Here is a 57,671-nt window from a genome sequence, read left to right on the forward strand (position 1 = left end):
GCTCCTGTGCCCAGTAGAGAGCCAGGTAGAAGTGGGAGCCGCGGTTGTCGATCTCGCCAGCCTTGCGGGAGGGCGACTTGCCCTCGTCGAGCAGAGTAGCGGTTGCCTTGTCCAGGGCCTCAGCCAGGACGCGCGGACGTGGATCGTCGTCTTCCTCAGCGGCGTAGCGCAGGGACTCGGCCAGTGCCAGGAACTCACCCAGGGAATCCCAGCGCAGGTGGTTTTCTTCCTGAACCTGCTGGACGTGCTTCGGTGCGGAACCGCCTGCACCGGTCTCGAACAGGCCGCCGCCCGCCATCAGCGGCACGACCGACAGCATCTTGGCGGAGGTACCCAGCTCCATAATCGGGAACAGGTCGGTGAGGTAGTCACGCAGAACGTTACCGGTTACAGAAATGGTGTTCTCGCCGCGGCGGATGCGCTCGAGGGAGAACTTGGTAGCGGACACCGGATCCATGATGCGGATATCCAGACCCTCGGTGTCGTGATCTGCAAGGTACTCGTTGACCTTGCTGATCAGGTTGTTGTCGTGTGCGCGTTGCGGGTCCAGCCAGAACACTGCAGGGTCGCCGGTGATACGAGCGCGGTTAACGGCCAGCTTCACCCAGTCGCGGATTGGGGCGTCCTTGGTCTGGCAGGAGCGCCAGATGTCACCCTCGGCGACGTGGTGCTCAATCAGAACCTCGCCAGCGGAGTTGATGACCTGCAGGACACCGTCAACCGGAACCTGGAAAGTCTTGTCGTGGGAGCCGTACTCCTCAGCCTTCTGAGCCATCAGGCCGACGTTCGGGACAGAGCCCATGGTTGCTGGGTCGAAAGCGCCATTGGCGCGGCAGTCCTCGATAACAGCCTGGTAGACGCCGGCGTAGGAGGAGTCCGGGATAACAGCGAGAGTGTCGCTCTCTTCACCGCTCGGGCCCCAGCCCTTGCCGCCGTTGCGGATTAGTGCAGGCATGGAGGCGTCAACAATGACGTCGGACGGAACGTGGAGGTTGGTGATGCCCTTGTCGGAGTTCACCATGTAGAGGGCCGGGCCCTCCTTCAGATCCTTTTCAATCGCGGACTTGACGGCTGCAGCGGTTGCGTCGTCAAGCTTGTGCAGGCCGTCGAGGATGGCGGCGAGGCCGTAGTCCGGAGTCAGGTTGGCGGCAGCCAGCTTGGACTCGAACTTCGGGAAAACAGATGGAAGGAAGGCCTTGACAACCTCGCCGAAAATCAGCGGGTCGGAGACCTTCATCATGGTGGCCTTCAGGTGGACGGAGAACAGGATGTTCTCGCGCTTTGCGCGACGGATCTGAGCGCGGAGGAAGTTGTCCAGGATGTGGACGTTCATGCCCGTGCCGTCAATAATCTCGCCCTTAAGGACCGGCATGTCCTTCTTCAGGGTGATGATCTGGCCGTCGTTAGCCTCGAGCTGGTAGGTCAGCTTGTCATCTTCCGGCATGACAACGGACTTCTCGTTGTGGCGGAAGTCGTTGGAGGCCATGGTGGCGACGTTGGTCTTGGAATCCGCGGACCAAGCGCCCATGCGGTGCGGGTGCTTGCGGGCGTAGTTCTTCACCGGCTCCGGAGCGCGGCGGTCGGAGTTGCCCTCACGCAGTACCGGGTTAACGGCAGAGCCCTTGACCTTGTCGAACTTGGCGCGGTCGGCGGTCTCTTCCTCGCCTTCCGGCTGCGACTTGTACTTCGGAATGTCATAGCCCTTTTCCTGCAGCTCTGCGACAGCGCGCTTAATCTGCGGGACGGATGCAGAGATATTCGGCAGCTTGATGATGTTGGCGTCCGGCTCCTTGACCAGCTTGCCCAGGGCTGCCAGCGCATCCTCTACCTTCTGCTCGTCCGAAAGACGCTCCGGGAACTGAGCCAGAATGCGGCCTGCGAGGGAGATGTCGCGGGTTTCAACATTGACACCAGCCTGGCTTGCAAATGCCTCCACGATTGGCTTCAGCGAGTAGCTCGCCAGCAGAGGGGCTTCGTCAGTACGGGTCCAAATAATTGTCGCCATAATTCATGTCTCCTATCTGTTTTGTTCCACGATAACCCAGTTTTGAATCTTGGGTTGTGTCGGGGCATAGCGCAAAAACAGTGATAGTGATATGAATAACGCAATTATGTGAGGTAAGTCACGAAATGCGCAATTATTTGTCGCTTATTCGCCGCTTTTCATTCCATTTTTCGCTTTACGACGGCCCCCGCGCTCAAACCCTTCAAATACGAAAAACCGCGCTGGGGTGTCGTGCACGCCGGCGCGGTTGTTCAGGGCAGCCTAGTTAGTTCTGTGTATTGTTCGGAGGATTGTTCTGGCCGAACTGGTAGCCCTGAGTGTTCTGAGACTGGGGGTACTGCGGAGCATAGCCCTGCCCCGGCGCCGACTGAGTAGTCCTGACCAGTTTCTGGCCGCGGAACCATGCGCGCATGTCCTTGAGGAACATAAGAACGCAAGCCGCGATCAGCATGCCACCTGCGAGGAAGAGGACTACATCCACCCAGGAGCTCAAGAACAGGAGGGGGATGATGGTCATAGCCAACGCCAGCGGTGCCACGGTGACGCAGAAAAAGATTGGTGCCGTTGAGTCTTCACCGCGGAGGATGGAGTGAATCCAGTATGCGGTCAAGGTGACAAGCATCATTCCCATCAGTAAGAGGACTGGAACAAGAACGAGGGCGGCTGCAGCGCCCATAATGTAGCCGATGTCATCCCAAGAATTCCCCAACGATGACTCTAGGCTGCCGAGATCGTTGGCACCTTGGATGCCGAGCGCGATTGCGTACAGAACTGCGATGATGCCAATCAGAGTTGAAAAACCGACCAAGCCGGTAGTGATTCGGGGGATGAGTGGCATGCGCTGCCACATGTTCTGCAGTGTGGCGTTTGCAGGTAGCGGTGGTACATCCGTGGTCGCCGTGGTGGTTACTGTCGCAGGACTGGTTTGAGTCGGGGCGGACCACTGTGCTTGTTGGGTTTGGGTCTGGAACGAGGACTCCTGCGCAGTGGGTACCGGGCGATTTGCCAGCTCGCGCAGCGTCGCAATGGTGATGGTGGCGTTCTCATCGGCCAGTAGAGCGTCGTATTCGCGGCGACGTCCCTCATCGCCAAGCACTTGCAGCGCAGTGAGCTTCTCCTGGAACTCGCCGGAGTACTCCGAGACACCAGCATCCCGCAGTTCAGAGAGCTGACTAGAAAGGTTTGCATGGAGTTCTTCGGTGCTGGCTGCGCTATCCAGCTTCAGAGACTCATAGAGGTTATAGCGGTCGCCCATAGTGGATCAAGATCCTATCGGTATTGCAGTTCGAAATATCTTTTAAAACAATTTACCCGGTAGCTAGTACGGCAGCATCGAAGACCCGAATCGCTCGATGGTAGGAAGTCCGTGGTGGCCGGAGGGAATTGGTAGTCCTCGGCAAACAATGCCGATTGCAAAATGTATTAGAAGAACTTGAGTGAGCGACTACCGCTAATGGCTGTAGATGTTATTCCGCGCACAAATACCCGGGGAACAGGCGGATGAAATAGCGAACTTTTTGTGTTGCGGAGTAGAGTCTCATTTTTCCCTTTCGGCTCCCCTCGTGGTTTTGCGAGCCCGGCTTGGGGCGAAAATCTAGGGGAGCTGAGAGTCCACCAACTGGCGTGAGAAGAGAAAAGGAGACGGTCGCAATGACGTCGTCAAGCGAAGTAACAACCCACAACGACGACCACAAAGCGCGTGCGCGTCGTGCGGGAGCGTTTAGCTCGCATCGCCGTCCTGTTCCGGTGCAGGACGACATCTCTGATTTACGCCGAATCTTGGTGATTGTGGCGCTGTCGGTTGGTGCATTCGGCATCGGCGTTACTGAGTTTGTGGCCATGGGCCTGTTGCCTTACATCGCTGACGCCTTCGGGCGCGATGAGGATGCCGCAGGGCGCATGATTTCGATGTACGCCCTCGGTGTTGTCGTGGGCGCACCGCTAATTACCGTGCTGACCGGCTCGATTCCGCGCAGGCGCATGCTCCTGCTGCTGATGGCGGCATTTACCATCGGCAACGGTGCGACGGTATGGGCGGGCACACTGGGCTCCTTCGAAGCTGTGATGGTCTCGCGCTTCATTGCCGGTCTGCCGCACGGCGCGTATTTCTCGGTGGCAGCTCTGGTGGCGGCCTCCCTGGCTAAGCCGGGGCAGCGCGGCAAGATGGTGGCCCTGTCGGGCGTGGGGCTGTCGGTGGCGACTGTGATTGGTGTGCCGGCCGCGCAGGTGCTGGGGCAGATCTACGGTTGGCGCAGCGCCTTCGGGTTTGTCGCGGTCATCGGCCTGATTGCACTTGTTTCGCTGTGGTTCGCCGTGCCGCATATGAACCGCATGCCGAAGACACGTCCGATGGATGAGCTCTCGGCTCTGGTGACACCGCAGGTGCTGCTGACCGTCGCTATCGGCACCGTTGGGTTCGGCGGCATGTTCGCGGTTTACACCTACATCACCTGGACTATGACTCGCGAAGCGGGCATGAGCGAAAACCACATCTGGATTGTGCTGATGGCCTACGGCATCGGCATGGTTGTCGGTACTTACATCGGTGGCTGGCTCTCCGACCGCATCGGGGAGTGGGGCATCATGGTTGCACTGGTGCTGATGGTAATCATGCTCAGTGCCTTCTACTTCACCTCGCAGAATGCGGTGCTGGGCACGATCAACTTCCTCCTTATCGGTCTGCTGGGATCGGTATTGGTGCCGAATCTGCAGACCCGTCTGATGGATGTCGCCGGTCGTGCACAGACGCTGGCGGCAGCTCTCAACCAGGCTGCATTGAACATGGCCAACGCGTTCGGAGCCGCGCTCGGTGGTTGGGTCATTGCCTCCGGTTATGGCTACCGCGCACCGGCCTTGGGTGGCGCGACGTTGGCGATGTTGGCTATCTTCATCGCCCTGCCGACCATTGTTCTTTACCGCCGCTCACAGGCGAAGAAGGCCGGACGCGTCGAACTGCGCTAGGGGTCTACTAGGCGTAGTGCACGCATAGGTAACGTATGAGGGCATGAGCCTTACAATCGCGACAATCAATGTCAACGGCATCCGCGCCGCCGTCAAGGAGCGCAGCGAAACCAATCTGGGATTGCTGGAGTGGTTGAAGCACACCAGTTCCGATGTCGTTTTGCTGCAGGAAGTCCGCGCCACCGACGACCAGGCACGCAAGGCCCTCGCGCCCGCTTTTGATGCCGGATGGCATTGGGTCGGCGCTGAAAACCTGGGCGCCAAGGGGCGCGCCGGCGTGGGCATTCTCTCGCGCTTTCCGCTTAACGACGTCCAGGTGGGCATCGGCTCCGAGGAGTTCGAAGGATCCGGTCGGTTTATCAGTGGTGTTGCCCCGGCAGCGGACACCGGCCTGGATGCGGATGTCCAGATTGCCAGCCTCTACCTGCCGTCCGGTGCCGCGCTCAGTGAGAAGCAGGATGAGAAGTACCGCTTCCTCGATGCCTTCTCCGACTACCTGGCGGAACTGGGGGCCAAGGGAAGCGACGGTCACCACGCAGTCATCGGCGGCGACTGGAACATCTGCCACCGCGAACAAGATTTGAAGAACTGGAAGACCAACCGCCGCAAGAGCGGTTTCCTACCACAGGAGCGTGCCTGGATGGACTCGGTCTTCGGCTGCTGGCCCGATGAGGTTCCCCAGGATTCGCAGGTACAGGCCAGCGAAAAGGAGCTGGAATCCGGTGCCTTCTCCGATGGTTCTGTGTGGGAGGCCCCGGCTCTCAATGCAGATCCGGTGTGGTTTGATGTCACTCGCCGTCTGCACCCAGAGGCCGACGGCCCCTGGTCCTGGTGGACCTACCGCGGTAAGGCGTTCGATACCGATGCCGGCTGGCGCATCGACTACCAGGCGGTAACCGAACCAATGCTCAAGCGTGCCGTCAGCTCGGTAGTGGATAAGCCTGCCGCCTACGACCTTCGCTGGACGGACCACGCGCCGGTGATCGTGGAGTACGCCTAAACCCGGCATACGCCTAAACCCGAGCGGACTAGTGTGCTCCGAGGTCAGCGAACTCTGGGATCAACTCCGGCTCGGGAGCGGTTACGAGATGCCGGTTCTGCCGCAACATGGAGGCGATGCCGTCAACGATGGCGTCGGCCCATTTGTCCTGCATAGCGGGGTCGGCCAAATCGCGGGTGAGCTTTTCAGCGCCCACCGCTCCCAGCGATAGCGCAATTGTCGGCGCATGCGGCCGCGAACTCTGGTTCACCGCCACTGCCGGCGCCAGGCCGGTGCGAAACTCGGTTGGCACCCCGTTTGTGCTGTAACTGCTGTGCGGATTGAAACCTCGGTACACCATTCCGTCGCGCACACCCGCCGCCAACTGCCAATCGGCAGGAGCATCGTCCTCAGGTTCGAGAGACTTCACCACAGCGGATACCGAAAAGCCACGATCGCCGATGTTATCCCCAGAAAGAGTCTGGCCCTCTGATGAGCGACCGACGATTAAGGTGGCTGCGCTCGCCGTGTCGTCGGCAAGCGAATGCGCGCCAACGATTGCGCCGCGCTGACGGAGCTTGTCGCTGGCGCGTTGCACGATGCTGTCGATGTGAGCGGAAGTATCCCCACTCAAACGCAGCGCGCGAGGCAGGTCGGCGTTGATAGCCTCGATGGCCTCGCGGCGAGAGTCGACGGTGATGCGCGCGCCGGCGAGCGGATCGACAGCCTCGTCGGGGGAGGGGACGATTGGCTGGCGCGGAGGCATCCACAGCGGATTGGGGCGCGCCGGGCGGTGTGGGGAACTGTTGACAACAGCGTGCAACTCTTCCGGTGAAAACATCTTGTTGACCGCGAAAATCATCACCGAGCTGTTGTGATACACAGGCGTGAGCCCCGGCGCGTGCCATGCCCAGGAACGCATCGACAGCGCCTCCGTGCCATCCGTGTTCACACCCGGCGGGGAACTAATGATGTAGTGCACTCCCAATTTCTTCGCCATGGCATCGAACTCTGGATGTGAGCCCAGCAGGTCAACGTTTATCGGCAGCTTGTTGCTCGCCTCGGCAGTTTTGTCAGAGAAGGAGAAATGGCGGAACAGGGTCGGCAGTCCGGCGATGGCATACATCCACGCAGAACCGTCACGACGGTCATTGAGAATATGCCCCTCAAACGCATGCGGCTGTGCGGACAGCCAATCAATAGCTTCCATGTCCGCAGCGGTCACAAACGTGCTTCCGAAACTCTGGCGAATTGCCTCGCGCTGAGCAGGCCCACTCGCCCAGGTCGCAGGCACAATCGCCAGTGCCGCTACGAGCCCCATCGCCAGCGCAGGATTCCACGACTTGGTCGGCTGATCTCGCTTTGCGACGATCCACTGCGCCACAGCCACAATCGCGACAACGGCAGCCGCGACTGCGTAGCCGACCAGCACTGCGCGCAGAATTCCCATAACCGCCTGCATGCGGTACGGCATGTCGTAGAAGAAAGTGCCAATAAACTTCAGATAGGTGCCGAACGGCTCAGACCAACGGGACTGCGCACTGTCGGACACCACAAAGAGCAGCCCGAAAACCAGCGCCGGCCACGGCGCCCATGGGCTGTCTGGCAGGCGAGAGACCAGCGCCACCACCAGGCCGATGAGCACAAGAACCAGAACAGTCCGGGAAAAGATGGGCTCGTCAGCATAGCGGGAAAAACCGATCAGAGTTCGCCACAGCGATTCGGAGCGGGAAATCTCAATTTGGCCGGTAAAGCCCGCAACGGATTCGCCTTGCCCACTCGCGGACAAAGCCGCCGGGAGAGTCATCACCAGGGCGAGCGCGCCGATAATTAGCGTGCGAACTAGGCCACTGACGCTCGGTTGGGTAATCAACCACAAGCTAACAAAGAGCACGGCAGCAATTGCGCCGGCCGGGTGGGTGATAAACGTGCCAACCAGGGCAAGCGTAGCGGGGACAATATAGCCCCGCATGGTCAAAGCCGCAGCAATCGGCAAAGCGGCCACCGCGAGCAAATACGGCATGGAGGATGTGCGCCAAAGAGCCACCCAAATCTCCGGAAGCATCAGCGTCGCGACGGCAGCTGCGGGACCGGCGTAGGCCGCCCACTTAGAGCCAACTGCGGTGCGGGCTAGCACCGCAGTTGCTGCGGGAACAAGCAGCGCCGGGGCCAAGAACGCAAACACGTTGGAATCGAGGAAAACCGAGCCGGGCAGTAGCCCCGCCACGGCATGCCAGCCGGTGGGGTAGAACATTTCGGCCCCGGTCTCCTGATTCATCAGGTCACCGGCCGCGGTGGGCGAGGCTATTGCATGCTCGTCAATGAACCGGAGGAAGTTGGTATGCCAGAGCATGTCCCAGGCTTCGCGGATAGCGCCGGGGCCGCCGGGGACGTCGTTAAGCACGAGCATGGCGCGCATCGAGCCGACTACCGTGACCCCGGCGACAATCATCGCGGTGACAACGCCGGAATCAAAGCCGTCTTCGGGCGTTGCTCGGGGGACGAATCTGCGTACCAGATAGCCAATAGCACAGAACCATGCCCACATGCCGGCCACGAAGAGCCACGTGTAATCCAGCCCGAGCGCGTGGGACGACCATGCGGAAAAACCAGTCACGCCCAGCATTAATGGTCCTGCCGATGCCAACGCGAGCGTGGGACGTAGCCCACTGACCCAACCGAGAACTGCGCCCGGGACCAGCAGGATGAAGACGGCAACCGCAATGGCAGCGAGCATGGGACTCCTGACGGATAAGAGAATTGAATTAGTCCAATAATACCTGTGGGTTAGTTCGGCACTTGGGACGCGAGCGCCTAAGATTTGAAGAAGGACTGATGGGACTTCAGCCGCTGTAAAGCCCAAGCGCGAATCTGTGCGGGACTTGAAGCGAGCTCGGTGCGGACCCGGAAAGGAGAGGACATCCCCAGTGAAAAACGGCGAGAGCGATAACAAACGGCACCAGATGGCCGATTTGGAAGCCATCGCACGGAGTCTGCAGAACGATCCTGGCACTGCTGTCAATGTCCCAGTGGTCGTGACTTCCGGTGTCATTGTTGCGTTTATCGTGCTGTCTTTTGCCTACGCGTGGCCACTGTGGATTTCCCTCGGACTCATTGTTCTGCTGGGAGCCGTGATGGTCGTGTCCTACACCCGCAGGCCACCCGTAGCTCCGCTCGAGTTGACCCAGGGGGAGCGTGAGCGTGTTCGCCGTGTTCTCTCTGAGCACGGCATCCGCCCAGCAATCACGTTGGTGCGCGCACTGTACCCCGAGGAATCGCCAGCCGCTGCGGCGCGCACCGTCAAATTGCTATCCGATCGAATGCTTGTGGAGCAGCGGGACGAGGGCCGTCGGGGCTAGCTTCTGGCAGCCGGTTTCCTGCAAAAGCCCGCGGTGTGGTCGAAACGGGTACGTCGTCGACTCTCCACTGCGGACCTCGCGCTAGACTTATTGGCTATGAGTGAAAGCAAGGGTCCTGAAGCAACTAATCCTGCACCGAGTGCTCGTAAGCAGCGCGTTCTGTCCGGCATTCAGCCGACCGCAGATTCCTACCACCTGGGCAACTACCTGGGCGCATTGAAGAACTGGATTAATTTGCAGGATGACTTCGACGCTTACTACTTCATTCCAGACCTGCACGCCATCACCGTCGAGCAGAATCCGAAGGAGCTGCGTCAGCGCACTATCGCAGGTGCCGCACAGCTAATTGCACTCGGTATTAATCCGGAGAAGTCGGTGCTCTTCGTGCAGTCGCATGTGCCTGAGCACGCAGAGCTCGGATGGGTGTTGACTTGCTTGACTGGCTTTGGCGAAGCCAGCCGTATGACGCAGTTCAAGGACAAGTCCTCTCGTCAGGGCGCGGAACACACCTCCGCTGGTTTGTTCGCGTACCCCATGCTGATGGCTGCCGACATCTTGCTCTACCGACCACAGCTGGTGCCGGTGGGGGAGGATCAGCGCCAGCACCTCGAACTGACGCGTAACCTGGCGCAGCGTTTCAACTCCCGCTACAAGAAGACCTTCGTGGTGCCGGATCCACACATCATGGAAGGATCCGCGAAGATTTACGACTTGCAGGATCCGACCTCGAAGATGAGCAAATCGGGCGCAAATCCCAAGGGCATTATTAACCTCTTGGACGACCCAAAGGTCTCCGCCAAGCGCATTCGCTCGGCCGTTACCGACAATGACGGAGAGATTCGCTTCGACCGTGAGAACAAGCCGGGCGTTTCCAACCTGCTGGTCATTCAGTCGGCGTTGACCGACAAGCCTGTCGACGAGCTCGTTGCCGGCTACGAAGGCGCTGGCTACGGCCAGTTGAAGGCTGATACCGCAGATGCGCTGGAGGCATTCACCACGCCACTGCGTGCACGCTATGAGGAGCTCATGGCTGATCGCGGTGAGCTGGAACGGATCCTGGCCGAAGGCGCTGACCGCGCCCGTGAAGTTGCCGCCAAGACACTTGCAGATGTGTACGAGCGCGTCGGGTTCCTGAAGGCCGCCAACCGTTAATTCAGTTGTAGACTCTGCGCTTCAGTCTCCGTACCGAAAGCTGGCACGTTAAGGTAGGGGACATGGCAACCTCTACTCAAAAAGATCCGAAGAGAACGGACCGCTATGGCATCGAGCGTGTACACGCCGATGAACCGAGCGCAATCGACCGCCTCCGCGAAAAGTGGGCGTGGTTCGATCACGTTATGCGGATGCAGGAGCGCTACTCCGAGCAGGGCGGCAACTTTTTTGCCGCCGCTGTCACGTACTTCTCCGTGCTGTCGATTTTCCCCCTAATCATGACGGCATTTGCCATCCTCGCGCTTGTGTTGCGTGGAAATGAGCAGCTGCTTGAACAAATCCAGTCCGCTATCACCGACTCCATCGATGGGTCGATGGGCGACACCATCAACGCAATTATCGAAGGCGCGATCGATCAGGCCGGTGGCGTCTTCACCGTCGGTTTCATTGCCACCCTGTGGTCGGGTCTTGGTTGGATGGGCAACCTCTCCAACGCAGTGACACAGCTGTGGAAGCGCCCGCTGGGCGCTAGCAACTTCGTAATCGGAAAGGTTCGCGACCTGCTGCGTCTGCTGGGCATGCTGGTTATGATTCTGCTGACCTTCGCTGTCACCGCAGCCGGCTCTTCCGGACTGACCCAGTCCCTTCTGGACAAGATTGGTCTGGCCCATGTCCCGGGAATCACCATCATTGCGGGATTGATTGCCATCGCCATTGGTCTCGTCGCCAACTGGCTGCTGTTCTTCTGGATGCTCGCTTTCCTGCCGCGCGGGGGCGCCCCGTTCCGCTCTGCGGCAAAGGGTGCGATTATCGGTGCGTTTGGCCTTGAGGTTGTCAAGCAGCTCGGTAGCGTTTTCTTCTCCAACGCCCTGTCGAACCCGGCCGGTGCAGTTTTCGGTCCGGTCATCGGTCTGATGGTCGTCTTCTACCTCATCTGGCGCATCACTATGTACGCCACCGCTTGGACTGCGACGACCGAAGAAGCGCTTGCCGACGAGGAGCTGGATGCACCTGCTCCTGCTGTCATTAACGTCCGTGCGGAAGCGGCCAACCCGTCCGGATTGAACCGCCTGCTCGGTTCGAAATAATTAGCCGCGATCGCGTTTGCCGAAGCGGTAGGTGACCATCGCAATCAATGCGATGACACCTACGACGGCAGCGCTGACAGTAATTTTTAGCCCGGTTCCTGTTGACTCGTCGTCCAGGATATCGGGCAATTTTTCTACCAACTTATCCTCAGTCGCTTCCGCTTCGAGGACACCGACAGAGCTGTCCTGCGGTGCCGCGAAGCCGGCGTCGAGAAGCGATGCCGCCTGCTCCCAGGGGCGCGGTGAATCCTCAATAGTGGCGTCGAGAACGATGACGCCGAGACGACGGCCGTCGCGCTCAGCCACCCCAGCGAAGGTATGACGGGCATCATCGGTAAAACCGGTTTTGCCTCCAAGGGCGCCGGGGTAGTCCTGGGCAATCAGCTGATTGTCGTTGGCGATTTCGAAGTCATCGACCTTGAGAGCCTTGTCACCGGGGATAGTGGCCAGGCGGGTGGCCGAGAGCTTGCGATAGGTCTCATTGTTGAATGCGTGCTGGAAGAACAGTGACATGTCGTATGCCGACGTCATCTGTCCCGGAGCATCGAGACCAGTCGGGTTGACCACTCGCGTATCCGTCGCCCCCAACTTCTTTGCCAGGGCATTGACCTTCTCGGTGGTCTTATCCATGCCACCAAGTTCGCGGGCCAAGGCGTGACCGGCGTCGTTGCCGGAATTGAGCAACAGGCCAGTTAGGAGCGTTTCTACCGAGTAGTTCACGTCCTCGACAATGCCGACACGAGAGCCCTCCATGTTCGCGTCCTCGAAGGTCGCCTTGACTGGGGTGTCGAGCTTCAAATCCTCGATTGCCTCCATCGCCAGCAGCACCTTAATAATCGATGCCGGACGGTAGCGGCCGTGAGGGTCCTTCGCCGCAAGGACATCGCCGGATTTCAAATCGAACACCGTCCATGCAGAGGCGGAGAGGTCCTTCGGAACGTCAAAACCCTCACCGCTGACAATGCCGCAGGCGGACATCTTGCTACCTCCAGCCGGCTTTTGGGGAACCGGAAGTGGAGCGGGAGATGTTTCGCCGGGAGCCGGAACCTCCGAGGAATCCACTGGTGCTGGTGGAAGGGTCTTGTAGGGGCAGCCCTCCGTGTCACGGATCTCAGGTGCGGGACCGACAATCGGGGCGTCGTCGGTAAGCGAGGTGCTCTGTGCCATGGCTGCGGGTGCGGTGCTCGGCAGAAGCATTGCGCTGGTAGCTAGCAGCGTAACGGCAGACGAGAAGCGGTGAGAGGGAAACATGATGAAATAAGGGTAGTAAAACGTCACCCGAAATGACGTATTCGTCGTGTGTGGATGGGGGAAAACGGGGGAGCGGAAGCCTTTGTACAAAGCAGAATTACGATTCACCGGCAGTGAAGTAGAAGCGGAGGGCACAGTACCGATAGTCTGGCCATTATGACTAATTCTTTGCACAGTGATGCTCAGTCTCTGGACACACAGTCTTCGGCATCGAATCTCGATGAGATGCGCAAGGTTGTCGCCAGCCTGCCCAAGGTACTGCTTCACGATCACCTCGATGGCGGCCTGCGCCCGCAGACCGTTATCGACCTGGCCGCGGACTGCGGTTACACCGATCAGTTGCCCACCACCGACGTGGATGAACTGGAGAAGTGGTTCATTGGCACCGGCAACTCTGGCTCGTTGCCGAGCTACCTGACCGCCTTCGCGCACACCTGCGCCGTCATGCAGACCGCTGAGTCGCTGACGCGCGTTGCGCGTGAGGCCGTCGAGGATCTGGCCGCCGACAACGTCGTCTACGCTGAGCTGCGCCTGGCTCCGGAAAACCATTTGGAAAAGGGCCTGGATATGCAGGCTGTCATCGACGCGCTGGTCGAAGGCCTGGCGCAGGGTGAAGCCCATGCCGCCGCTGAGGGAAAGCACATCACCGCACGTCTGCTGGTCTGTGCGATGCGCCAGAATGACAATTCCAAGGAAGTCGCACAGCTGGTCATCGACAACTACGGGAAGAACTCCGACGGGTACGTTGTCGGTTTTGACATCGCTGGACCGGAAAACGGCTTCCCACCGGCTAACCATGCCGAAGCATTCACCATGCTGCGGGAAAACCTCATTCCGGTCACCATTCACGCAGGTGAAGACGCCGGTGTCGATTCGTTGCAGGATGCTGTCGTGCAAGGTGCTCGCCGCCTGGGTCACGGCGTGCGCATCTACGAGGACTTCGGTGCTTCCCTCGAGGGCATCGAATGCCAGGAGGTTGCCTCCGCTATTCGTGACCGCCAGATTCCGCTGGAAATCTGCCCGACCTCCAATGTTCAGACTGGTGTTTGTGACAGCGTTGCGGATCACCCGTTCTCGCTTCTCGACGATATGAGTTTCGCCTGCACGGTCAACACGGATAACCGTCTGATTGGTGCGACTTCCATGACCCGGGAGTGCATGGAGTTGGTGGAGAACTTCGGTTACGGCTACAGCGAGCTGTTCGAACTGACCTCGAATGCGCTAAACAATGCATTCGTGGATCTGCCGACCCGCGAGCACATCATGGACACCATTATTTACCCCGCTTACCTGCAGCTTATCGACAACAGCGACGAGGACATCGAAACTGATGTCAACGGTGCGGGTTTCGGTGCCGAAGATGAGCTGAACCTGACGCTGGACTAGCCAGCGCCGGCCAGCTTTGCTGGGAGGAGCTAGATCTTGGTCGTGAACCGAGCGGCCAAGTCCTTCTCCAGCTGCCTCCAGCCCTCGGCCTCATCGTCGTAAGGCGGAACTGGCTCGGACATTTCTCCGGTGTCCAGCAGGAAGTTCAGCAGCCACTGCAGCTGCTGGTTGCCCGCCAGCACTTCGTTCACGGCATCATCGCCAGCCCAGTCAGCGGTGTCTGCGAGTAGCTCGTACGCGCGGGCGAGCTGGGCGGTGTCCACGGCGTTCGGGCCCTTTTCAATGTCCTCGGCCAGACCGGTAAACGAGTACTCATTGTCCTCGTGCACCACGGCCTCTAGCTCACCTGCGTTGGCGGCGGTGATGATCTCATCCCACGTCGTCAGCGCCGACATGTCGTGATGCTTGTGCTCCAGCAGCCAACGCACCATCGTGCGGGGCTGTGAGAACGTGTGAATCTCACCGGCGCTGCCCAGGAATAGCGGGCGACGCCCCATGTAACAACGCAAGGTGTAGAGCGTGCGGCCAGCGATGGAGATCTTGATCGGGTCGATGCCAGCGTTGGCCCACACCGTCTGATCGTACGGATCGCCGGCGGTCTCCTCTGCGGACTTCTTTTCCTCTTCGCGCTTCTTCTCCGCTGCTTCACGACGCTCACGCTCCGCGGCCTCCGCTTCCTTTAATGCGGCTGCAGCAGCGGTTTCAGACTCTTCATCGATGCTCGGAGTATTTGCGCCGATGGCGTCGATAGCGTCAATGCAATTGTCCCAGTTGGTCAAGATGACATTGCCGATAGCCGACCACTGAGCGGCGCCACTGCCCTGGAAGTGATCAGCACCATTTTGTGTGGCAGCCAGGACAGAGTGAGAGGCGAACATCTGGTTGATTGGAGTGAGATCCGCGATTGCACCAATCGAGCGAGTGATGGCAAGAATGCGATCTGCGCGCGAAACATGGTCGTAGTCGGCCCGGCCGGCCAGAATCTCTGGCAGCCCAATCAGGTCATAGCGGTGGCGTGGCGCCGCGATGGCAGCTCCCGGTAGCTGCTGGTTGAAGTTGCGCCAGCTGGGGTGCTGCGTGAAGTCGTGAGGAGCATCCGACTGTAGGAAAGCCAGGAGCTTTGCCGCCGATGAGAACAAATAGATGTCATCACCGCGGCCGAGCAGAGCCTGCCACTCGGAGCCACCCTCACGCCAGCTTGGAGCCCACAACGTGTAAAAGGTGCCCGAGGTCAGCTCGAGTTCGATAGGAACGATGCCTTTCCTGGCCATAGTTTTCGTCGCAGCCCTTCTGCTTGTCGGTGATTATTAAAACTCAAAAATTGTCATACCTGCAGCGCCCCCACCGGGTGGCAAGTTTGCGTATTCCTATCTTAGAAGTTTTACGACGCAGATACCCACCGCACTATCCGGTCGGACGGTAGAACCCCTTAAACGGCATGCCGATGTTGGTCGTACGCACGGGGTTTACCTGCACCGGATCGCCCGCTTCGACCATCTTTCCGTCACCGATAACCATGGCGACATGGCCGTCCCACACTGCAAGATCGCCAGGTAGCAGTTCATCCTGGCTCACCTGTCTGCCGACGGCCTGTGCTTCTGCCGTGCGGGGAATATCAACACCAGCTTGCCCGTAGGCCCAGTGCGTTAAGCCTGAACAATCGAGCGCCTGCCCCGGAGTATTTCCGCCCCAACCATAGGGCGTTCCGACGGCACTGAGTGCAGCCTTCACCGCAGCTTGGGCTTCTGGTGTGGGCGCGCCAGCCCCCGCATCCGCAGGCACCGGCGCGCCGCCCGAATCGGACGACGCCTCCGAACCATCTGCAGTGTCGGCAGCGCTAGCCGATCCTGGGGTGTTCGTAGACGTAGAAGCGAGGGCGGCTTGAGTGGTACCTGGGCCCTCCAACTGTGTCGGGCGAGGTGGGGCAGGGGTGTCCACCGCGGTGCTTGCCTGCTGTACCAGCGACTGCACCAGAGGTCGCAGTTCTTGCTCTAGTTTCATGAGCCGCGCAATGGCCTGCGAGATCGCGGAACTGGCCGCTGAGACGAGGCTGGCACCGGTCGCGACGAGACCAGCGGGCCCCGCAGCCGTCGCAGTCAACGAGCCCATGGCGGAAGTGACAAAATCCATGGCAATCCGGGCCAAATCAGTGGCCGCTGACATTACTGCGGCCAGGCCCTTGGCAATGTCACTGTCAATGGTTCCGGCGCGAGTTTCCAAGTCGGCTGCCGCATTTGCAGCCCGTTTGAGACTTGTTCCTGCGGCGCCTGCTCCGGAGCCAGCACCATCGCCCCAGTTGCGGTCAACGGAATCTGCCACTGAGCGCCAGGCAGTACTCGCGGCGGGGATTGCGGCCCCAGCAAGTCCTGCCAGTGCGGGTGCGATGGCAGGATTTAGCTGTTGTGCAATCGCGCTGGGGACCTCCGTAAGTAGATTGGTGGGAAGCATCACGCACCGCCCATTCCGCGAGTTTCAACGGCGCCCATTTTCGGTGAGATGGACTGCAACGCATGCGCGCCGGCATCTTCAGCAGTGGACACCGCAGAGACAAGAGCGTTCAGTGCACGAGCAGCGTTGGTGCCGTACTCATTCAGCTCAGCCACATGCTCATGTTGGCGCTGTAGAGCAGTGGCTGCAGCGTGACAGAAGGGGCCGGCAAACGGGACGTCGCCAAGCGAGAGCAGTGCGCTGATGCCTAAGTCAGTGTCGCTGACCTGCTGCGACAATGCGTCAAGGCGCGTGGCATTGGCAGAAATAAGCTCAGGCACCAGCGTAAAGACTGAGTCATTCCCGCTAGTGGCCGGAGAGAGAAACGAATGGCTGTGGGGACTGTGTGGTGATGGACGGGACAACGTTTACGGCCTCTCTAGGAAATTCGCGTGTGGTTAAACACTCAGTGCCGTGGCAGAACGGCTAGCGGGGTTCGGACGGCGACTGAGCGGCAAGTGGTTTGGTAGTAAGCGGGCTTACACAAATGGGGCGCAGTAAAAAGCCCTCGTATTGTTAGGCGCGAAAAAGGCCGATTCGGTTCCATATTTTTTTTGGGCAACGCGTTTTCAGAAATTTGCTTTTGCCGGCACCAGAGCGGCAAAAGCAAAGCAATGTATTTTGGAAGGCATGGAGATTACCGTTGTCAACCATCCCTTGGCACAATCACGTTTGACCATTCTGCGCGACGCGCGCACTGATAACGCGGGCTTCCGTGCGGCACTCGCCGATCTGGGCGCAATGCTGATTTACGAGGCAAGTCGAGAGCTGCCCGTCGATAACTTCGATGTTCAGACCCCAATCACCACCGCGCCGGGTTACCGTCTGCAGGATCCGCCGATTATTGTTCCCGTCATTCGTGCGGGGCTTGGCATGATCGACCCGTCACTGTCGATGATTCCGGATGCGCAGGTGGGCTTTATTGGCTTGGCTCGTAATGAGGAAACCCATGAGCCGGTGCCGTACCTCGAGGCGCTGCCGGAGGATCTGTCCGGGCGCACTGTCTTCCTGGTCGACCCAATGCTGGCAACCGGCGGTTCACTGCTGCATGCCCTGAAGCTGTTGGTGGATCGCGGCGCGGACAACATCACGGCCGTGTGCATCATTTCTGCACAGCAGGGTGTCGACGCCTTGACGGAATCCGGTTTCCCGGTGCGTCTTGTCACCACTGTGGTGGACCCGGATCTTAACGAGGATGCCTACATTGTGCCGGGGTTGGGAGATGCGGGCGACCGCCTCTACGGTCCCCGCAACATTGATCTTTAAATTGATCTCTTAGGCAGTTCCCCAGGCTTCTGCCGCGTACTTCTTGACGACCTCGTTGTCCTTGGTCACAAGAACTCCGTCGGGGGACATCTGGTACTTGTACGAGCCGTTTTGTGCAACAACGCGGTCGCCCTCATCGACGATGATGTCCATCGATCCGGAACCCTGTGGTGTATCCGAGCGGTAGTACTTCTCGCCGGAGCGCGTCTCACAAGCAGCAGCCTTAATTCCCTGTTCAGCGGCGATAACAGCAAAGGCGCGGTCACCGTTGTCGCAGCGTGCGGAGCTGCCCACGAAGCCCAGGCCGTCTAGGTCGGAGCGGCCAGTGCCGAAGTCCTGTCCCTCCGGAGCTGATGTCGGCTCTGAGCTCGTCGTCGTGGATGGCGAAGACGTGGTGCTCGGCGTCGACGACGAGGACGATGTCGAAGTGATCGGTGTGCTTGACGACGTCTCGGAGGACTTCGACGTAGTTGTGGTCGTGGTGGTCGTCTTGCTCGTAGAAGTCGAACTCGTCGAGGACGGCGGTGTCGAACTGGGCGGCGTCGGCTGCGAGGAGGAGGGGACCTCCGGACGCTGGGGCTCATCACTATTGTTCAGCGACAGGCCGATGGCGATGCCGATGACGACCACGAGTGCGGTGGCCACGATGATGATGGGGATGCTGAGAGACTTAGGTGTGCCATTGCCGGACATGCCTATTATCATCGCAGACTTCCTCAAAATGTGAAACATCTGATAATTGAAGGGGTCAAAGTTAAAGAAGTGACTCCTGGTCATGTGTACGTCTGGCGCTGACATTCAAGCGCGTGCCGGCCACTGCTGTCGCTGGCGCAGTCGTCGGTAGGCCTCTTGTTACGGCCTGCCGGTGGAGTGCTTACACTGGAGAGTTGTGATTGAGGAGTTTATTAAGCACTGGTGGGCCGAGCACGCGAACGAGATTCTCGAGTGGCGGCGTCATCTTCATGCGCACCCAGAGCTATCTCACATGGAGCACGCCACCACGGCTTTTGTGGAGGAGAAGCTGCGTGCTGCAGGGCTGAAACCAGTGCTGTTTCCCAACACCGGCTTGATGGTCGACATTGGTGAAGATGAACTCGCCGGTAGCGAAGCCGGAGGTGAATTGCCGGGGCGTCTCGCTTTCCGCGGCGATATAGACGCGCTTCCAATTACAGAGACCACGGGGCTGGAGTTTGCCAGCACCAATGACGGTGTCATGCATGCCTGCGGGCATGATTTCCACACCGCGATCACGCTCGCGACGGCACTGGCTATGGCTGAGTACCACGAAAAGCACACGTTGCCGACGCCGCTGCGTTTCATTTTCCAACCCGCCGAGGAGGTCATGGTTGGCGGTGCACCCGAGGTTATCGCTGCCGGTGCGCTCAATGGCGTTGAGCGTATTTTTGCCGTCCACTGTGAGCCGAAGCTGCGCGTCGGTCACGTCGGTGTTCGAACCGGTGCCATCACCTCTGCGGCCGACACGTTGGAGATTCAGGTGCATGGCCCGGGCGGGCATACCTCCCGTCCGCAGATGACAGCCGATGTTGTCTATGCACTGGGCAAATTGATTGTCGATTTGCCCGGCTTGCTGTCGCGACGCGTCGACCCGCGCACCGGCACGGTGCTCACGTTCGGCTCCGTTCACTCCGGGTATGCGCACAACGCGATTCCGTCGGAAGGCAGCGTCAGTGGCACCCTGCGCACCGCGGACATCAAGACCTGGCGCGACATCGATCCACTGGTCCGCGAACTCATTGAACAAGTCCTCGCCCCGACCGGCGCAGCGTGCACCATCAATTACGAGCGTGGCGTGCCGCCTGTGCTTAACGACGAATACTGCACCGCCCTGATTGCGGAAGCAGTGCGACGAGTAGACGAGAATGCTGTCATTCAGGCCCCACAGTCGTCCGGTGGCGAGGACTTCGGTTGGTATCTCGAGCACGTCCCGGGTGCGATGGCCCGATTGGGCTGCTGGTCCGGTCGCGGAGACAAGCACGATTTGCACCGAGATGACCTAATCGTGGACGAGCGTTGCCTGGGCGTTGGTGTGAAACTCTTCGCTGGCATTGTTGCTCGCTACGAGGACGGCGCGCAGTCAACCATGACTGTCCGTTAGACTATGGGGGCAAAGCGGGGAAAATGCCTCCCGCGGTAATTACATTGTGATATCCACGGCAAATTTGGAGGATTTGTGGCACAGAGGATCGTAATCATTGGCGGCGGCCCAGCCGGCTACGAAGCAGCGCTGGTTGGCGCCAAGTACGGTGCTGAAGTCACTGTGGTTGAGGATGCCGGGATGGGCGGTTCTTCCGTCCTGTGGGATTGCGTTCCCTCTAAGGCCTTCATCGCGGCGACGGGCGTTCGTACCGATATGCGCCGTGCGGACGAGATGGGTCTGCGTCCGGACTTTTCCCAGCGCAAAATCGACTTCACTGCGGTCAACGAGCGCGTTAAGCGCCTGGCACAGCAGCAGTCCGACGATGTTCGCGCGCAGATGGAGCGTGAGGGCATCAAGATGCTGCAGGGCCGCGGTCGCCTCGATGACCACGACCCGGGCCGTGTAACTCACTACGTCACTGTTGACTTGCTCGAGGGCGGCGAGGTCACTCTTGAAGCCGACCTGGTGCTGGTCAGCACCGGTGCGTCCCCGCGCATTCTGCCGGGTGCGATTCCTGATGGTGACCGTATTCTGACCTGGCGTCAGGTTTACGAACTGGAGGAGCTGCCGGAGCACCTCATTGTGGTCGGTTCCGGTGTGACTGGCGCTGAGTTCGTATCCTCGTTCACCGAGCTGGGTGTGAAGGTCACCATGGTCGCCTCGCGTGATCGCATCCTGCCGCACGAGGATGCCGACGCTGCAGATGCCCTGGAGGAGGTCCTGCTGGAGCGCGGTGTGGACGTTGTTAAGAACGCCCGCTGTGATCTTGTCGAACGCACGGAGGACGGCGGCGTTCGCGTCGTCACTTCCGACGGCCGTGAGGTCTTCGGCTCCCACGCGTTGATGACCGTCGGTTCGATTCCTAACACCGCGGATATGGGACTGGAAGCCAGCGGCGTAAAACTGACTCCGTCTGGCCATATTCACGTTGACCGTGTTTCCCGTACCAACGTGCCGGGTATCTACGCTGCCGGTGACTGCACCGACTTGTTCCCGCTGGCTTCCGTTGCAGCTATGCAGGGCCGTATTGCGATGTACCACGCCCTCGGTGAAGGCGTATCTCCGATTCGCCTGCGCACCGTTTCGTCGGCAGTGTTCACTCGCCCGGAGATTGCGACTGTCGGTGTCTCCCAGGCTCAGATTGAGTCCGGTGAGGTCTCCGCTCGCGTTGAGGTTTTCCCACTGGCAGGTAACCCGCGTGCGAAGATGCGCTCGCTGCGCCACGGTTTCGTCAAGCTGTTCTGCCGTAAGAACTCCGGCATGATTATCGGTGGTGTGGTGGTCGCTCCGACCGCCTCGGAGCTGATTCTGCCAATTGCGGTGTGTGTTTCCAACCAGCTCACCGTCGATGACCTGGCAAGTTCCTTCTCTGTCTACCCGTCGCTGTCTGGCTCGATTACTGAGGCTGCTCGTCAGCTGATGGCACACGACGATCTGGACTAATACTGGTATCGCGACTGGCAGCATGACCGGTCGTATTCATACTTAAAAAGCCGAGCCCCGAAAGTGGGGCTCGGCTTTTTAAGTACTTAGCTTGTTAATTACTTGCCGGAAAGCTCAGCGTACTTAGCGGTGACTTCCTCAACCGACGGATTCGTGGCGTGCACGCCATCGGAGTACAGCACAGTCGGAACAACGCGGTTGCCATCATTGACGGACTCAACCCACTTCGAAATGTCGTCGTGCTTTTCGACATCCCAAGCCTCAAACGGAGTGCCGTTTTCCTTCAGGCCAGCAATAAGGTTCTGGCAGAAAGGGCACCAGGACGCAGCGTAAATGGTCACGTGTTCGGTGGTCTGTGGAGTCTTCACATCAGTCATACTTAGGTCAACGCGCGGACCAAGGCCGATATTCCATTGAGCAATACTTTCGCCGGGCAGTAGTCCCGCCTCAGAGCTTTGCTGGACAGGCTTCCAAACTAATCCTCTAGACGCCGCCACGTGCAGAAGCGGTAGCGTAGGCCGGTCGTTGACGTCTGCCACGGGCCATCCTCGACGCGAACCCAGTCGTAGAGGTCAGGAGCCATGACTGGTACCGGGACGCTGACATCAGTATCAATGTCAGTGACCACGCATTCGTCGGCAAGCGAAAGTGCATCGCGATAGACACGCCCGCCTCCGAGAATCCAAGCCGCGGGCGCGTCGGCGACGGCTGCGAGCGCGGCTTCGAGGCTGGTTGCGGACTCGGCGCCGGGGAAATCGGACACGGAGCGTGAAAGGACGATGTTTCGACGACCGGGGAGTGGGCGGAACTTGGGATTCAGCGAGTCCCACGTGCGACGCCCCATGATGACCGGTGCGCCCATCGTCGTTGTTTTGAAATGCTGAAGATCTTCAGGCAGATGCCAGGGCATAGTCGCACCGTCGCCGATAATGCCGGCCCGAGACTGCGCCCAAATCATCCCTACAAATGGGGGCCTTGCGCTGGTGGAAGCGGTGGACTCGTTCATGTCGACACTCACCTTTCGCTGACTTAGACAGCCACCTGACCGCGAATCAGAGGATGCGGGTCGTAGCCGATGACCTCAATGTCCTCGTAAGCGTAGTCGAAAATGCTGTCGGCCTTCCGAAGCTTCAGCGTGGGGTAGGGGCGTGGCTCACGGGAGACCTGCAGTTCGCACTGTTCAATGTGGTTGTCGTAGATGTGGCAATCACCACCGGTCCAGATGAACTCGCCAACATCCAAGCCCGCCTGCTGCGCCATCATGTGCGTCAACAGTGCATAGGAAGCGATGTTAAATGGCACGCCTAGGAACATGTCCGCGCTGCGCTGGTAGAGCTGGCAGCTGAGCTTGCCATCTGCGACGTAGAACTGGAACAGCAGATGGCACGGCGGCAGCGCCATATTGGAAATCTCGGAGACATTCCAGGCGCTGACGATGTTGCGGCGGCTATCAGGGTTGGACTTCAGAGTCTCCAGCGCTTGTCCGATCTGATCGATGTGGTGCCCATCTGGAGTGGGCCAAGAGCGCCACTGCACGCCATAGACCGGACCGAGGTCGCCGTTGTCGTCTGCCCACTCGTCCCAAATAGTCACCCCATGATCCTGGAGCCACCGGACGTTTGAATCGCCGCGGAGGAACCACAGCAGCTCGTACACGATGGACTTCAGGTGCACCTTCTTAGTGGTGATCAGTGGGAAGCCCTCGCTCAGATCAAAGCGCAGCTGGCGGCCGAACACTGAGCGAGTGCCCGTGCCAGTGCGGTCTGATTTAGCTGCTCCGTCAGCGAGAATTTCGCGTAGCAAATCCTCGTACGGAGTCTTAATGCCCTGATGAGCCTGTGTCGTGATGTCAGTGGAGTCGGTCATAGCCGCCCTAGCTTACCTACTTCTGCTCTTGATCCTTGAATTCCTTCACCAGTGCCAGAATCTCCTCCGACAGGTCCGGTCGGCAGAACAGCATATCCGGCAGGAAAGTATCGACATTATTGTAGGTCGGCGCGGAGCCGTCTAGGCGGCTGACAAAAAGTCCTGCGGATTTAGCGACACCAACCGGCGCTGCCGAGTCCCACTCGTACTGACCACCGTCGTGGATGTAGGCGTCGTAGTCACCGAGCAGCACGTGCATTGCCTTCGCACCAGCGGAGCCCATCTCCACCAGCTCCATGCCTAGCTTGTCAGCGACGTACTTCGCCACAGCCGGTGGGCGAGTACGCGATACGACAATCTTGCCCGCACGCGGCCCCTGCACAGCCTTGGCCTCACCCGTGTGGAAAACCTGGCCGTGATCCGGCAGACCAACAGCAGCGTGGGTCGGCTGACCGTCCTCTACTAGAGCGACATGAACTGCCCAGTCCTGGCGCCCCGAAGCGAACTCACGCGTGCCATCGAGTGGGTCAATAATCCACACCCGCTTTGAGTCCAGGCGCTCACGGTTATCCGCGGCTTCCTCCGACAGCAGTCCGTCGTCCGGACGGTGCTGCTCTAGTACGCGGGCAATCCACTCCTGTGCCAGTGCGTCGCCGGCATCTCCCAGAATGCGGCCACGCAGCAGGCCTACGTTGCGGACACCCTTGAGAATTTCACTGGCGCCCACGGCAAGTCGATAGGCAAGAACATCATCTTCAATGTAGGCAGACATGACTTAGATACTATTCGCTTTTTCCCGACCCCGCTTTACGACGGGATGCCGCGCCCCATCCTCACCGCAACCGAGTGGCCCCATGGGCTCAATGCCTGACTTTGGGCAGGCGTTAGGTGAGCTGCGCTATCTCCAGAGGCCGACTACACATCCTGACTACACTCGGTGGCATGAAGACCTTGCTTAATATCATTTGGCTGTTGTTCGGTGGCCTGTGGCTAGCCTTGGGCTACATTTTCTTCGGCGTTCTTGCCTGTATTTTGATTGTGACAATTCCTGCTGGCGTGGCCTCGTTCCGCATGGCTTCTTATGCACTGTGGCCGTTCGGGCGCTCTGTGGTGGAGCGTTCCGGTCGGGGCGCGGTCGGTGCCGTTAGTGCCGGTGTGATGAATGTCATCTGGTTCCTCATCGCCGGTCTGTGGCTGGCCATCGGCCACATCATGACTGCGGCGGCGCAGGCAGTCACCATTGTTGGAATTCCACTGGCGGTGGCCAATGTCAAGATGATTCCGGTGACCTGCTTCCCATTTGGCAAGGAGATCGTTAAGGGCTATCGCGCTGACGGTTACGCGGTGAAGATTTAGAGGGATACAAATAACAAAAGTCCGCCCGCAGCGAGAATCAGTTCAAGCCGAAGGCGGACTCTTAGCTATCTAGGCCAATTGGCCAGAAGACGTTAGCGCTTGTCGCGGTACCACGTCAGCAGCGCATCGGTAGAAGCGTCGCCAGAATCAGGCGCCACTTCACCGGTAACTGCAGGCAACAGGTAACCAGCCTGCTGCTTGCCCAGCTCGACGCCCCACTGGTCGAAGGAGTTCAGGCCCCAGACAATGCCCTCGACAAAAGTAATGTGCTCGTAAAGTGCAATCAGCGCACCGACAGCGTCCGGGGTCAGTTCCTCAGCCATGATGGTCGTAGTCGGACGGTTACCCGGCATGACCTTGTGCTCCACGAGCTCCTCTGCAATGCCCTCTGCGCGAATTTCTTCTGCGGTCTTACCGAAGGCCAGCACCTTGGTCTGTGCGAAGAAGTTACTCATCAGCAGGTCGTGCATGGAACCTTCGCCAGATGCCGTCGGCAGATCCTGGCGTGGGCGGGCAAAGCCGATGAAGTCAGCCGGAACCAGGCGAGTTCCCTGGTGAAGAAGCTGGAAGAAAGCGTGCTGGCCGTTCGTTCCCGGCTCACCCCAGAAGATTTCTCCGGTGTTGTAGTCCACCCTCTTGCCGTCGGTACGCACGGACTTACCGTTCGATTCCATGGTGAGCTGCTGAAGGTACGCCGGGAAGCGAGAGAGATCCTCGGAGTAGGGCAGTACGGCATGCGACTGGGCGTCGAGGAAGTTTGAGTACCAGACATTCAGCATGCCCATCAGTACCGGCACGTTCTGCTCCAGCGGAGCGTTGAGGAAGTGCTCATCCATTGCTCGGAAGCCCTGCAGGAAGCGCATGAAGTCCATCGGGCCAACGACTGCCATGATGGACAGGCCGATGGCGGAGTCGACGGAGTAGCGGCCGCCGACCCAGTCCCAGAAGCCAAACATGTTCTCAGTGTCGATGCCGAATTCGGCGACCTTTTCGGCATTCGTGGAAACGGCAACAAAGTGCTTGGCGACGGCTTCTTCGCTACCCAGCTGCTGGATAAGCCAGCGGCGAGCTGCGTGAGCGTTGGAGAGCGTCTCCTGCGTGGTGAAGGTCTTGGAAGCGACAATAAACAGCGTGGACTCCGGATCGACCTCATCCAGAACCGCCTGCAGGTCAGATGGGTCAACATTAGAGACAAAGCGGGCATCAATGCCGGCAGTGGCGTAGGTGCGCAGCGCCTTGGTCACCATTGCCGGGCCCAAGTCGGAGCCACCGATGCCGATGTTCACCACAGTCTTAATAGTGTGACCCGTGTATCCCAGCCAGTCTCCACTGCGGAGGCTGCGAGCGAAATCGCGCATGCGGCCGAGCACCTCATGCACGTCGGCAGCGACATCCTGGTCGCCGACGGTCAGATTTTCCTCTGCTGGCAGGCGCAGCGCTGTGTGCAGCACGGAGCGGTTTTCAGTGGTGTTGATCTTGTCACCGCGGAACATCTTCTCGCGTGCTTCTTCGATTCCAGCTGCACGAGCGAGCTCAACCAGCTCGGCAAAACCGTCGAGGCACATCAAGTTCTTGGAGAGGTCAACGTGGAGAGTTCCAGCATCGAAAGTCAGCTTCTCAGCGCGGCCTTCTTCAGTTGCGAAGAGCTCACGCAGCGAGGTGCCGCGGACGTTGTCCACGCGCTTAGCCAGCTGAGCCCACTGCTCGGTTCCAGTGATATCTACAGTCATTCCTGCTCCCAGGTAATTTTTGACGAAATGCACTTTATACATCCCCAGACTAGTTGCGTTTTGGCGCTCTCGCCGGGCGGCTGGATTCGACCAGGCGTGACCACAATCTGCCAGCAACTCGAGTCCGCTGTGCTTATGCGTCGCCCCATCCGCCACCTACGAGCCCCTAGCCCGCTTCAGCAAAGGCACCTACCCTGGAAAATATGACTGACTTCACTCCTGATTACGACAGCATTCTCAAAGACGTTCCCACAGGCCTCCTCATCGGCGGTGAGTTCCGTCCTGCGTCGAATGGCGAGACCTTCGACGTAATTAATCCCGCCACAGATAATCCGCTGGTCAAGGTCGCTTCTGCCACTGAAGAGGACGCGAAGCGGGCGCTTGACGACGCCGTCGCCGCCCAGAAGGAGTGGAAGGCAACCCCGCCCCGCAACCGCAGCGAGATTCTTTACCGCGCATTTGAACTCATCCGTCGGGATGCAGACAAGTTGGCCCAGCTGCAGTCCCTGGAGATGGGCCGTGCGCTGCCGGATTCCAAGGCCGAGGTCGGCTACGGTGGCGAGTTTTTCCGTTGGTTCGCTGAGGAGGCTGTGCGTATCTCCGGCGATTACCGAATTTCTCCGAGCGGAACCTCGCGCGTCGCGGTGATTAAGCAGCCGGTCGGCCCGGTTTTGGCTATTACGCCGTGGAATTTCCCGCTGGCTATGGGGGCCCGCAAGATCGCCCCGGGACTCGCCGCCGGCTGCCCGGTCATTATTAAGCCCGCGTCCAAAACTCCGCTGACCATGCTCTACCTGGGCAAACTGCTTATCGAGGCCGGTGTCCCCGCAGGCGTGATCTCCGTGCTGCCGACGGGGCACTCCTCCAATGTCTCGGCCCTGCTTTCCGATGACCGCCTGCGCAAGTTCACCTTCACCGGTTCCACCGAAGTTGGCCAGATGCTCGCTGGGAAGGCCGCGGAAACCTCGATGAAGGTCTCCCTTGAACTCGGCGGAAATGCTCCGTTTGTCATTCTCTCTGATGGCGATGTCGATAAGGCTGTACAGGCAGTCAGTGACGCCAAACTCCGCAATGGCGGCCAGGTGTGCATCGCCCCGAATCGCTTTATTGTTCATGAAGCCAAGAAGGATGCGTTCGTCGAGGGCGTCGTCAAGCGTTTTGCGGAACTGAAGTTGGGCGAGGGCACCGACCCTGCGACGGACCTTGGGCCACTCGCGCTGCGCGATCAGCAGGAAAAGGTTCGTGATCTGGTTGATGATGCGATCAAGCGCGGTGCGAAGGTCGAGTGCGGCGGCAAGATTCCAGATCTCGGCGGCGCGCTTTCCGACGGCTACTTCTTCGAACCCACAGTTCTGACAGATGTGCCCGAGGATGCGGATATTGTCTGCGAAGAGATTTTTGGTCCGGTGGTTGCGGTGACGACCTTCACGGACGATGGCCGTGCGATTGAGCAGGCAAATGACACCATCTTTGGTCTGGCTGCGTATGTGTTCAGTGAGAACTTGACCAAGGCGCTTGGTGCGGCAGAGGCGTTGGAGTCCGGCATGGTTGCGGTCAATAAGGGCTCGCTGTCGGACCCGTCGGCGCCGTTCGGTGGTGTCAAGCAGTCCGGCCTTGGCCGCGAGGGTGGCTTCTCCGGTATCGATGAGTTCCTAGAGGAAAAGCTGATTTCCCTGGAAGGCTAGCCGGACAGGTAGCTCGCGAGGGTCAGCCCAGGCGACCGCGTCCCATGCGCAGCAGCGCCGACGCGATCGCCGGGCCCTCTGGGCCAAGTGCGTCGCGGAACTCGTTGATGATCTGCACCTCTCGGCCGTGCACGAGACGCGTGCCGCCAGATCCCAGGCGGGTTTTGCCGACGGCCTTACTGATTGCGGTGCGGCGTTGAATGGCATCGATAATCAGCCCGTCAAGGCGGTTGATTTCCTTGCGGTACTGTTCGATCTCCGCGGAGCTCAACGGGTCATCGGTGCCGGTGGGGGTGCGGACTTCAAAAGGGGATACTGCCGCAGCTTGCTGGCTGTGCTCAGCGCTGTCGGTGTTATCGGTGTGTGCGGCGGGAGTGTCCGCAGGGTTTTCGCTCATAGTTCTTATTGTGCCAAAGGATTCGAACAGGCCAATCCGGGGGCTCGGCTACTGTAGTAGCCATCATGGGAAATGAAACTGGAATGCTGTTCGGGTCCTTCAATGCTGACGATGGCCGCAGTGGCGATAGCCATGCTGGTTCGAACCACGGTGAGTCGGGCGGTGCTACGCCTGGCCGCGGTGGTTTCGGCCACTTCGCCGGCGCTGGTAGCAATAGCGCGCCGAGTGGCGCTGCCAGCTTTGGCGGCGGTTTTGGCGGCGGCTTCGAGCCCAGTTTTGATTCAGAGTCGCTGCTAGAGGGGCTTAATCCGCAGCAGCGCCAAGCAGTGGAGCACATTGGTTCACCACTGTTGATTGTGGCTGGAGCTGGTTCGGGAAAGACGTCTGTGCTGACGCGCAGGATTGCATACCTAATCGGTGCGCGTGGAGTGCTGCCAAGCCAAATTTTGGCTATTACCTTTACCAATAAGGCCGCAGCCGAGATGCGCGAGCGTGTGGCCGGTCTGGTCGGTGACCAGGCGCAGCGTATGTGGGTGTCCACGTTCCACTCCATGTGTGTGCGCATCCTGCGCATGCAGCATGCGTTAGTACCGGGTCTTAATTCCAATTTCTCTATTTATGATTCGGACGACTCCCGGCGTTTGCTGTCCATGATCGCTAAGGACATGGACCTGGATGCCAAGAAGTTCACCGGCCGCGTGCTCTCGTCGCGTATCTCCAATCTCAAGAATGAGTTGATTGATCCGGAGAAGGCCATCGCGGATGCCTCGACGACACGCAATCCTTTTGATGACGTCGTTGCACGGGTTTACCTGGAGTACCAGACCAGGCTGCGGGCGGCTAATGCCGTGGATTTTGACGATCTAATCGGTGAGGTCGTTCGGATCTTCACCAATCACCCGCAGGTTGCAGAGTATTACCGTTGCCGCTTCCGGCATGTGTTGGTGGATGAGTACCAGGACACCAACCATGCGCAGTATGTTTTGGTCTCGACGCTCGTCGGCAAGCCCGGTGGAGATGTGCCTCCGAGTGAGCTGTGTGTGGTGGGCGATTCGGACCAGTCCATTTATGCCTTCCGTGGTGCGACTATTCGCAATATTGAGGAGTTTGAGAAGGACTATCCGGAGGCCACGTCGATTCTGCTGGAGCAAAACTATCGCTCGACGCAGACGATTCTGTCGGCGGCCAATGCGTTGATTGCGCGCAATGAGAATCGCCGGGAGAAGAAGCTGTGGACCGATCTCGGTGAGGGCGGCAAGATCAAGGGCTACGTGGCGGACAATGAGCACGATGAGGCTCGGTTTATCGCTAACGAGATTGAGCAATTGGTCGACTACGGGCCGTACTCGTATTCGGATGTGGCGATTTTCTACCGCACCAATAATTCCTCCCGTGCGCTAGAGGATGTCTTCATTCGTATGGGCGTGCCGTACACGGTGGTTGGTGGCACCAGGTTCTATGAGCGTAAGGAAGTACGCGATATTGTCGCCTACCTGCGCGTTATTGAGAACTTCGACGATGATGTTTCGCTGCGTCGCATTATCAATACGCCGCGGCGTGGAATCGGTGACCGTGCGGTGGCGCATGTGTCGCTCTATGCCGAAGACGAGAGGTGCTCGTTTGGCACGGCACTGCGCGCCGTAGCTGAGGGCAAGGTTCCGGCGGTGGCGGCGCGGAGTCGAAACGCGATGGCGGCGTTCGTCGAGATGATTGATGGCTTGGCGGCGGATATGGCATCCGGTGAACTGTCCGATATCGGTGACTTGGTCAATGCGATTATTGATCGCAGTGGGTACAAGTCGGAGCTCGAGCGCTCCAATGATCCGCAGGATGCCACGCGCCTGGACAACCTCAATGAGCTCGTCAGCGTTGCGCGGGAGTTCTCTGCAGAGGCGCGGATGATGTCGTCGGTGGATATTAGCGCTGATGTACATGAAGGCTCTGGCGCTGCAGCCGATGCTGAAGGCGGTGCTGATTCCAGTGGCGAGTCCGAGGTGGAATCTGGAATCGCGAATGACCTCGCGCGTGATTTCACGGCCGACTTCGACAACGATGGGGAAGCGGAGCCGGGAAGCCTGCAGGCATTCCTCGAGCGAGTTTCTCTGGTGGCGGATGCGGACCAGATTCCGGATGATGACACCGGTGTAGTGACGTTGATGACGCTACATACGGCCAAGGGCCTGGAGTTTCCGGTGGTATTTCTCATCGGCTGGGAAGACGGACTGTTCCCGCACCTGCGCGCCCTGGGCGATCCGAAGGAGCTGGCCGAAGAGCGGCGTCTGGCCTATGTGGGTATTACCCGAGCTCGCAAGCAGCTGTATCTCACGCGAGCTGTGACTCGGTCCTCGTGGGGTTCGCCGCAGAATAATCCGCCCTCACGTTTCCTGGGGGAAGTCCCAAGCGACCTGATCGATTGGCTGCGCGAGGCTCCGACTCGCAGCTGGGGCGCCGGTTCTGGTGGTTTTGGCTCTGGCGGCTACGGCGCGGGCAGCGCGTTTGGTCGTGGCCATGGTGCCTTGTCGGGCTTCGGCTCCAGTTCGGGCTTCGGCTCGGGCTCGGGTGGGTCCGCCAGCTCTGGTGCGTCATCCCGAAAGAAGAATCAGGTCTTGCACCTAGAGCCCGGTGACAAGGTTGTTCACGACAAGTACGGCTTAGGCACTGTGCTTGAAGTCCAAGGGGTCGCGCCCCGGGCAACTGCGATGATTGACTTTGGATCCGCAGGTAAGGTCCGCATGATGCTTATCGGCGGTGTGCCAATGGAGAAGCTGTAAAAATCCACCACCGCCTGGAGGCTACTTAGGCTTCTTCGCCGTCACCCAGCAGTTGATGGTGGCATCTTGCACTTCGGTGCCGCCTGCGTCGGTCAGCACGATGTGGACGGGAAAATCTACCCCACCAGTTTCCGGTGTGATGGTGGAGAAGTCCGGCAACTCAGCCTTGGCCACAGCCGTCAGCCCACCGACGGAGATGCGTTTGTAGTTCGTCGTCATGCCCTTTGGCACCCAGCGATGCGTTGTTGGCACGCTGGCCTCACAGAGCATGCCCATCGCGAATTCAGCGAGGTTACACGCAGCAATCGCATGCACGGACTTAATGTGATTACGCACGCCCCACCAAGCGGGCATGCGCGCTACCGCCAGTCCAGGCTGCATCGTCTCTAGCTTGGGGCAGATCGTGCGAAAATATGGCGCCGTCAATGCGGCGGTTAAGGAAAATAGACGCTTGCCGACGACTGGAGTCGCAGCCAACTTCTTCCACATGCGGAATGTTTGAGTCTCTGCCATGTGTCAAGAGTAAAGCCCCAGTACCGGCGGCGATGCCGGTTTCTGAAAAATTAATCAGGGGAGGCTTGCCGCCGCGGTCAAACAGGGGCCGGTGCACAGGTAGGGCCTTCGCAGAGCGACCAGGCCTGCTCGTACCTGTGCCGATACCTGATTAGTTCAGGTTCAGACCACGCTGGATGAACCAGGTCACCGGGTCGACCGGGGTGGTGCCATCCGGGTGGATCTCGAAGTGGAGGTGCGTACCGGTGGAGAAGCCGCGGTTGCCCATACCAGCAATGACCTGACCAGCTCGGACAGCTTCGCCAACAGCAACGTAGATGGACTCGATGTGGCCGTAGACGGAAACAGAGCCGTCGTCATGGCGAACACGAATCCACTGGCCGTAGCCCTGAGCCGGGCCGGCATCGATAACTGTGCCGTCCATGACGGACATGATTGGGGTGTTGGTGACGTTAGCCAGGTCGACACCATAGTGGAAAGTGCCCCAGCGTGGACCGAACGGTGAGGTCAGCAGCCCCACGGTCGGGATGGAAAGCTTCGGAGCGCGGGCAGCCTCATCGCGGGCAACGCGCTCTTGGTTGTACTGCAAGGCAGTAGCGAGGTGGTCGCTGAGGTTAGTGCTCGGGCTGAAGGAGCTGGACGCCAGCACCATCGGAGCATTGTTCTTCGGCTGGGCAGCGCGGGTCTGAGTAGAGGCTGAGTTTTCTGGAGCCTTATTCTCGGTCTCAGCTGCGTGGGCGACCGCGTTGGAGGACGCGATTGTCGATGCGGATAGTGCGACCAGTGCTGCACGAGAAGTTGCGGAAACCTCTACCTTGCGGTGCTTTCCGCCTCCGCGACGAGCATTGAAAAACGTCACTTCAATCTCCCTGCCAACAAAACTCTTTGTAACCCAACTGTTATTTAACCCCTGTGATAATAACGGTTCGATATAGGGCAAGCAACTCATATTTAGAGAACTTGTTCACTAATTTGTCAGTTTCAGTTCAATAGAGCCGTGCTGTGGCCATGGTGTTGTGGCCTTTTATCACAGGTCCGGCAAAGCGCAACTGGTGTGTTTCCAGGGGGTTTATGGCAGATGCCCCTTAATCGAGGGGTGGGTAGGGGGATTGGCAAGTAGTTTTGGGACGAACCAAGGGTGTGGCAGTGGGGGTGACAAAAGGTAACACGCCGCTGTTGACAAATGGAAACCAAAGGTGAAGCCACTTTGGGGGGGGATGGCAAAGGAGGTCGGATTCGATGGATATCGTCCGTCCCTGGGATTCACACTTTCAAACGAGACTCTGCAATGCCTGAGCAAAGAGGCGTTGTATATATGGCACTATATGGCCATGGCTGTGACGCACACGTGCGCGCCACCTTATCCATGTAGGTAGGGAGTCAGCCGTCAACGATGAGACGCAGGAAGGACGATGCCACTGTGAAAGGCGCGGATTCGCGGAGAGGATCCTCCGGTAGCGATCGAAATCGGCGAAGCCGCACCGGTGCCGGTGGTAGCAGCGGCAGCTCCCGCGGCGTCCGCAGCGAGCACAGCGAACGCACCACCCGCGCATGGCAGAATACGCAAGCGGGTCAAACAGGGGGCGCGCGCAGCGAAGGGGCTGGCTCAAATCGAGGTACCGCTACGAAGATGAAGGCGGGGGTCTCCGGGACGTCGTCACGCATCGGGCGGTTCTCGGGTTTCCGTCGCCTCATAAACTCGCCTCGTGCACGCCGGTTTGGGCTGTCTGTTGCCGGTTCGTACGGCGTCGTATTGCTGTTCATCATCTCGGTAGCGCTGATTGGCGTCATCGTGAGGGGCGCTGGAATGTCTCCGCTTCCAGCGAGTATCGCGTCGATGTGGATGATCTTTAACCTCGCACCGTTCCGCTTTAACGGCACGACGCTGGGGCTCACGCCAGCACTGCCCGCGGTGCTGATGGTGCTGTTCATCGCCTGGCGTGTACGCCGCGAAGTCGCCGACCGCATCAGCATCAAGGACGTGCGCGCGCTGGTCGGCGCGTATCTGGGTACGCCGATAGTGCTCACCATCATCGCGTGGCTCATGCTTTACGACGCGTCGAAGGTGTTTCCCCGCATTCAAACTCCCAGTTTCGGCCTTGCGATTGCAGCCGCGCTGCTCGTAAATCTCGTGGCCTTGGTGCTGGGGATGGGGCAGCGGTTGCTGCGTGCACTACTGTTGCGCCGGAAGCTGCCGGAGTGGTTGCTCGGGTCGGCGCGACTGGCGGGCAGCTACGTGGCATGGCTGTGGCTGGTCGGTGTTGTGGTGACACTCGTTTCGCTGATTTGGCATCGAGGATTGCTGGCCGAGACATTTGCAATTACGGATACGGCTGGTGAAAGTGTTGCGGTCAGCGGTCTCTCGTTGCTGTACCTGCCAAATGTGGCCTTCGGTGCTGTCGGTGTGCTGGTAGGCGGAAAATCGACCTTTGGGCCTGCGGAGGCTGGGCTGTTCGCAGTGCACCCGGCTCAGCTACCACCCCTGCCGATTCTGGCTGCCATGCCTCAGTCGCTGGCGCACTGGGCTTTCGGAGTGCTGATTGTGCTACCGCCAGCCGTTGCAGCTTGGCGTGTCGTGGCATTCCTGAAGAAATCTGCACCGAAGCAGCCCTACCTGGTCGTCGTTCTCGCTGCCGTGTGGTCGATCATGTTCCTAATGGGGCTGGCTTGGTTGCTCGGCGGTGAGGTTGGCATCTTTGGGTGGGCCGGTGCCTCCTGGTGGCTGACTGGCCTGCTCGGCTCGATGTGGCTGGTTGTTCCGGGGGCCATCGTGGTGGTTGCGATGACCGGTGTGCCGTCACTTGGTAGGGACAAGGGTGTCTCGGAAGTGGCCGCTGAGAAGTTCCCGCCGAAGCCTGCAGAAGATGGGGACGGTCACGCTGAGGCTGAGGATGCCGGCGACGCCGATAAGTCCGACAATGACGGGGACAGCTCGGAGGAGTCAGAGGAGTCGGAGGAGATTGTCGACGGGGAAGTCGTGGCGACCTCCGAAGACGAAGCCGAGTCCGACACAGAGGATGGCTCAGAGTCTGAAGATGCTTCAGAAGACGCTGAGGAATCGGACGACTCTGAAGAGGATTCGGAAAGCGCCGCAGGCGGAGAAGAGCCGAGCGAAGTAGATGCGACCGACGAGGACGAATCCGATGATGACACCGAAGACTCGGAGGAGGGTGGCGACGGGGAACCGTCGTCAAGCCAAAAGAGCTAAGCCAACTTAGGGGGAGCGGAATTTGGGGTCTCTGTCGGGCTGGGTAAGCTAAACGCCGTGACTGAAGCACAGCCCGTCGCAGAAATTTCGCACAATAATTCCTCCAGCAAGCAGCTCCGCATCGTAGTCCTGGCCTCTGGCCTGGGCTCCCTTTTGCAGTCGATGCTGGAACTGCTGGACGCTGAAAAGGTTCAGATTGTCGCGGTTGGTTCGGACAAGGATTGTCCGGCGCTGGAGAGGGCTCAAAACCTCAATATCCCAACTTTTCGGGTGCCTTTCGATGCTGAGGCAAAGAAGGACCGAGAAGGTTGGGATATTCGTGTTTTAGAGGCCGTGAACAGTTTTTCGCCGGATATCGTTGTCTCGGCGGGTTTCATGCGCATTCTGGGGCCATCATTTGTGGAGGCCTACAGCAATCGCATCATTAATACGCACCCAGCGCTGCTGCCGTCCTTCCCAGGGGCGCGTGCGGTACCGGATGCACTTGACTATGGGGTGAAGGTCACCGGCACGACCGTGCATATCGTTGATAATGGAGTGGACACCGGGCCGATTCTGGCGCAGCAGCCAGTGGCCGTCGAGGACGACGACACGGTGGAGACCCTGCACGAACGAATCAAGGTTGTCGAACGCCGACTCCTGGTTGATGTATTGCACTCGATTGCCGATCACGGAATTGAGCGTGACGGACGAAAGGCTTATCTGAAATGACCAACGACAACACGCAGCGTAAACCAATCAAGCGCGCTCTGATTAGCGTCTACGACAAGACTGGGCTCGAGGAGCTGGCTCGTGACCTGCACGAGGCTGGCGTGGAAATCGTTTCCACCGGTTCCACGGCTGGCAAGATTGCTGCAGCTGGCGTGCCTGTGACCCCGGTTGAGGATCTCACTGGTTTCCCGGAGTGCCTCGAGGGTCGTGTGAAGACTCTGCACCCGCGTGTTCACGCCGGCATTCTGGCTGATACCCGCAAGGAAGACCACCTGGCTCAGCTGAAGGAGCTCGGTGTGGAGGCTTTCCAGCTCGTTGTCGTTAACCTGTACCCGTTCCGTGAGACCGTTGCCTCGGGCGCTTCCTACGACGAGTGCGTGGAGCAGATTGACATCGGAGGCCCGTCGATGGTTCGCGCTGCGGCGAAGAACCACCCCTCGGTCGCTATCGTGGTCGACCCGGCTCGTTACGGCGATGTCGCTACCGCCGTGAAGGAAGGTGGCTTCACCCTCGAACAGCGCCGTGAGTTCGCTCGTGACGCATTCCTGCACACCGCCGATTACGACGCAGCTGTGTCCAACTGGTTTGTTGAGCAGCTCGGTGGCGCTGAGGGGTCCACCCCGACTCCGCTGCGCTACGGCGAGAACTCTCACCAGTCGGCAACCCTGACCCGCATTGGTACCAAGGGGCTGGCAAACGCCAAGCAGCTGAACGGCAAGGAGATGTCGTACAACAACTACCAGGATGCCGACGCCGCATGGCGTGCCGCCTGGGATCACGAGCGTCCGTGTGTGGCAATCATCAAGCACGCTAACCCGTGCGGTATCGCAGTTTCGGATGAGTCCATCGCCGCAGCTCACCGCGCAGCTCACGCATGTGACCCGATGTCCGCATTCGGTGGTGTCATCGCCGTCAACCGCGAGGTCTCCGTTGAGATGGCCGAGCAGGTGAAGGATATCTTCACCGAGGTCATTGTCGCTCCGTCCTACGAAGACGGTGCCGTTGAAATACTGAAGGCCAAGAAGAACCTGCGCATTCTCGTCGCCGAGTACGAAGCACCGACCGCCGAGAACAAGTTCATCTCGGGCGGCCTGCTCACCCAGGAGCCGGATACGTACCAGGCAGAGGGCGATAAGCCAGAAAACTGGGAGCTGGCCACCGGCGAGGCTTTGAATGCCGAAGAGCTGGCTGAGCTCGAATTCGCATGGCGCTCCGTCCGCGCTGTGAAGTCCAACGCCATCCTGCTGTCCAAGAACAACGCCACCGTCGGCGTCGGCATGGGCCAGGTCAACCGCGTGGACTCCGCAAAGCTCGCCGTTGAGCGCGCAAATACGCTTGCCGACGGAGAAAACCGTACGCAGGGGGCCTACGCCGCGTCCGATGCCTTCTTCCCGTTCGCTGACGGCCTGCAGGTCCTCATCGATGCCGGTGTGAAGGCAGTGGTCCAGCCAGGTGGCTCCATCCGTGATGAAGAGGTCATCGCTGCTGCCAAGGAAGCTGGCGTCACCATGTACATGACTGGTACTCGCCACTTCTTCCACTAATTCCTTATTGGGTTAAGGGCTAACCGCCGAGGTGCTAACTGTCACCTCGGCGGTTTTTCTCTAATCGGAAGTGAGCGGAGATGGAGCCGAGGATGCGTGTCTGTTGTCGAGCCGTGGTCTATGTGAACACTCGCTGAAGGCCGGCGCCGGTGAGAATTATGCAGACGAAATGGCTCCAATGCGTTTAACATAAGGGCTTATGTCACGTAGAACCGAAGCGCGACGGCGTCGAGAAGCAGAGATTCTCTCCGCTGCTGCTGCGATCCTGGCCGACCGAGGATTTCATCAGACTCGGTTGGAGGATGTCGGCTCCGCTGTCGGCATTTCTGGCCCAGCTCTTTACCGCTACTTCAACGGCAAGGAAGAGTTGTTGGCGCAGATCCTCATCGATATTTCTATCAGGCTTGTCGATGGTGCGCGAGCAGTTCTCGATCGGGCAAAGAGTAATAATTGGGGTCCAGAGGAGACGCTTCGGGGACTCCTTTCGCATCACGTGCATTTTGCCGTCACGGAGCCCGATCGCATTCGCGTCCAAGAGCGCGAAGGGGGAAATCTGGCGCCAGAGCAGAGCGCAAAAGTGCGTTCCTTGCAGCGTCTTTACATGGTCTTATGGGTGGATGCTCTGCGTGAACTGCAGCCCGAACTCACCTCCGATGAGGCGCAGCTTAAAGTCCAGCTCACCGCTGGGTTGATTAACTCTTCCAGGCACGTGCTCAAATGGGCGGGGCCCGAGGCGACAAGGGAAAATGCCTTTGAGATGGCCCTCGCTGCGCTGGGCATTAACAACCAATAATCCGCATTCATTTTTCTGCCGTCTGGCCTCACTGCGCTCAGCAGTGTTGGGGTCAGGCGGTTTTATTGTGTGGCGCGGTCGGTCTTATCCGAGTGAATTTACCCCCGAAACAGATTTCTAGGAGAAACTTACATCTCTGTCGGAAACATGTCGTGACCTCGGGGAGGGGTGCGTACTTCGAGCCGCCTTAAAGGCTCTCGGGGGTGGAACTGTGGTCTAGGAAACAAAATTTGTTGTGAGGTGACTGGGGTCACATTAATCTTTCCGTCAAGAAAGTTAATAGTCATTAACGGAAAGTATTTCGCCCATGACTCACGCCCCAGCATTGACCAACCGACAGCGCCACGAAGAACTCGTTGCAGAGCTCAAAGAGCTGCTTAGCACAACAGCACGCGGTGGTTCCGAACGTGCCCGTGCTCGCCATATTTCCCGCGGTAAGCTGCTGCCACGTCAGCGCATCAACCAACTGCTTGACCCCGGCAGCCCTTTCCTTGAGGTCGCACCTCTAGCGGCTCACGAAATGTATAGCGGCAAGGTTCCGGCTGCTGGCGTCATCGCCGGCATTGGCATCATCGAAGGTCGTCGCTGCCTGGTTGTCGCCAATGACGCAACCGTTTCCGGCGGTACGTACTACCCGTTGACTGTCAAGAAGCACCTGCGCGCACAGGAGATCGCCAGCCTTAACCACCTGCCGTGCATTTACTTGGTCGACTCCGGCGGGGCCATGCTTCTCAACCAGGATGAAGTTTTCCCTGATCGCGATCATTTCGGTCGTATTTTCTACAACCAGGCCAACCTCTCCGCTCGCGGCATTCCGCAGATTGCCGCCGTGATGGGATCCTGTACCGCCGGGGGCGCCTACGTGCCGGCAATGAGCGATGAAGCGGTCATTGTGAAAAACCAGGGCACCATCTTCCTGGCAGGCCCACCACTGGTTAAGGCTGCAACTGGTGAAGATGTCACGCCAGAGGAACTCGGTGGTGGCGAACTGCACTCCAAGACCTCCGGAGTTACTGACCACCTTGCGGTTAACGATGCCGACGCACTGCGTCGTGTCCGCGATATCGTCGCAACGCTCCCCAAGGACCCGGAAGTTCCGTGGGACACAGAACCCACCGTCGCGCCGACTCGCAACCAGACCGATCTTTACGATGTCGTCCCCGTCGATGCCAAAGTGCCTTACGACGTCCACGAGGTCATCGAAATCATCGTGGATGGCGGTCAGTACCAGGAGTTCAAGGCCGAATTCGGTACGACCCTGGTCACTGCTTTCGCCCGTATCCATGGTCACCGCGTCGGCATTATCGCTAACAACGGTATTCTCTTTGCGGAATCAGCGCAGAAGGGCGCGCACTTCATCGAGCTGTGTGACCAGCGCGGCATCCCACTGGTATTCCTGCAGAACACCACGGGCTTCATGGTTGGTCGCGAATACGAGGCCGGCGGTATCGCAAAGCACGGAGCCAAGATGGTCAACGCCGTGGCTACCACCCGCGTGCCCAAGTTCACCGTAGTCATCGGTGGTGCCTTCGGCGCCGGCAACTACTCCATGTGTGGTCGCGCATATTCGCCGCGCTTCCTCTGGATGTGGCCGAATGCTCGCATTTCCGTCATGGGCGGTCCACAGGCGGCGATGACGTTGTCGACGGTTCGTCGTAACCAGATTGAACGCTCAGGTGAGAGCTGGTCTCAGGAAGAGCAGGAGGAGTTTGAAGCTCCGATCCGCGAGCAGTTTGAGCGCCAGTCGCACTGCTATTACTCATCGGCTCGCCTGTGGGATGACGGTGTCATCGACCCCGCAGATACCCGCCGAATTCTTGGCATGGCCCTCGATGTGGCAAGCGGCGCACCCCTGGATGAACAGGGCTTCGGCGTCTTCCGCATGTAGTAACCAGCTAAAAACTCTCGACACCGCATTTTCTGGAAAGGAAACACAGGGCACATGACAGCGCATAACACGCAGCCCCACGCAGCTGGCGGCAGCCTGAGTACCGTATTGGTCGCAAACCGCGGGGAGATTGCCTGCCGCATTATCCGAACCCTTCGTGACAACGGAATTCGCTCCGTCGCGGTCTACTCGGATGCCGATGCCGACGCACCTCACGTACGCATGGCGGATATGGCCATCCACATTGGCCCATCTCCGGCACGCGAGTCCTACCTGGTCATCGACAAGATCATCGATGCCGCTCGCCGCTGCGACGCAGACGGAATCCACCCCGGTTACGGCTTTCTGTCTGAAAACGCAGACTTCGCGACCGCCTGTGAGGAAGCAGGTATTGAGTTCATCGGCCCACCGGCCAGCGCCATCAACACCATGGGTGACAAAATCTCCGCCCGCGCCGCCGTCGAAGCCCGCGATGTTCCCACCGTGCCGGGTCTATCTCGTCCCGGGCTTAGCGACGAGGACCTCATAGAGGCAGCCCCATCGATTGGCTTCCCAGTACTGATTAAGCCGTCGGCAGGCGGTGGCGGCAAGGGTATGCACCGCGTGGAAAACGCTGCTGACCTGCCGGCTGCGCTCGCAACGGCTCGTCGTGAAGCGGCGGGTGCCTTCGGCGATGATTCCCTGTTCATCGAGCACTTCGTCGACACCCCACGACACATCGAGGTGCAGATCCTCGCAGATAAGCACGGCAATGTGATCCACCTGGGCGAGCGTGAGTGTTCGCTGCAGCGACGCCATCAGAAGGTCATCGAGGAAGCGCCGAGCCCCCTGCTGGATGAGGAAACGCGCAGCGCAATTGGTGAAGCGGCCTGTGACGCGGCCCGCTCGGTCGGCTACGTCGGGGCGGGTACGGTGGAGTTCATTGTGCCGGCGAAGGACCCGTCGTCGTTCTTCTTCATGGAGATGAATACGCGTCTGCAGGTTGAACACCCGGTAACTGAGCAGGTCACGGGCCTGGATCTGGTGGCACTGCAGGTTGACATTGCCTCGGGACGCCCACTGCCGGTTGCTCAGGAAGATGTAACTCTCACCGGTCACTCGATTGAAGCTCGCGTGTATGCCGAAGACCCGGCAGCGGGATTCCTGCCCACCGGTGGCACGGTCACACGTGTCGTCGAGCCGAGCGGGGCGGGGATCCGGGTGGATTCCGGCATTGTCGACGGTTCCGAGGTCTCATCCCTCTATGACCCGATGTTGATGAAGATCATCTCCCATGGGGAAAACCGTGAGCAGGCGCTCGAGCGGTTGGATCGGGCGCTCGGAGACACCGTTGTCGCAGGTGTCGGAGTCAATATCGACTTTTGTCGCTACCTGCTGAACGTCCCCGAGGTTCGTGCCGGCGATCTTGATACCGGTCTGCTCGACCGCGTAGCGGAAGGCTTCGCCACCTCCGAAACACCAGACGATGTCTACCTCGCCGCTGCGATGGACTGGCTGACTGCTCGCTTTGAAGAGGCCACCGACTCGCCGTGGCTGACCCCGGATGGCTGGCGCGCCAGTACCCCTGCCGCGCAGCGCATCCGCTTCGGAACGGGGGAGGACTCGCGCCTGATCTCGATTGTGGGCACGCCGTCGAGCGCCGACGTCATCGTCGGTGATGTGGTCGCGGGCCTGTCCGCCGAAGCGGAGAACGAAGAGATCGACGTTCCAGAACCGCGGAACTACAAGGTTTCCGTCTACCGCGACGGGGAGCGCTTGCGCATCGTCCGCGATGGTGTCGCACAGCATTTCCTAGTCGAGACCATCGACAATGCGGGGTCGGCAAATCATGAGGAGTACGTCGTCACCGGTGCACACGGCACGTGGGTGCTCCCTCGCACCGAGGTAGTCACCACCGGAGCCGAAGCCGATGCCGGAGGCTCGGGAGTTATCCAAGCTCCGATGCCCGGCGCGATTATCGCGTTGGCGGTGGAGGAGGGAGCCCGCGTCGAAGTTGGTGATGCTCTGTTGGTCATGGAGGCCATGAAGATGGAGCACACTCTCACCGCTGAAATTGCGGGTGAGGTCAGCTTCACCGTCGCGCCGGGCGATCAGGTCACCGGTGACCAGCAGCTGGCGGTCATCACTGTGGCCGAAGCCGAGGAATAAAAGCCCACACGAAACGCACCAACCAGGTCTCACACCAACCAGGTCCCACACCTACAAAATCTTTTAAGGAGCACTCATCATGTCTGAAAGCACCAAGATTGCAACCGCTATCCTCGACGACGAATACGTGGAACTGCAGAAAGTAGTTCGCGAATTTGCCAACGAAGTTGTCGATCCGGTTTCCGCCGAGCACGATCGCAACCACACTTTCCCGTACGAGATTGTCTCGCAGATGGGCGAAATGGGCCTGTTCGGTCTGCCATTCCCCGAGGAAGTCGGTGGCATGGGCGGTGACTACCTGTCCTTCGGTATTGCCCTGGAGGAGCTAGCTAAGGTCGATCAGTCGGTCGCTATCACCCTGGAAGCCGGCGTTGGTTTGGGTGCCATGCCAATCTTCCACTTCGGCAATGACAAGCAGAAGGAGACCTACCTGCCCGAGCTGACTGCTGGTAAGAAGCTCGCCGGCTTTGGTCTCACCGAGCCAGACGCAGGGTCCGATGCCGGTGCCACCCGCACCACAGCCCGTGAAGACGGCGATGATTTCGTCATCAACGGTGGCAAGCAATTCATCACCAACTCCGGCACGGATATTACTTCGCTGGTTACTGTCACCGCAGTCACCGGTCAGAAGGAAGATGGGAAGAAGGAGATTTCTACCATTATCGTGCCGAGCGGCACGGAGGGCTTTGTCGCGGAACCGGCTTACGACAAGGTCGGTTGGAATGCCTCCGACACCCACCCACTGACCTTCACCGATGTTCGCGTTCCGCAGGAGAACCTGCTGGGCACCCGTGGTCGCGGCTTCGCTAACTTCCTGTCCATCCTGGCGGAGGGGCGTGTCGCAATCGCAGCGCTTGCCACCGGTGCTGCGCAGGGTTGTGTTGATGAGTCGGTTCGCTACGCCAAGGAGCGCCACTCCATGGGCCGTGCGATCGGTGAGTACCAGGCCGTTTCCTTCAAGATCGCACGAATGGAAGCGCGTGCGCATGCCGCACGCATGGCGTGGTACGACGCAGCCGCAAAGATGGCCGCGGGCGCAGATTTCCGTCGTGAAGCGTACATCGCCAAGATGATCGCCTCGGAGGCTGCGATGGACAACGCGCGCGACGCGACGCAGATTTTCGGCGGCTACGGGTTCATGAACGAGTACCGCGTGGCACGCCACTACCGCGACTCCAAGATCCTGGAGATCGGCGAGGGCACCACCGAAGTGCAGCTCATGCTGATCGCGCGCGGATTGGGGCTGTAAAAATGGCTGACAACAACGCAACCGAAGTCACCCACGACGTCGTCCAGCGCGGACTGTGGTTCGAAGAGTACGAGGTCGGCGCGCGCTACCTGCACCGTCCGGGGCGAACCGTCACCGAAACCGATGACGTCCTCTTCACGACGCTGACCATGAACACCCAGCCACTGCATCTGGATGCACACTGGTCGAGCCAGCAGCCGGGATTCGGAGGCGAGCGCCTGGTCAATTCAATGTGGACGCTGTCGACGGTTGTCGGGCTATCTGTCGGGCAGCTGACGCTCGGCACCATCGTCGCCAACCTCGGCTTTACCGAAGTGGCGTTTCCCGCACCGATGTTCCACGGCGACACCCTGTACGCAGAGACCGTCTGCCGTAACAAGCGCCTGTCCAAGTCCCGCCCCAACCAGGGCATCGTCGAGCTTGAGCACATCGGACGCAATCAGGACGGCACCATCGTCTGCCGCGCAGTCCGTTCCACGCTCGTCCAATGCGCACCGACTTCGCTTGACGACGGCTCCGAGAACGCCGCTTCAGCGGGGAAGTGAGTGGCTCATGTCTACGCATAACTCCTGGCAGCCGCTGGGCCCTGCAATTCTGTTTGCGCCGGCAGACAGGCCGGAACGGTTCGCTAAAGCTGCTGACCGTGCCGACATGGTGATTCTGGACCTGGAGGACGGCTGTCGCGCAGAAAACCGTGAGGCTGCCCGCGAGGCTATCGCCTCCTGTGACCTCGATCCAGCCCGCACCATTGTGCGTGTCAATCCACCGGAGGTTGAGGACTACGCAGCGGATATTGACATGTTGCGTGGCACCGCTTTCCGCCAGGTGATGCTGCCCAAGGCCTCCTCGGCGCAGCAAGTGGATGAGTTGGTAACGGCACTGGGGGAGAAGACCCAGGTCATTGCCCTCATCGAAACTCCGCTTGGGGTCATGCGCGCCGAAGAGCTAGCGCAGGCCGATGGTGTCGTTGCACTGTTCTGGGGCGCAGAGGACCTGGTGGCGGGATTGGCGGGAACGTCATCACGCTTTAGCGAAGCAGAGGCTGCACTCGCGCCGGGCCGTATCCATGCGGGCAGCTACCGCAGTGTGCCGGTACATACCCGCAGCCACGTTCACCTGGCGGCAGCGGCGCACGGTAAGGCCAGTCTGGATTCCATCTACGTCAATATCTCCGACGCGGATGGGCTAGCTGCGGAGGCAGCCGATGCCGCTGCGTTGGGGTTCGCTGCCACCGTCTGTATTCACCCAGGTCAGGTCCCGACAATCCGCCTGGCTTATCGCCCTAGCGACGAGGAGATTGACTGGGCGCGTCGGCTCTTGGCAGAAGCGGAAAAGAACACGGGTGCCTTCAGCTTTGACGGCCAGATGGTGGATGCGCCGCTCTTCCGCCAAGCAGAAGCCATTGCTCGGCGAGCCGCTGTAACCGGTTAGTCCCACGGCCGGTAACGACCACTGATTTATCCCCCTAAACAACACAATTCCCTCTCACACTCCGCACTATGCGGAGTCACATAAAACAAGGAGATCTCCCCATGACCGCGACATTGAAGAACCACGCAGAACAGCGCACTGCTGATCCTTCGAAGCTGCCGGAGGGCTTCACCACTGTGCCGGCACCATACGGCAAGGATGTTGTCGATGCTGATGGCAACAAGATGAGCCACGTGTTCGGCGCCGGTGTCGAGCAAGGAGCCGCTCCACTGCGCGATGAGACTCTCGGTGAGAACCTGCGTGCGATTGTGGAGAAATTCCCGTCCCGCGACGCCGTCGTTGACGTCTACGCGGATGTCTCCTTTACCTTTGAGCGTTTCTACAACCGAGTTCTGCGTTTGGCCAGCGCTTTCATCCGCGAGGGCTACCGACCGGGAGACCGTATCGGCATTTGGTCCACCAACCGCTGGGAGTGGACCGTGGTGCAGTACGCCTGCCACCATATCGGCCTGGTGCTGGTCAACATCAACCCGGCTTACCGCCAGCACGAGCTGAACTACGTGTTGGAAAAGGCAGGTGTGCGTATGGTGTTTGCCGCCCGCCGCTACAAGGACTCCGATTACCGAACCATGCTGATTGAGGCATCCAAGCAGCGCGGTGTGCGCCTGGACAAGGTCATCTACTTCGGCTCCTCCGAGTGGTACGAGCACATGCACAGCGAAATCGACGATCTGAGCGAATACACTTCCCAGCTGAAGCCGGACGATCCAATCAACATCCAGTTCACCTCGGGCACGACAGGCTTTCCCAAGGGCGCTACGCTAACGCACCGCAACCTGCTGAACAATGGATACTTCATCGGTGAGCTGTTGGGCTACACCGAGACCGATCGCATTTGTGTACCGGTGCCGTTCTTCCACACCTTCGGCATGGTGATTGGCACCTTCGCTGCCTTCACTCATGGTGCCGCTATTGTCATCCCGGCTCCGTCGTTTAAGGCGCGTGAAACGCTCAAGGCTGTGCATTCGGCTAAGGCCACCAGCCTCTACGGCGTGCCGACGATGTTCATCAATGAGCTTGAAGAAGCCCACGACCAGGAGGAATACGGCTCCCCTTACGACCTGTCGCTGCTGCGCACAGGTGTGATGGCAGGTACCTCGTGCCCGTCGAAGACCATGCGTGATGTGATGGACAAGCTCAATATGCGTGAGATTGCCATCTGTTACGGCATGACCGAGACTTCGCCGGTGTCCTTCCAGACCCGCGCAGACTCCCCGCTGGAAAAGCGCGTCAACACTGTCGGTCAGATCATGCCGCACTTGGAAGCCCGCATCATTTGTGAAGAAACGGGCGAGACGCTGCCACGAGGTGAACAGGGCGAGGTCGTCATTCGCGGTTACTCCGTTATGAAAGAGTACTGGGAGCACCCGGAAAAGACCGCCGAGGCCATCGACGCCGACGGTTGGATGCACACCGGCGACTTGGGTGTGCTTGACGACGAGGGCTACCTGTCCATCACCGGACGTATTAAGGACATGCTCATTCGCGGTGGTGAGAACATCTACCCGCGCGAAATTGAAGAGTTCCTGTTCACCCACCCGGCTGTCGTCGATGCGCAGGTCATCGGTGTGCCGGATGACAAGTACGGCGAAGAGATCATGGCATGGGTAATTCTGCACGACGATGTGGAAGATCTCACCGCTGAGGATGTGGCGGCCTTTGCCCACGGCAAGCTGTCGCGTCACAAGATTCCGCGCTACGTCCACGTCGTCGAGGAGTTCCCGATGACCGCGTCGGGCAAGGTCCGCAAGGTCGAGATGCGTGAGATGGCTCCGCGAATCCTGGGCTGGGTGTAGAACAATGTCAAAAACAACTGATCAGACCGGCCGCGAGCTTGTCGCAGGCCTCGTCACTGATGGAATGACCCTGGCAGTCGGTGGATTCGGTCTATGTGGTGTGCCATACACCCTCATCGAGGGCGTGCGCGACTCCGGTGCAAAAAACCTCACCATCGTGTCCAACAACATGGGCATTGACGGTACTGGGCTCGGCATTCTGCTGGAGAACAAGCAGGTGGCAAAGGTAGTGGCGTCCTACGTCGGCGAGAATAAGGAGTTTGCCCGCCAGTACCTCGAAGGCGAAATTGAGGTGGAGTTCACCCCGCAGGGAACTCTGGCGGAGCGGCTTCGCGCAGGGGGCGCAGGTATTCCCGCGTTCTACACCGCAACCGGCGTCGGCACGCTCGTTGCAGAGGGCAAGCCCCATGCCGACTTCGACGGACAGACCTACGTGCAGGAGCGGGGCATCGTTGCCGACATCGGCCTGGTCCACGCCTACCAGGGCGATATTGACGGCAACCTTGTCTATCGCCGGACCGCACAGAACTTCAACCCACTGTGCGCGGCCTCGGGCAGGGTGACCGTTGCGGAGGTAGAGCACTTGCTTGGCCGCGGTGAGATTGACCCGGATCTGGTGATGACTCCGGGGGTGTATATCCAGCACATCGCCCGCGGTGACGGTCGCGAGAAACTCATTGAAAAGCGCACAATTCGGCCCCGCAATACCGATTCCAGCCACGATGCCGGTGACGCGGCAGCAGGGGAGGAGATTTAATTGGCACCTGCGAAGACAATTATGGACAAGGGCTGGAGCCGTGACGAGATGGCACAGCAGGCCGCCGAAGAGCTGCGCGATGGCGACTATGTGAATCTGGGTATCGGCATTCCGACACTGGTGGCAAACCATATTCCCGAAGGTGTGCGCGTTCTGCTGCAGAGTGAAAACGGAATTCTGGGAATGGGCGCTTTCCCATATGAAGGCGAAGAGGATGCCGACCTTATCAATGCGGGTAAGCAGACCGTGACGCTGGTGCCGGGCGCGGCGATCTTCGACTCCGCCACCAGCTTCGGCATGATTCGCGGCGGTGCCGTGAAAATGGCTGTGTTGGGCGCGATGGAGGTTAGTCAGTGCGGTGACCTGGCCAACTGGATGATCCCAGGAAAGATGGTCAAGGGCATGGGTGGCGCGATGGACTTAGTCGCCGGCACCCCTCGAGTGGTGGTTTTGACCGATCACGTTTCCAAAGATGGCAAACCAAAATTGGTAAAAGCCTGCGAACTGCCCCTCACAGGTGCAAAAGTAGTGAAAAGGATTATTAGCAACCTGGGAAGCTTCGATGTCGCTGATGATCACCTGGTGCTACGCAGGCTGGCACCTGGGGTGACGCTGGCCGATATCGAGGCCAACACCGAAGCCGCATACGTGGTTGACCTCGAGAATTAAATACGCAGCAATTATGGTCAGTCCACACTCATCAGTTTTGACTTAGGAGAATCCATCCATGAGTAACCTTCCAGCTCCCAGCCCGAACGACGTCGTTATCCTCGCTGGTGCCCGCACCCCGCAGGGCAAGCTGCTCGGTCAGCTGGCACCGCTTACTTCTGTCGAACTCGGCGCACATGCTGTCAAGCACGCTGTCCAGCGTTCCGGCGTTGCTCCGGAAGAGGTTCAGCACGTCGTAATGGGCCAGGTGATTCTCGCAGGTGCTGGCCAGAACCCGGCTCGACAGGTCGCCATCAAGGCAGGTCTGCCATGGAATACGACCGCTGAGATCGTTAACAAGGTCTGCCTCTCGGGCCTAAACGCTGTCATTCACGCCGCTCGCTTGATTCGTCTCGGTGATGCAGACGTCGTTGTTGCAGGTGGTCAGGAGTCCATGACGCACGCTCCGCATGTTGCACGCGGGGTTCGTCAGGGCAAGTCCTTCGGTGCGCTGAAGCTGGAGGACACCTTGGAGCGCGACGGTCTGGTCGACTCCTTTGATGGTGTGTCCATGGGTACGCTTACCGACGGTCCGAACAGCGACCTCGGCATTAGCCGCGAGCAGCAGGACGAGGTTGCGGCCGCTTCTCACCAGCGTGCGGCTAAGGCGCAGGAAGACGGCATTTTCGCGCAGGAAATCGCTCCAATCGAGATTCCGCAGCGCAAGGGTGACCCGGTAGTTGTCGACACCGACCAGGGCATTCGCCCGGAGACCACGGTGGAGACTCTGGCTAAGCTGCGCCCGGTCTTCCTGAAGGAAAACGGCACCATCACTGCCGGTAACTCCTCGCCGATTTCCGACGGTGCCGCAGCAGTTGTGCTGGCATCGCGTGCCTACGCAGAAAAGCACGGCCTGGACTACCTCGCAGTTGTGGGCAAGGCTGGCCAGACCGCAGGTCCGGATAACTCCCTGCACGCTCAGCCTGCGGACTCTTTGAAGCAGGCCCTGCGTCGCGCTGAGTGGGATACGCAGGAGCTCGACTTCATCGAGATCAACGAGGCATTTGGTGCGGTGGCCGTCAAGTCCCTGCGTGAGCTGGACTACCCGCTGGAGAAGACCAACATCCACGGTGGTGCGATTGCCCTCGGCCATCCGATTGGCTGCTCCGGTGCCCGCCTGACTCTGACCGCTGCGATGGAGCTGAACCGTCGCGGTTCGGGTCGCGCTGGTGTGTCCCTGTGTGGTGGCGGCGGTCAGGGTGACGCGCTGCTGCTGTACCGCGACTAGCCGCAAAAGGCTGAAAAACTCAGCGAGCCCGCGTTGTGGTTTCCACTCTATGGATGCCACAACGCGGGTTTTGTTGTCTCCTGGGGGAGCCCCTGCGCGAAGGTGATTCGAGTTTTCAATTAGGTTAGGAGCTATGACAGGCTTTAGCTCCCTCGATGGTGAACAGACCTTCCCTTGGCTTCCCTCTGGCCCGGCGCTACTCTTCGCCCCGGCTGACCGTCCGGAACGTTTCCAGAAAGCTGCTGAACGATCGGACATGGTCATTATTGACCTGGAAGATGGCGCTGCCGTTGACAATCACGAGCAGGCACGTGCGAACATCATCAACAATCCGCTCGACCCGGAGACGACTATTCTTCGAATCACCGGTCCCGGGACTCCGACCTTCGCAGAGGATGTCGCTTTTGCCCGTGCATGTGACTACGACATCGTCATGGTGCCCAAGATTCGAGACTCCATTCCCGCAGAGCTCGAGGGGTTGAAGATTATCGCGATGATTGAAACCCCGCAGGCCATGATTAATATCCAGCAGATTGCCACGCACCCGGACGTTGTGGGTCTGTTCTGGGGCGCCGAAGACCTGACCGCCGAACTTGGTGGCGTGTCCTCGCGCCAGAGTGTGGATGAAAACCCTCGTCGCCACTACCGCGATCCGCAGCGATTGGCTCGTGCACTCGTTCAGGTGCATGCAGCTGCGGCGGGTATTGCCGCTATTGATGCCGTTCATACTGACTTTCGCGATGAGCGCGGCCAGTACCTAGAGGCTCTCGATGCCGTGGGCTGTGGTTTCTTGGCTACGGCCTGCATCCATCCGGCGATGGTGCCGCCGGTGCGCAAGGCATACAAGCCGTCGGAAGCAACGCTCGCCCGCGCCCGGAAGATTGTCGATCACGCAGGTACGCACACTGGCGCCTTCCAGCTCGATGGCGAGATGATTGACGCGCCCGTCGTAAAGCAGGCGGTGGCAGCGCTCGCGCGTGCGGGAATTACGGAGTAACTAGCGGCGGGATTTCGCCAGGTTCTCGGTGACCTTCCGATCGATGCGGCCGAAGTTGTAGTACGCCGCACAAGCGCCTTCGGGGGAGACCATGCAGGTGCCGATGGGGGTCGCCGGGGTGCAGGCGGTGCCGAAGACCGCGCATTGCCAGGGCTTGATGTGGCCGGTGAGCACAGATCCGCATTCGCAGGTCACGGGGTCTGGGATACGGCGCCCCGGCACCTGGAAACGGCGCTCGGCGTCGAATGCCGCGTATTCCTCAGAGATGCCGAGGCCGGAGTTTTCAATCCATCCGAGACCACGCCACTCGAAGGTGTCGCGGAGGGCAAAGACACGGTCCATGAGTTTCTGCGCGGTGGTGTTGCCGGAGGAGCGAACGACGCGCGCGTACTGGTTGTCCACCCGCGACTTACCGGCAGCAACGTCGCCGCTGACGAATTGATCCAGCAGCATAACGACGGCCTGGAGTACGTCCAATGGCTCAAAACCGGTGACCGCCACTGGCAGATTGAACTCGCGCGGCAGGAACTCAAAGGCGTCCGTGCCGGTGGTTGTAGCCACGTGACCTGGTCCGATGAAACCGTCGACCTTGGTTTCGCCGCCGTTGACGATAGCGCGCAGTGGCGGCTCGATGAGTACGTGGTTGGAAAACACGGAGAAGTTTTCCACTCCCTGACGGCGGGCGGCCTCAATGGTCACGGCAGTCGACGGAGCGGTGGTCTCGAATCCGACGGCGAAGAAAACAACCTGTTTATCGGGGTTATCGGTGGCAATCTTCAGCGCGTCGAGAGGCGAGTAGACAAAGCGCACATCGGCGCCGCGCGCACGTGCCTGCATCAGCGACGTTTCGGACCCCGGCACGCGCATCATGTCGCCGAAGGTCGTGAAAATGACATCTTGCTGCTGTGCCAGCCAAATGGCATCGTCGACGCGGCCCATGGGGATGACACAGACGGGGCAGCCGGGCCCGTGAATCAGCTCGATGTTTTCGGGTAGGAGGTTTTCCAAGCCGTAACGGTAAATGGTGTGCGTGTGCCCGCCACAGACCTCCATCAGTGCGATGGGCTTTTCCAGCTTGGTGGCCTCGCGTTCAATGCGTGCGAGCAGCTTTTTCGCAGCGGCGGGATCTCGGAATTCGTCAACGTATTTCATGGTGCCGTCCAGCCCCTCAGTCGATCTGTGACGATGAGAAGGATTCCAGCTCATCCTCGTAAGCGTCGCCGCCTAGTTGTTTGATTTGCTGGAGCGAGAGTCTGGCCTCTTCCTCGTCGATCTTGCTCATGGCGAAACCAACATGTACGAGCACCCAGTCACCGGCGGTGAGGCTCTCGTCAACAAGTAAATCGGTGGAAATCATGCGTGCGACGCCACCAATCTCCACTGTTGCACGGGCAGCATCGTGGACTTTTGTGATGACGGCAGGGACACCAAGACACATACGCTTCTCCTCGTTTGCAATACTTATCGAGACTACCATCGGGGGCAGCGAGCCTCGTTTTCGAAGGACGAGTGACGCAAGCAGTTTTGTCCGCCAGCAGCTGTGAAGTTAGGGATAGTGAGCATGCAGCCGAAGAATCGTCTGAATACCAACGAAGCCAAGGTAAACACCAATATTGGTCGCGTTCGGGCACGTCCGTTCAGGCTTCTCGACGATTACGTCACCCTGCAACACGGCTCCGGTGGAAAGGCATCCGCAGCTCTGGTTGAACAGGTCTTTTTCGACGCCTACGGCAATGAAATTTTAGGGCAGGGTGGCGACTCCGGGCTCTTCGCTGCCGATGCCGTCGTCGAGGCTGCGGCAGCTTCTGCACATGGCGGGGCGCGGCTGGCAATGTCCACCGACTCCTATGTGGTCAATCCCATCGAGTTCCCGGGCGGCAACATCGGCGATTTGGCCGTCAACGGCACGATTAACGATCTGGCGGTAGCCGGAGCCAGGCCGCTGGCGCTGACCGCATCGTTCATCCTGGAAGAGGGGCTGGAGATTGCGACGTTGCGCCGCATCGTGGCGAGTATGCGCACCGCTGCCGATGCCGCAGGGGTGAGTATCGTCGCCGGCGATACCAAGGTTGTGCCGAAGGGTGCAGGTGACCAGGTCTACATCACCACGGCCGGGGTCGGCGTGGTCCGCGGCGACTACGCTGGTGCCGCTACGGAAGGATCTGTCTACGCAAACATCGAGGCCGGAGACCGCATCCTCGTCTCCGGTCCAATCGCTGATCACGGCATGGCCGTCATGCTCGCCCGCGGCGACTTGGCTCTGGCCGCGCCTATCGAGTCCGATACCCGCGCAGTCAACGGTCTAGTCGAAGCGCTACTTGATGCTGCGCCCGGCACTCGCTGGATGCGCGATGCCACCCGCGGCGGCCTCGGCACGGTCGCCAACGAGCTCGCCCGCGGCACCGGTCTTGGTGTCGTGCTTGACGACGAATCCATCGCAGTCCGTGAAATGACCCGTGGTGCCTGTGACATGCTCGGCATCGATCCGCTCTACGTCGCCAATGAAGGCACCTTCGTTGCCGTTGTCCCCGCCGAGCAATCCGAGGCAGCGCTCAGTGCGCTCCACGCAGCCGGGGCTGCCGAGGCTCATGATATCGGCTCCATCGAGGACGAGCCCGCCGCTTCCGTTGTACTGGTCACCGGATTCGGTGGCACCCGCATGGTGGACATGTTGGTCGGCGACCCGCTGCCGCGCATCTGCTAGACATCCATGCCGGTTGCCGCCAGCAGGCGACCGGCCACCGCCTGGCCAAGACTCAAGCCGCCATCGCCCGGCGGCACAATTTGATGCTGCAACAGAGTAATGCCTTCAGCTGCAACTTCGCGCTGCAGCAGCTCCATCAACAGCGCATTATTCGCACAGCCTCCGCTGACGCCGACAACATCGGTGCCGGCTTCCTCCGCCGCCTGCACCAATCGCTTGCCGACGACGCCCGCGATTCCACCGTGAAACATAAATGCGGCCTGCTCGGTGTCAGGCGATGCTACCGTCTCCCGGATGACCTCCTGGAGGTGCACCGGCTTGGTTTTTGAACTGACCGCTCCGAGCGCTTCCGCATGTGACCTCACGTAGCGAGTTGCCGCTGCCTCCAACTCCATGGCCGCTTGCGCTTCATAGCTGATGGCCGCGCTACCGCGCCAGCGAGGAAGCAGCAGAGCTGCGGCGGCATCGAAAATGCGGCCGAGAGATGAAGTTTGCACCGTGCCGACTCCCGTAGCCAATTGGCTTTTAACCAGGGATACTTCACGTTCGTTGGAGAGGTTGCGCAGGAGACGGTCGTCGTCAAGCTCCCACGCGTGAGTGAGACCGAGGGCGAGCCGCCACGGATGTGTGACGGCACGATCGCCGCCTACCAATGGGAAAGAGGGGCAGTGCCAAGTGCGCTCCCAGCCTGCGGAATCGCGACTGAGTGTGAGGATTTCACCGCCCCAGATGGACCCATCAGTGCCATAGCCAGTGCCGTCGAGGGTAGCGACGACTGCGCGACCGGCACCGGGGGAGAGGAGACGGTGCTCGGAAAGCAAGGAGAGCGCGTGCGCGAAGTGGTGTTGAACCGAGAGCAGCTCGATGTCGTGCTCGGCGGCGAAACGTTCGGCGAAGGCGGTAGTGGCGTAGCCCGGGTGAAGGTCGCAGACGACGAGGTCCGGGGTCGCGTCGCGCATGGAAAGGAGCTGGTCAACTGCCCTCTGATAGGCCTTCTGGCTGGCCCACGAACCCATGTCACCAATGTGTGCGGAGACGTGAACGAGGTCCCCATGCGCGATTGCGAAAGTGTTCTTCAGCTCCCCGCCAGCCGCGAAGACGGTGGGTTGGGACGTGCTACGGGGGCTGGTGCCAGGGCCAGTTCTGGGGCCAGTTCTGGGGCCAGTGCCAGTGTGGTTACGAGAACCGGTGGGCGTGATTGAAGCGGGGATGGGAGCGAAGCCGCGAGACCGGCGCGATGGGGCGGTGCCGATGAAGACCGAATCTTCAACGGGTACGTGGATTTCGCGGTCGTGGAGGATGAAAGCGTCGGCGATGTGACCGAGCTTCTTCAGCGCGTCGGCATTGTCGGTACACACGGGCTCGCCACTGAGGTTGCCGCTGGTGACCACGAGCGGGCGATCGCAAAGCAGCAGGTGAATGCCTGAGTACGGAAGCATTATGCCGAAACTGTCGAGGCCCGGGGCGATGAGATCCGAAAGCGGCCCCGACCGTTGCTTCGGTGCAATCACAATCGGTGCCTCAGGGGAGTCGAGGAAACGCTTCTCCTGTTCAGTTAACTCAACCAGTTGGGCAGCGGTGTCAACAGTGGGAGCCATTACCGCCAACGGTTTGTCGGGTCGACGCTTGCGCATCCGCAGTTTCTCGCAGGCAGCGCCATTGGTGGCATCGCAGACCAGGTGAAAACCACCAATACCTTTGACGGCGAGCAGGGCGCCGTCGTCAAGCAGTGCGTGTGCGCGACGAAAGAGCGCGAGAACCTCCTCGCGGGAGGGGGCGGTGGTGGTGCCGCCTGCATCGTGCCAGCTCAGACGCGGGCCACAGTCGAAGCAGCTGATTGGCTGAGCGTGATAGCGGCGGTCGGTGGGGTCTGTGTATTCGCGCTCGCACGGGGCGCACATCGGAAAAGCCGCCATAGTGGTGCGCGGGCGGTCGTAGGGCAGTTCGGTGATGATGGACAGACGCGGCCCGCAGTTGGTGCAGGAGATGAAAGGGTAGAGGTAGCGCGGGTTGGTAGGGTCGAAAAACTCACGGCGGCAGTCCGGGCACAGTGCAGTGTCGGGCGGAAGCAGCGCGCGGCCGGAGTAGCTGTGGCGAGAGGGCACGATGGTGAACTCGCGCTCATGGCCCAGTGTCGCGATGTGCTCGGCGGAGTGATTGATGATGCGGGCAAGCGCCGGCAGTTCGGTGAAAAGCTGGCTGTGGAAGGCAGCGAGGGCGTCCGGTGGGCCTTCTACCTCGATGAATACGCCCTGCTCATCGTTGCCACAGAAGCCGACGAGACCCGCGCGTCGGGCGATGGTGGCGACAAAAGGGCGGAATCCGACCCCCTGGACGATACCTTCGATACGCCAGCGAATGCGTTGAATGCTCGTACCCATCCCCGCCCCGGTCGCGCCTGCCTTTTCCATGCATTCAACTTTACGTAAGCGGCTCGGGTCCGTTCGCACTGCTAGTTTGGAGATTGTGCACGAAGTAGCGTTGAGCATGCAGTTAGCGAAGGTTGTCACGAGAGCAGCCGAAGGTCGAACTGTACGCACTGTGCACCTGCGGATAGGCGCTCTACGGCAGGTTGTGCCAGAAACCCTTTCATACGCGTGGGATTTCGTCAGTCGCGATACCGGTTTGGGGGACGCGAAATTGGATATTGACTGGGTACCTGCGGTTGTCGAATGCGCGCACGGGCATCGCGAACAGGTGGGGCCACTCGACGGCCTGCTGTGCCCCACGTGTGGAAAGCCAGGACGCGTAATCTCGGGGGAAGAGTTCACAATCGTCGACATCGACGTCGACACGCACAAGTAGGAAAGACGGTTTTATCATGGGACGTTTCCACCGGCATGACGGCGATGACGCACACCACCATCACCACCATCATCATGACCACGACTATGACCACCACCACGGCCATGACCACGTTCATCTCGCGGACCCCAATGACGCTAGCCACGGCGACCACTCGGGTTATGAAACCGGCGTGGAACGCGTGACCATCCTCGAGGACATCTTCAGCGAAAACGACCACCGCGCGGAGCATAATCGCGAGCTGCTTGCTGAACATGGCGTGGAAGCCATCAACCTGATGAGTTCCCCGGGCTCAGGCAAGACTGCGCTGTTGGAGAAGACACTGGCGGCTGCGCAGGGAAAGCTGCGCGTCGGCATTATCGAGGGCGATATTGAGACGGCTCTCGATGCCGACCGCTTGGAGGGTTACGGGGCACAGATTTCGCTGCTGAACACGGGCAACGGATTCGGTGGTGAATGCCACTTGGACGCCCCGATGGTCTCCCGCGCGCTCGAGGGGCTGGATTTGGCCACGCTCGACCTGGTCATGATTGAAAATGTGGGAAACCTCGTCTGTCCGGCTGAGTTTGAGGTCGGCGAGACTCGCAAGGCAATGGTCTACTCCATCACCGAGGGGGAGGATAAGCCGGTCAAGTACCCGGTGATGTTCCGCTCTGTGCAGGTAGTGGTTATCAACAAGATGGACCTTGCCCCGTACCTTGACTTCGACATGGAGCTCTTCCGCGCCAACCTGGAAAAGGTCAATCCAGGCGTGAAGGTGATTGAGGTCTCCGCTAAGACCGGGGAGGGCATCGACGAATGGCTCCGTTGGGTCAACCCTGCGCTGGTTGATTAAGCGCGCGCCGGGGGCCGTCGTGAAGCAATGGGGGCGTCACGGCATGCTTGACGACGGCCCCGTTACCCCCCTCGCTTCGCTCCACCTTAGTGGGGGGATGGGTGATATCCCGCTGTAATCTGCGGCGGTTTTTCACGTTCACTACCTGTACCTGGAGCTATATTTACGCAACATTTATCTTGCATATTATTTTGTTATAACCGCAGCGCATCACCATTATTCAGGTTGTTCTTAGGTCGCTATACTTGGCCATGTATAGGCAATGGGCCTTGGTAGTTGTAAAACCTCGAAACCAATATTCCTAATAACTAAGCAGAAGGCGCAGCGAAAAAAATGATTAGTGGCGCGAATTGGCAGGAAGGGACCCTCGGCGAAAACCTCGCTAGAGCTGGTGTCTCACGGCGCAGTTTCATGAAGTTTTGTGGCACTATGGCGGCAATTTTTGCCGCCGGAACTCCGAATGTCGGTGAGGCTGCGGCGCAGTCACTGACTCCCTCGGCGGAGGAAATCGCAGATAAGCTCTCGGCTGTAAAGAAGCCGAAGGTGGCTTGGCTGCAGTTGCAGGAATGTACCGGATGTATGGAATCCGTATTGCGTTCCGGAGGCACGACTGCTGAAGACGTGGTGCTGAACCTGGTTTCAATGGACTACAACGAGCTGCTCATGGCACCGTCCGGGCACGCGGCCGAAAAAGCTTTGGATGACATGAATGCGGAGGACCACATTCTGGTGGTCAATGGCTCGATTCCGACCGGCGAGAACGGTGCGTACTGCACCATTGGTGGCAAGTCGGCCGAGCAGGTGCTGCTCGAGGCTGCTGAGAAGGCCACGGCAATCCTGGCCGTTGGTGCCTGCGCAGTCTGGGGGTCTGTCCAGGCTGCTAAGCCGAATCCGACCGGCGCTAAGGGCGTCGATGAGATTATCAAGGATAAGCCGGTGATTAACGTCTCTGGTTG

The 57,671-nt window shown here is 59.7% G+C and carries 49 protein-coding genes (2 of these 49 cut by a window edge); 30 read left to right on the plus strand and 19 right to left on the minus strand.

Features of this window, described 5'->3' with window-relative positions:
* Positions 1-2,005, minus strand: partial view of an NADP-dependent isocitrate dehydrogenase gene (locus tag NQ014_RS06580; RefSeq protein WP_257074401.1) — the 5' portion only. It extends 218 nt beyond the left edge of the window; the window shows 2,005 of its 2,223 coding nt (coding positions 1-2,005); the start codon lies at positions 2,003-2,005; the stop codon falls past the left edge of the window.
* A gap of 265 nt (positions 2,006-2,270) precedes the next feature.
* The gene (locus NQ014_RS06585) at positions 2,271-3,260 is read right to left on the minus strand and encodes a molecular chaperone DnaJ (protein WP_257074402.1); all 990 of its coding nucleotides are present in this window, start codon (positions 3,258-3,260) and stop codon (positions 2,271-2,273) included.
* A 395-nt stretch (positions 3,261-3,655) separates the two neighbouring features.
* Between NQ014_RS06585 and NQ014_RS06590 the strand changes: the two genes are divergently transcribed.
* Both NQ014_RS06590 and NQ014_RS06595 read left to right on the plus strand, forming a co-directional pair.
* On the plus strand, positions 3,656-4,966 hold the full coding sequence (locus NQ014_RS06590) for an MFS transporter (RefSeq protein ID WP_257074403.1): 1,311 nt from the start codon (positions 3,656-3,658) through the stop codon (positions 4,964-4,966).
* Between the two features lie 43 nt (positions 4,967-5,009).
* The gene (locus NQ014_RS06595; RefSeq protein WP_257074404.1) at positions 5,010-5,966 is read left to right on the plus strand and encodes an exodeoxyribonuclease III; all 957 of its coding nucleotides are present in this window, start codon (positions 5,010-5,012) and stop codon (positions 5,964-5,966) included.
* Between the two features lie 28 nt (positions 5,967-5,994).
* Here the strand turns inward: NQ014_RS06595 and NQ014_RS06600 are convergent, their stop codons facing one another.
* Positions 5,995-8,682 carry a DUF6541 family protein gene (locus NQ014_RS06600; RefSeq protein WP_257074405.1) on the minus strand — a complete coding sequence of 896 codons (2,688 nt, stop codon included), beginning with the start codon at positions 8,680-8,682 and terminating at the stop codon, positions 5,995-5,997.
* Positions 8,683-8,872: 190 nt separating this feature from the next.
* On the opposite strand from NQ014_RS06600, the gene NQ014_RS06605 reads away from it, so the two are divergent.
* The 3 genes from NQ014_RS06605 (at position 8,873) to NQ014_RS06615 (ending at position 11,544) form a co-directional block, all read left to right on the plus strand.
* Positions 8,873-9,304 (plus strand): hypothetical protein, encoded by a 432-nt coding sequence (locus NQ014_RS06605; protein ID WP_048731564.1) that lies wholly within the window; start codon positions 8,873-8,875, stop codon positions 9,302-9,304.
* 96 nt (positions 9,305-9,400) lie between these two features.
* A complete protein-coding gene (gene trpS / locus NQ014_RS06610; RefSeq protein ID WP_257074406.1) occupies positions 9,401-10,456 on the plus strand; it encodes a tryptophan--tRNA ligase in 1,056 nt (351 codons plus the stop codon).
* A 62-nt stretch (positions 10,457-10,518) separates the two neighbouring features.
* Positions 10,519-11,544: a YhjD/YihY/BrkB family envelope integrity protein gene (locus tag NQ014_RS06615; protein ID WP_257074407.1), complete on the plus strand. Its 1,026-nt coding sequence runs from the start codon at positions 10,519-10,521 to the stop codon at positions 11,542-11,544.
* Here NQ014_RS06615 and NQ014_RS06620 read toward each other — a convergent pair whose 3' ends face one another.
* On the minus strand, positions 11,545-12,795 hold the full coding sequence (locus NQ014_RS06620) for a D-alanyl-D-alanine carboxypeptidase family protein (protein WP_257074408.1): 1,251 nt from the start codon (positions 12,793-12,795) through the stop codon (positions 11,545-11,547).
* A 156-nt stretch (positions 12,796-12,951) separates the two neighbouring features.
* Here NQ014_RS06620 and NQ014_RS06625 point away from each other — a divergent pair, with 156 nt between their 5' ends.
* Positions 12,952-14,181, plus strand: a complete 1,230-nt coding sequence (locus NQ014_RS06625) for an adenosine deaminase (protein ID WP_257074409.1) — start codon at positions 12,952-12,954, stop codon at positions 14,179-14,181.
* 29 nt (positions 14,182-14,210) lie between these two features.
* Here NQ014_RS06625 and NQ014_RS06630 read toward each other — a convergent pair whose 3' ends face one another.
* From NQ014_RS06630 to NQ014_RS06640, 3 genes are all read right to left on the minus strand, one after another.
* Positions 14,211-15,452 (minus strand): hypothetical protein, encoded by a 1,242-nt coding sequence (locus tag NQ014_RS06630; RefSeq protein WP_257074410.1) that lies wholly within the window; start codon positions 15,450-15,452, stop codon positions 14,211-14,213.
* Between the two features lie 133 nt (positions 15,453-15,585).
* Positions 15,586-16,629: a C40 family peptidase gene (locus NQ014_RS06635; RefSeq protein WP_257074477.1), complete on the minus strand. Its 1,044-nt coding sequence runs from the start codon at positions 16,627-16,629 to the stop codon at positions 15,586-15,588.
* Complete coding sequence (locus NQ014_RS06640) at positions 16,629-16,949, minus strand: hypothetical protein (RefSeq protein WP_257074411.1); 321 nt, start codon at positions 16,947-16,949, stop codon at positions 16,629-16,631. The genes NQ014_RS06635 and NQ014_RS06640 overlap by 1 nt, the downstream gene beginning before the upstream one ends.
* 349 nt (positions 16,950-17,298) lie before the next feature.
* Between NQ014_RS06640 and upp the strand changes: the two genes are divergently transcribed.
* Positions 17,299-17,934: a uracil phosphoribosyltransferase gene (gene upp / locus NQ014_RS06645; RefSeq protein WP_257074412.1), complete on the plus strand. Its 636-nt coding sequence runs from the start codon at positions 17,299-17,301 to the stop codon at positions 17,932-17,934.
* 9 nt (positions 17,935-17,943) lie between these two features.
* Here upp and NQ014_RS06650 read toward each other — a convergent pair whose 3' ends face one another.
* Positions 17,944-18,627, minus strand: coding sequence for a hypothetical protein (locus NQ014_RS06650; protein ID WP_257074413.1), 684 nt, complete (start codon positions 18,625-18,627; stop codon positions 17,944-17,946).
* A 196-nt stretch (positions 18,628-18,823) separates the two neighbouring features.
* Between NQ014_RS06650 and NQ014_RS06655 the strand changes: the two genes are divergently transcribed.
* Both NQ014_RS06655 and NQ014_RS06660 read left to right on the plus strand, forming a co-directional pair.
* The gene (locus NQ014_RS06655) at positions 18,824-20,050 is read left to right on the plus strand and encodes a M20 family metallopeptidase (protein WP_257074414.1); all 1,227 of its coding nucleotides are present in this window, start codon (positions 18,824-18,826) and stop codon (positions 20,048-20,050) included.
* 75 nt (positions 20,051-20,125) lie between these two features.
* Positions 20,126-21,535, plus strand: a complete 1,410-nt coding sequence (locus NQ014_RS06660) for an NAD(P)H-quinone dehydrogenase (protein ID WP_016422155.1) — start codon at positions 20,126-20,128, stop codon at positions 21,533-21,535.
* 98 nt (positions 21,536-21,633) lie between these two features.
* Here the strand turns inward: NQ014_RS06660 and NQ014_RS06665 are convergent, their stop codons facing one another.
* From NQ014_RS06665 to NQ014_RS06680, 4 genes are all read right to left on the minus strand, one after another.
* Complete coding sequence (locus tag NQ014_RS06665) at positions 21,634-21,912, minus strand: mycoredoxin (RefSeq protein ID WP_069359432.1); 279 nt, start codon at positions 21,910-21,912, stop codon at positions 21,634-21,636.
* A 98-nt stretch (positions 21,913-22,010) separates the two neighbouring features.
* A complete protein-coding gene (locus NQ014_RS06670) occupies positions 22,011-22,541 on the minus strand; it encodes a dihydrofolate reductase (RefSeq protein WP_257074415.1) in 531 nt (176 codons plus the stop codon).
* Positions 22,542-22,564: 23 nt separating this feature from the next.
* On the minus strand, positions 22,565-23,401 hold the full coding sequence (locus NQ014_RS06675; RefSeq protein WP_257074416.1) for a thymidylate synthase: 837 nt from the start codon (positions 23,399-23,401) through the stop codon (positions 22,565-22,567).
* A 16-nt stretch (positions 23,402-23,417) separates the two neighbouring features.
* Entirely contained in the window at positions 23,418-24,173 is a 756-nt protein-coding gene (locus NQ014_RS06680; protein WP_049190299.1) for a 3'(2'),5'-bisphosphate nucleotidase CysQ, read from the minus strand.
* 170 nt (positions 24,174-24,343) lie between these two features.
* On the opposite strand from NQ014_RS06680, the gene NQ014_RS06685 reads away from it, so the two are divergent.
* Positions 24,344-24,757 carry a YccF domain-containing protein gene (locus NQ014_RS06685; protein ID WP_048731591.1) on the plus strand — a complete coding sequence of 138 codons (414 nt, stop codon included), beginning with the start codon at positions 24,344-24,346 and terminating at the stop codon, positions 24,755-24,757.
* A 92-nt stretch (positions 24,758-24,849) separates the two neighbouring features.
* On the opposite strand, the gene pgi is transcribed toward NQ014_RS06685, so the two are convergent.
* Entirely contained in the window at positions 24,850-26,487 is a 1,638-nt protein-coding gene (pgi, locus tag NQ014_RS06690) for a glucose-6-phosphate isomerase (protein ID WP_257074418.1), read from the minus strand.
* Positions 26,488-26,690: 203 nt separating this feature from the next.
* Here pgi and NQ014_RS06695 point away from each other — a divergent pair, with 203 nt between their 5' ends.
* Positions 26,691-28,172, plus strand: a complete 1,482-nt coding sequence (locus NQ014_RS06695) for an NAD-dependent succinate-semialdehyde dehydrogenase (RefSeq protein ID WP_257074420.1) — start codon at positions 26,691-26,693, stop codon at positions 28,170-28,172.
* A 22-nt stretch (positions 28,173-28,194) separates the two neighbouring features.
* Here NQ014_RS06695 and NQ014_RS06700 read toward each other — a convergent pair whose 3' ends face one another.
* On the minus strand, positions 28,195-28,569 hold the full coding sequence (locus tag NQ014_RS06700; RefSeq protein WP_257074421.1) for a chorismate mutase: 375 nt from the start codon (positions 28,567-28,569) through the stop codon (positions 28,195-28,197).
* A gap of 65 nt (positions 28,570-28,634) precedes the next feature.
* Here NQ014_RS06700 and NQ014_RS06705 point away from each other — a divergent pair, with 65 nt between their 5' ends.
* Positions 28,635-31,340: a UvrD-helicase domain-containing protein gene (locus NQ014_RS06705; RefSeq protein ID WP_257074422.1), complete on the plus strand. Its 2,706-nt coding sequence runs from the start codon at positions 28,635-28,637 to the stop codon at positions 31,338-31,340.
* 21 nt (positions 31,341-31,361) lie between these two features.
* Here NQ014_RS06705 and NQ014_RS06710 read toward each other — a convergent pair whose 3' ends face one another.
* The gene (locus tag NQ014_RS06710) at positions 31,362-31,853 is read right to left on the minus strand and encodes a hotdog fold domain-containing protein (RefSeq protein WP_070438524.1); all 492 of its coding nucleotides are present in this window, start codon (positions 31,851-31,853) and stop codon (positions 31,362-31,364) included.
* A 151-nt stretch (positions 31,854-32,004) separates the two neighbouring features.
* Positions 32,005-32,712 carry a M23 family metallopeptidase gene (locus NQ014_RS06715; RefSeq protein ID WP_070642918.1) on the minus strand — a complete coding sequence of 236 codons (708 nt, stop codon included), beginning with the start codon at positions 32,710-32,712 and terminating at the stop codon, positions 32,005-32,007.
* A 534-nt stretch (positions 32,713-33,246) separates the two neighbouring features.
* On the opposite strand from NQ014_RS06715, the gene NQ014_RS06720 reads away from it, so the two are divergent.
* The 14 genes from NQ014_RS06720 to NQ014_RS06785 all read left to right on the plus strand — a co-directional run bounded on the left by NQ014_RS06720 (position 33,247) and on the right by NQ014_RS06785 (position 50,371).
* On the plus strand, positions 33,247-35,061 hold the full coding sequence (locus NQ014_RS06720; protein WP_257074424.1) for a DUF6350 family protein: 1,815 nt from the start codon (positions 33,247-33,249) through the stop codon (positions 35,059-35,061).
* Between the two features lie 57 nt (positions 35,062-35,118).
* Positions 35,119-35,772, plus strand: coding sequence for a phosphoribosylglycinamide formyltransferase (purN, locus tag NQ014_RS06725; protein ID WP_016422166.1), 654 nt, complete (start codon positions 35,119-35,121; stop codon positions 35,770-35,772).
* A complete protein-coding gene (gene purH, locus NQ014_RS06730; protein ID WP_257074425.1) occupies positions 35,769-37,316 on the plus strand; it encodes a bifunctional phosphoribosylaminoimidazolecarboxamide formyltransferase/IMP cyclohydrolase in 1,548 nt (515 codons plus the stop codon). The genes purN and purH overlap by 4 nt, the downstream gene beginning before the upstream one ends.
* A gap of 199 nt (positions 37,317-37,515) precedes the next feature.
* Entirely contained in the window at positions 37,516-38,109 is a 594-nt protein-coding gene (locus tag NQ014_RS06735; RefSeq protein WP_257074426.1) for a TetR/AcrR family transcriptional regulator, read from the plus strand.
* Between the two features lie 307 nt (positions 38,110-38,416).
* Positions 38,417-39,997: a carboxyl transferase domain-containing protein gene (locus NQ014_RS06740; RefSeq protein ID WP_257074427.1), complete on the plus strand. Its 1,581-nt coding sequence runs from the start codon at positions 38,417-38,419 to the stop codon at positions 39,995-39,997.
* Between the two features lie 54 nt (positions 39,998-40,051).
* Positions 40,052-42,145, plus strand: a complete 2,094-nt coding sequence (locus NQ014_RS06745) for an acetyl/propionyl/methylcrotonyl-CoA carboxylase subunit alpha (protein ID WP_257074428.1) — start codon at positions 40,052-40,054, stop codon at positions 42,143-42,145.
* Positions 42,146-42,224: 79 nt separating this feature from the next.
* On the plus strand, positions 42,225-43,394 hold the full coding sequence (locus tag NQ014_RS06750; RefSeq protein WP_257074429.1) for an acyl-CoA dehydrogenase family protein: 1,170 nt from the start codon (positions 42,225-42,227) through the stop codon (positions 43,392-43,394).
* 2 nt (positions 43,395-43,396) lie between these two features.
* Positions 43,397-43,939: a MaoC family dehydratase gene (locus NQ014_RS06755; protein WP_257074431.1), complete on the plus strand. Its 543-nt coding sequence runs from the start codon at positions 43,397-43,399 to the stop codon at positions 43,937-43,939.
* A gap of 7 nt (positions 43,940-43,946) precedes the next feature.
* On the plus strand, positions 43,947-44,825 hold the full coding sequence (locus tag NQ014_RS06760; protein ID WP_257074432.1) for a CoA ester lyase: 879 nt from the start codon (positions 43,947-43,949) through the stop codon (positions 44,823-44,825).
* A gap of 101 nt (positions 44,826-44,926) precedes the next feature.
* Complete coding sequence (locus NQ014_RS06765) at positions 44,927-46,681, plus strand: AMP-binding protein (protein ID WP_306438518.1); 1,755 nt, start codon at positions 44,927-44,929, stop codon at positions 46,679-46,681.
* Positions 46,682-46,685: 4 nt separating this feature from the next.
* The gene (locus NQ014_RS06770) at positions 46,686-47,438 is read left to right on the plus strand and encodes a CoA transferase subunit A (protein ID WP_257074433.1); all 753 of its coding nucleotides are present in this window, start codon (positions 46,686-46,688) and stop codon (positions 47,436-47,438) included.
* Positions 47,439-48,107, plus strand: a complete 669-nt coding sequence (locus NQ014_RS06775) for a CoA transferase subunit B (protein WP_005509864.1) — start codon at positions 47,439-47,441, stop codon at positions 48,105-48,107.
* A 58-nt stretch (positions 48,108-48,165) separates the two neighbouring features.
* Positions 48,166-49,374, plus strand: coding sequence for an acetyl-CoA C-acetyltransferase (locus tag NQ014_RS06780; protein WP_257074434.1), 1,209 nt, complete (start codon positions 48,166-48,168; stop codon positions 49,372-49,374).
* Positions 49,375-49,507: 133 nt separating this feature from the next.
* On the plus strand, positions 49,508-50,371 hold the full coding sequence (locus NQ014_RS06785; protein ID WP_101687784.1) for a CoA ester lyase: 864 nt from the start codon (positions 49,508-49,510) through the stop codon (positions 50,369-50,371).
* On the opposite strand, the gene hypD is transcribed toward NQ014_RS06785, so the two are convergent.
* Together hypD and NQ014_RS06795 are read right to left on the minus strand one after the other, a co-directional pair.
* Positions 50,372-51,523 (minus strand): hydrogenase formation protein HypD, encoded by a 1,152-nt coding sequence (gene hypD / locus NQ014_RS06790; RefSeq protein ID WP_257074480.1) that lies wholly within the window; start codon positions 51,521-51,523, stop codon positions 50,372-50,374.
* 16 nt (positions 51,524-51,539) lie between these two features.
* Entirely contained in the window at positions 51,540-51,809 is a 270-nt protein-coding gene (locus NQ014_RS06795; protein WP_257074436.1) for a HypC/HybG/HupF family hydrogenase formation chaperone, read from the minus strand.
* Between the two features lie 123 nt (positions 51,810-51,932).
* Here NQ014_RS06795 and hypE point away from each other — a divergent pair, with 123 nt between their 5' ends.
* Positions 51,933-53,075 carry a hydrogenase expression/formation protein HypE gene (hypE, locus tag NQ014_RS06800; RefSeq protein WP_257074437.1) on the plus strand — a complete coding sequence of 381 codons (1,143 nt, stop codon included), beginning with the start codon at positions 51,933-51,935 and terminating at the stop codon, positions 53,073-53,075.
* Here the strand turns inward: hypE and NQ014_RS06805 are convergent.
* Entirely contained in the window at positions 53,072-55,486 is a 2,415-nt protein-coding gene (locus tag NQ014_RS06805) for a carbamoyltransferase HypF (RefSeq protein ID WP_257074438.1), read from the minus strand. The genes hypE and NQ014_RS06805 overlap by 4 nt on opposite strands.
* A gap of 76 nt (positions 55,487-55,562) precedes the next feature.
* Between NQ014_RS06805 and NQ014_RS06810 the strand changes: the two genes are divergently transcribed.
* The 3 genes from NQ014_RS06810 to NQ014_RS06820 form a co-directional block, all read left to right on the plus strand.
* The gene (locus tag NQ014_RS06810) at positions 55,563-55,880 is read left to right on the plus strand and encodes a hydrogenase maturation nickel metallochaperone HypA (protein WP_081636710.1); all 318 of its coding nucleotides are present in this window, start codon (positions 55,563-55,565) and stop codon (positions 55,878-55,880) included.
* Between the two features lie 16 nt (positions 55,881-55,896).
* The gene (hypB, locus tag NQ014_RS06815) at positions 55,897-56,715 is read left to right on the plus strand and encodes a hydrogenase nickel incorporation protein HypB (RefSeq protein WP_257074440.1); all 819 of its coding nucleotides are present in this window, start codon (positions 55,897-55,899) and stop codon (positions 56,713-56,715) included.
* A gap of 333 nt (positions 56,716-57,048) precedes the next feature.
* Positions 57,049-57,671: the 5' portion of a hydrogenase small subunit gene (locus NQ014_RS06820; RefSeq protein WP_257074442.1), read on the plus strand. The gene runs 616 nt beyond the window's last position; only the first 623 of its 1,239 coding nucleotides appear in the window; its start codon is at positions 57,049-57,051; its stop codon lies off the right edge, out of view.

The sequence above is a fragment of the Corynebacterium sp. 5QC2CO genome (genome assembly GCF_024580435.1).
Taxonomy (GTDB): domain Bacteria; phylum Actinomycetota; class Actinomycetes; order Mycobacteriales; family Mycobacteriaceae; genus Corynebacterium; species Corynebacterium jeikeium_D.

Bases quoted from the DNA above. Each gene is read 5' to 3' on its own strand.
- NQ014_RS06755 (WP_257074431.1), top strand. From the start codon at position 43,397: ATGGCTGACAACAACGCAACCGAAGTCACCCACGACGTCGTCCAGCGC.
- NQ014_RS06615 (WP_257074407.1), top strand. From the start codon at position 10,519: ATGGCAACCTCTACTCAAAAAGATCCGAAGAGAACGGACCGCTATGGC.
- NQ014_RS06620 (WP_257074408.1), bottom strand. From the start codon at position 12,795: ATGTTTCCCTCTCACCGCTTCTCGTCTGCCGTTACGCTGCTAGCTACC.
- NQ014_RS06805 (WP_257074438.1), bottom strand. From the start codon at position 55,486: ATGGAAAAGGCAGGCGCGACCGGGGCGGGGATGGGTACGAGCATTCAA.
- NQ014_RS06735 (WP_257074426.1), top strand. From the start codon at position 37,516: ATGTCACGTAGAACCGAAGCGCGACGGCGTCGAGAAGCAGAGATTCTC.
- NQ014_RS06685 (WP_048731591.1), top strand. From the start codon at position 24,344: ATGAAGACCTTGCTTAATATCATTTGGCTGTTGTTCGGTGGCCTGTGG.
- NQ014_RS06780 (WP_257074434.1), top strand. From the start codon at position 48,166: ATGAGTAACCTTCCAGCTCCCAGCCCGAACGACGTCGTTATCCTCGCT.
- NQ014_RS06680 (WP_049190299.1), bottom strand. From the start codon at position 24,173: ATGTCTGCCTACATTGAAGATGATGTTCTTGCCTATCGACTTGCCGTG.
- NQ014_RS06635 (WP_257074477.1), bottom strand. From the start codon at position 16,629: ATGCTTCCCACCAATCTACTTACGGAGGTCCCCAGCGCGATTGCACAA.
- NQ014_RS06710 (WP_070438524.1), bottom strand. From the start codon at position 31,853: ATGGCAGAGACTCAAACATTCCGCATGTGGAAGAAGTTGGCTGCGACT.
- NQ014_RS06720 (WP_257074424.1), top strand. From the start codon at position 33,247: ATGAGACGCAGGAAGGACGATGCCACTGTGAAAGGCGCGGATTCGCGG.
- NQ014_RS06585 (WP_257074402.1), bottom strand. From the start codon at position 3,260: ATGGGCGACCGCTATAACCTCTATGAGTCTCTGAAGCTGGATAGCGCA.
- NQ014_RS06700 (WP_257074421.1), bottom strand. From the start codon at position 28,569: ATGAGCGAAAACCCTGCGGACACTCCCGCCGCACACACCGATAACACC.
- NQ014_RS06705 (WP_257074422.1), top strand. From the start codon at position 28,635: ATGGGAAATGAAACTGGAATGCTGTTCGGGTCCTTCAATGCTGACGAT.
- NQ014_RS06600 (WP_257074405.1), bottom strand. From the start codon at position 8,682: ATGCTCGCTGCCATTGCGGTTGCCGTCTTCATCCTGCTGGTCCCGGGC.
- NQ014_RS06770 (WP_257074433.1), top strand. From the start codon at position 46,686: ATGTCAAAAACAACTGATCAGACCGGCCGCGAGCTTGTCGCAGGCCTC.
- NQ014_RS06595 (WP_257074404.1), top strand. From the start codon at position 5,010: ATGAGCCTTACAATCGCGACAATCAATGTCAACGGCATCCGCGCCGCC.
- NQ014_RS06650 (WP_257074413.1), bottom strand. From the start codon at position 18,627: ATGTCCGGCAATGGCACACCTAAGTCTCTCAGCATCCCCATCATCATC.
- NQ014_RS06675 (WP_257074416.1), bottom strand. From the start codon at position 23,401: ATGACCGACTCCACTGACATCACGACACAGGCTCATCAGGGCATTAAG.
- NQ014_RS06765 (WP_306438518.1), top strand. From the start codon at position 44,927: ATGACCGCGACATTGAAGAACCACGCAGAACAGCGCACTGCTGATCCT.
- hypB (WP_257074440.1), top strand. From the start codon at position 55,897: ATGGGACGTTTCCACCGGCATGACGGCGATGACGCACACCACCATCAC.
- upp (WP_257074412.1), top strand. From the start codon at position 17,299: ATGGAGATTACCGTTGTCAACCATCCCTTGGCACAATCACGTTTGACC.
- NQ014_RS06625 (WP_257074409.1), top strand. From the start codon at position 12,952: ATGACTAATTCTTTGCACAGTGATGCTCAGTCTCTGGACACACAGTCT.
- purH (WP_257074425.1), top strand. From the start codon at position 35,769: ATGACCAACGACAACACGCAGCGTAAACCAATCAAGCGCGCTCTGATT.
- pgi (WP_257074418.1), bottom strand. From the start codon at position 26,487: ATGACTGTAGATATCACTGGAACCGAGCAGTGGGCTCAGCTGGCTAAG.
- NQ014_RS06750 (WP_257074429.1), top strand. From the start codon at position 42,225: ATGTCTGAAAGCACCAAGATTGCAACCGCTATCCTCGACGACGAATAC.
- NQ014_RS06590 (WP_257074403.1), top strand. From the start codon at position 3,656: ATGACGTCGTCAAGCGAAGTAACAACCCACAACGACGACCACAAAGCG.
- trpS (WP_257074406.1), top strand. From the start codon at position 9,401: ATGAGTGAAAGCAAGGGTCCTGAAGCAACTAATCCTGCACCGAGTGCT.
- NQ014_RS06740 (WP_257074427.1), top strand. From the start codon at position 38,417: ATGACTCACGCCCCAGCATTGACCAACCGACAGCGCCACGAAGAACTC.
- NQ014_RS06665 (WP_069359432.1), bottom strand. From the start codon at position 21,912: ATGACTGATGTGAAGACTCCACAGACCACCGAACACGTGACCATTTAC.
- NQ014_RS06670 (WP_257074415.1), bottom strand. From the start codon at position 22,541: ATGAACGAGTCCACCGCTTCCACCAGCGCAAGGCCCCCATTTGTAGGG.
- hypD (WP_257074480.1), bottom strand. From the start codon at position 51,523: ATGAAATACGTTGACGAATTCCGAGATCCCGCCGCTGCGAAAAAGCTG.
- NQ014_RS06760 (WP_257074432.1), top strand. From the start codon at position 43,947: ATGTCTACGCATAACTCCTGGCAGCCGCTGGGCCCTGCAATTCTGTTT.
- NQ014_RS06810 (WP_081636710.1), top strand. From the start codon at position 55,563: ATGCAGTTAGCGAAGGTTGTCACGAGAGCAGCCGAAGGTCGAACTGTA.
- NQ014_RS06695 (WP_257074420.1), top strand. From the start codon at position 26,691: ATGACTGACTTCACTCCTGATTACGACAGCATTCTCAAAGACGTTCCC.
- hypE (WP_257074437.1), top strand. From the start codon at position 51,933: ATGCAGCCGAAGAATCGTCTGAATACCAACGAAGCCAAGGTAAACACC.
- NQ014_RS06630 (WP_257074410.1), bottom strand. From the start codon at position 15,452: ATGGCCAGGAAAGGCATCGTTCCTATCGAACTCGAGCTGACCTCGGGC.
- NQ014_RS06785 (WP_101687784.1), top strand. From the start codon at position 49,508: ATGACAGGCTTTAGCTCCCTCGATGGTGAACAGACCTTCCCTTGGCTT.
- NQ014_RS06745 (WP_257074428.1), top strand. From the start codon at position 40,052: ATGACAGCGCATAACACGCAGCCCCACGCAGCTGGCGGCAGCCTGAGT.
- NQ014_RS06795 (WP_257074436.1), bottom strand. From the start codon at position 51,809: ATGTGTCTTGGTGTCCCTGCCGTCATCACAAAAGTCCACGATGCTGCC.